A 57,671-nucleotide genomic window follows, 5' to 3' on the forward strand; every position below is an offset into this window, starting at 1 on the left:
CCAGTCGCATCCAGCAGGTTGAACTCCGCCATCGTCGTGTACGCGCGTCCCATCACCTCCGACAGCGCCTCCAGCCTCACGTACTGGGTGCCGCCTCCGGATCCCGGCGTGCCGGTCGGCGCTGTCACCTCCTCAGCACCGATCTGCGCGACGTAAGAGGCGACATTCGCCAGCTCGGCTGCCGTCAACGTGACGGCCGTGTGAGCCTGGATAGCCTCGGTCACGCTCGCCGCCGACCCGTCGTGCAGATAGGGTGCTGTGGCCCACACATCGCGAAGCGTCGGCGTGTCGATCCCCGTCAGCGCCCCACCCAAGCGATTGCCACTGGAAGCCTTGAGGGTGCCGATGTCCCTCAGGGTGTTGGCGCCGCTCTCGGTGAATGCCGTTCCCGAATGGCATGCCGAGCACTTGCTCGCGAATACGGTCTGACCTGCCGCCGCAGCCGTGGTGAGACTACCGTCCGCGTTGCGGTTCGGCGTCGGCGCGAACGTATTGAGCGAGGTCACATAGGCTGCCAGCGCATCGAGGTCCGCGCTGACCCCGGCCTTGGCCGCACCCAGCGGCTGCGAGCGCGTGCCGGTATTGAACTGCGCGTCGGTCATCAGCCCAGCACCTTGCGCGAGCGTTCGGATCTGACCTTCGAAGTCCTGGATCTCGTCGAAGTTGCCGCTCCAGTGCTTGAAGCCCTGCCCACCGGCTCGCCCTCGGAGACTGATCGTGTTGCGCAGGCCCTCTCCCAGGCTGCTCAGGTCCCACGTGCGACCGTCCTGCCCACCATCGTTGTGGCACGCAGCGCAACTCATGTAGGCATCGCGAGACAGCCGGGTGTCACGGGCATCGTAGAAGAACTGCTTGCCGGCCAGCACCACGGCCGAGAGCTTCTCGACGGCGACCGCGTCGATCGCTGACGGCGCGAGCACGCTGAATTCGCCATACCGAACCAGCCGCGTCAGATCGAAGACGCCCAACGTCCGGTCCATGAAGTTGTTGACGTACAAGGTCAGTCCGTCGGGCGAGACGACGACCCCATCGGGCGCTCGACCCGCATCGAAGCGGAACAGTTCGACCTCTCGGATCGGATCGACCACCGCGACATGGCGACTGGTCTGCAGCGCCACGAACAGGTACGCCCCGGTGGGATGGAAGACCGCAGCGCTGGCGAGGCTCGAGTTGTCGTGATCGATGCGCGCCGCATAGTCTTCTGTGAACGTCGCCAGATCGATCCTTGACGTGATCGCGCGCACGGTGCTTTCGAAGTTCAGTGCCAGCCCGTCGCGTCGCGTCCCGCGCTTGACGTTGTCCTGCTTCGAGGGAACCCATGCGCTCTTCCCGTCCGGCGCGATGACCGGCGACGCCAGATAGTTCGGAATACCGCGCCCCTGCAGCGTGGTATCCGGCTTGTCACTGTGCTGCAGAACGACGGTGCGCTCGATCGCCATTGCAGCCGTCACCACCACGACTTCGCCGCCCCGCTTCACGCCGGCCACTTCTGTCTGGACAACGGTGGTTCCCTCGCCAGGCAAAGGCGGAGAAATGAACCTAGAAACGAAGATGCGGTCGCTCGCGGCGGGTATCGAAAGATGGCGCGGGTTGGCGCCCACCGCCACAGAGCCCAGGATGGCTCCCGAGCTGACGTTCAGCTTCAATAACTGCCCGCTGGCTTCCAGCGTGACGTAGGCCGCGCTGCCGTTCGGTGCAAAGGCAATTCCATAGGGCATCGAAGCCCGCGGCAATACGACCGTCTGCACAACGGCCAAGCTACTGGGGCTGATGATGCTGATGCTCGAGCCGTTCTTGTTGGTAACCCACACGCGACCGTCGGGTGCGACGGCGACGGTCCGCGGAGCGGCCCCGACTGCAACTTCAGCCACCTTGTTGTAGGTCACACCATCGAAGACGCTGACGCTGTCGTTGTCTTGGTTGACCAACCAGACCCGCGGATTCTGGCCGGAGCGAACCTCGACGACGAGATTGGTCGACCCGCTCGGACGCGCCGTTCCCGATATCGCGCCATAGATCGCCTGCGTGAAGCTGAGCGTCTTCACGACGCCGGAAGTCGACAGTGCGGTGACCGTCACGGTGTACAGCCCTGGCGTCGTGTAGACGTGCGTGGTCGTGGTCGCTGTGGAATAAGCAGTCTCCGGCGACCCATCGCCGAAATTCCAGCGGTACTGAACCCCGGTTCCCAGGTTCGACGCTACGTTGAACGATGCCGTCCCACCTGCCACGACGGGCGGCGCCAAGACGGGATCGATCACCGGCTGGACCGGGATCACCGTCCAGGCGAACGACGTGCCGTCGCTGGCGCCGTTTCCATCCTGAATAGTGATCGTCGGGTTGTAGTTGCCGGCCGTGCTGACCGTACCGCTGATCACTCCGGTGCTCGCCGATATGCTCAGACCCGTGGGCAGGCCTGTTGCGGAATACGTCAGCGTGTCGCCGTCCGGGTCGTTCGCAGAAACCCCGAGCGAAACGGTCTGTCCCTGCGTGTGCGATTGCGCGCCCGGCGAATTGACCGTCGGCGCTTGGTTCGCCCCGGGCACCGTGAACAGCACGGTCTTCTCCACCGCCCTGGCACCCATGGTGCTGAAGTCTCCAGCGGCGACCGGGACACCCCAGTTGACGCCGTCGGCACTGACATAGAAGCGGAACTGTGCGATCGTGCCGTTGGCGCCCGACTGACGGGGCAGGTACTTGAAGCCGCCGACGTTGCGCACCGCGCCGAGGTTCACGGTGAACGTATGCGGCGGCGCCGGGTTGGCCCCGGACCACTGCGTATGCCAATACGTAGCAGCATTGCCGTCGATCGCATTGGCAGCCGCCGCATTCTCACCCTGAGTTTCCTGGCTGTCCGCGCTCACAGCCCATCCTGCGCGGGATATCGTTGCTCCATTGGTGTCGAGCAGGTTGAACTCGGCCATCGAGGCCCAGGCCCCACCGTTGATCTCGGTCACTTCTTCCAGGCGGACGTATCGCACGGAGATCGGCCCCGACGTACCGCCGACCACATTCCACATGAAATCCGTGCTGGTCTCGCCGGAAGTGGTGGCCGCAAAAATACTGACCTTGTAGTCGCCACCCGCACTCGGTGTGCCGGTGATGCTGCCGGTTGTCGCGTTCATGCTCAGGCCGGGCGGCAGCCCCGTCGCTCTGAACGTGATGCCCAAACCATTCGGCGCCGTCGCGGTCGTGCTCAGCGAAACCGCGACACCCGCCGTTCCTGCTTGTGTGCCCGGTGACTGCAGCTGCGGCGCCGTCCCGGCACCGATACGCACCGTCTTCGCCACCGAGGGAACGCCTTGTCCATCGAGCGCGAAAAGCATGTACTGACCCGGCAGCGCAATCCCGGGATTGGTGGGGACATCGATGCTGTAGCTGTTCGTGCCGGTCGACGCGAAAGTCAGCGGGATGCGCCGTTGATCGTTGTTGACCGTGTGCGTTGTCGAAGACAAGCGGATCAGCACGAAAGACGTCACCGCCGCGCTTGTCGTCACGGCCATCTTCTTGCCGTACTCAACCTGCGCCGGGAAGGTGTTGATGACGGGTCGCGTCGCCGCACTGCCATCCGCGTTCATCAGGTAGTTGGGCGTCAGAATCTGCACGTCCGGGTGGTTTCCCGCGCAACCCTGACCGCACAAGCCCCCACCGGCCGACAGCACCCGACCGTCGTGGAGCAGCAATGCAACGCCGTGGTAGTTCCGCGGCACCGTCATGGCCGGCATGGTCGTGAAGGCTTCCGTGACGGGGTCCCACAGTTCGGGGACCAACACCGAGCGATCGTCGGAGAACGGAACGGGACGGGTCTGCCCGCCGACGATCAGGACCTGTCCGTTTGGCAATACCACGCTGTTGTGGAAGGCTCGCGCATAGCCCATCGGCGCTATCTTTTTCACGCTCAAGCCAGCATTGACGTCGATCACGTACGAACTCGACGTGGCATCGACGTTCTCGTACGCCGGCGCGCCGCCCGTCTTGAGAATCTTGCCGATGTCGTACATCACAGTCGATCCGTTGATCGCGTACGCATCGTCCCCACGTGTCCCGGCCGGAACGCTGAAACCGTTGCCCTGGGTGTTGATCCAGTTCATGTTGGCGCTCGGTCCCGCTTGGAGCACCTGACCTGTCCCGGTCGGTATCAACCACATGTGGTTGTCGCCCCGGAAAATCCCCCCAGGATCGGGCCCCACCATGGGATTCACCGCCACGCCGGTCAGCCTCCGCCAGCCTCCCGCCTCAGTCCATATTTCAGCGTGCTTGTTGCCTTGCCCGCCGTTCCACGAACCACCGAGCGTCAAAATCGAGCCATCCTGCAGAATCGTATTTGCCTGGTAGGCTCTCGGGATATTCATGGCCGCCGCGGCAGTCCACGCACCGTTCGTCGGGTTGTATATGCTGGTGGTACCTGCACTCGACCCGCCGCTGACCAACAATCGCCCGTCCGGCAAATTGGTGGTGCCTGGGCAGAACATATTGTGGTTGGTTTCGTTGATCAACCTTTCGGTTGCCGTGTTCGTCGCTGGATCGAACAGCGTCGAATACGTATTACCGGCAGTGCTTGTGAAGTCGAAACGGCTGTCGGCCGACCACATCAGCACCTTGCCATTCGGTAGGTTCGCTGCGGCCGATGGCACCAAAGTGAGCGCGACAGGCGCCGACCACATCGCCTGAGCCGGCGCGGCGATCGCCGCAATGCTCGCCTTGGCCGATGCTGCCGTCGTCTCGGATGCATCACTACCGCCGCCCCCCCCGCCGCACGCCGATATCAGCAGACAAGTTGCCGCCACAAGCCCCGGACAGGCGCGTCGAATGGCCTCCCAAGCTGATATTTGCGGATTTCTCACTGAATCTCGTTTTCGATAGTGGGGAAAGTCAGAAGCCGATGCGCGTGATTGCGCAGCTTCAAGAAACGCTTCGACAACTGCGCCGCAAGGACGCCGCAAAGCATATTAGGCGGCGATCTGTCTCAGGGCACCCCCGCAGCTAGGGGTAAATGCCGAGCGGTCCCCGCCGAAGTCATGCGCGATGACATCCCCCTCGCCGACTCTCTGCGGCCCCGCCCCGAAGCCATCGAATCTCGCGCGCGACGGTCACACCGATGGCCAGCACCTGCCAATTGGCTTGTCGCGCACGCTCGACTCTCTGCAAGAAACGTAACAGGTCGTCGTGAGGGCCGCTGCCGAGCGTAGCCGCCGCCTCTTCGTTACCCCCCTAAAACCGTAGTTGCCGCTCCCTTACGGAACCTGACCGGTAATCGCTTTGTTACGCCATCACCAGCCTGTTACACGGGCTTAGCTGAGTCTCCCTAGCATCCGGCTCATCGGTTCACGAATACCGACCTGCGTGTGACGGAAATAATCTCCGACCACGCACCGAGTCAAAAGATTGGCAAATAGATAATTCCAATTCGCAAGTATTCCGCCCGTCCCACGACATTCTATTTTTACAGATATAGCTAGGAGTTAGATTAATGCAACAATTTGACGGGGCGCGCCTGAGTATCATTGCGCAATTGATCGCGACTGCATTCGCGGTAGCGGCCTGCGGGGGCGGCAGTGGCGGTAGCGACACCATCGTCGACAGCGGCGCCAGCACCTCCGGAAACTCGGTCACGGCTCCGAGCGACTCGACTGAAACTGAGACGACAAGTAGCGGCTCAGATTCCACGGCGAGCGGCGGCAATGCTCCGACCTCCACCAAGACGACGATCGCAGCCGCGGCTCCGGTTGCTCCGAGTGGCGTCTACAACTTCCTGGCTTATGAAAAGTATGCTTTCACCGTCAGCGGCACGCAACTCGTCCGCTATGGGTCCGGCAGCACCTGGATCGCGAAGACCGTCACCAACGGTGGGCAATGCACCAACCAGTACTTCGGTGTGGATCCCGCCCCAGCCACGTACAAGCGTTGCGAGGTCTTGGTCAGCACGACAGCCGCCGCACCTGCGGGAACCTATACGCATCTTGCGTACGAGAAATACCCGTTCTCCGTCACCGGCACGCAAGTCGTTCGCTTCGGGTCCGGTTCGACCTGGATTTCGCGCTCCGTGACTGGCAGCGGGCAGTGTACGAATCAATTCTTCGGCAAGGATCCTCTGCCTGCCGTCTACAAGCGTTGCGAGTTGCTGGTTCAAGCCTCGTCCGCCCCCGCTCCGGCTCCGAGCCCTGCCCCCGCGCCTGCGCCGGTGGCCGCAGCACCCACGCCGGCTCCCGCCGCTCCGGCCCCAGCACCGACACCGGCCCCTGCGCCCGCCCCCTCGACAGCAACGACGACGGTCGCCCCTGGTGACGTCTTTGCGGAACTCAACGCCAACAATGCGTTCGCTTCTGACAGCGATGGCGCGGGCGTTGAATGCGACGGCAGGAACGCGTCGGTTCGCAGCCTTTCAGAGGCCGGCTTCAGTGGGTCCTACCTCAGCGACGTGCTCGGCTCGACTCGCTTCGGCAAGGCCACCGACCCCGAGAATGCCGGCCGCAAGACCTTGATGGTTCGCCCCAACGTCAACGACGGCCTGACGGCCGGCGCGCCGCGGTGCGAGATCAGCTGGTGGACCACGCAGGCTGGCGCCCTCAAGACGAAGACCGACATCTGGTACGCGTTCGGGCTCTACCTGCCCGACTGGGAGACGACGCCCGAGGAAGGGATCATTTCGCAGTGGCATCAGGCGGGCAATACGGTCAATCCGTTCATGGCCATAGCGATCGCTGGCGACAAGATCAACTTCTACACGCGCTACAACTCGAACACGAATCCGACGCAGGCGGGGAACTCGACTCGCAGTTGGAACACCAGCGGCCTGCCGATCAACAAGTGGACTTACTTCGTGATCAAGGCAAAGATCTCGCCGTTCACCAGTGACGCACCGTACTTCAAGGTGTGGCGCGATGGCACGCAGATCATCGACTACTCGGGGCCCCTGAGCTACAACTCGCCGACCAACCCGCCCTGGGCGAAGTTTGGCCTCTACCCCTGGGGCTACAACACGAGCGGCAACCGCTGGTCGGCCGAGTTCCCCACCAAGACGCTGCTGTTCAGGACCCCGACCTTCGTACATGACCCGAACGGCAAGTACAAAGAAGCCGACATCCGTGCCTACGTGAAGGCACGGTGACACACAGCTCGGACGGGCACTCCTCTGAATGGCAGCTTGCCCATCTGACTGACCTGCCCCGCAAGAAGTAGAACGCTGCGCTGCCTTCGGGAACTTCGATTCGATCGAAGTTCCCGAAGGCAGCGCAGTGGTACGAGAGAAGCGTAAGAATGCAGCGTGCGCAATGGCATGCTGCGTCCGTCGGTCAGTTCATCTAGGTTCGCGAGAACTTTTCATAGATCGCTTCCATCTTCGGTAGCACGACGTCCTTACTGAACTCGGACTCGACCCGCTTGCGGGCCGCTCGGCCCATGCGCGGCAGCAGTTCCCGATCCGCTGCCAAGCGCAGGATCGCATCAAGGATTCCATCGATATCACCCGGCTCGACAAGAAGCCCTTCGACTCCAGAGTCGATCATTTCTGGAATACCGCCAACGCGCGACGCCACGACGGGAATCGACCAGCTCATCGCCTCAAGAATGCTGACGGGCATGCCCTCGTTGCGCGAAGGCAAGACATAAACATCCGCAGACCGCAGAAGCTCCAGCTTTCTTTCGCCGTCGATCCACCCGATAACAGATACCGCTTCAGCAACATCGAGATCCATCGCCATTCGCTTGGCCTTTTCCACTTCTCCGTGGCCGGCGATGGTCAGGCGGACATCGATGCCCGTGCTTCGCGCGCGGGCGATGGCAGGAATGAGCTCGAAAACGCCCTTGTTTGATCCCACGAAGCCCAAGAAGAGCAGATTGAGCGCACGCCCCTCGCGCAGGGGCCGTGTCACCGGCGCGGTTGTCGGCAGCAGCACGTAGTTCGGAATGACGGCAACCTTCGCCGACGGAGCAATCCGCAAGACGAACGTTCGCCACACTTCAGACAAGACGACAACACAGGAGAACTTCGACAGCACCCAGCCGGCGATCCGTTGCCCGACGAGAGGCAAACGATCGATATGCCCGCTGATGTGGCCGCTGTGCAAGTGAAAGATGACCGAATGTCCGAACAGGCGGGCTACCAATCCAAAAATCGACTTTCTCCAGAAGCTGCCCCCCGCGGCAGCATGAATATGAGCGAACAAGACCTGCCCTGACAGATTGAGAAAGAGGAATCTCGTCATGGCCAGCACGATGGCGCCCAGTCGCCGCGCCAGCGACCCTTCCACGTGAGTTGCGATCAGCAGCACGTTCCAGCGCTCGAACAACCCGTCGCGTGCGTACGCTTCGACGACGGCGCGCATGCCCCCGCGCGCTGCGGTGCACAGCATCAGTACCCTCTTGTTCTTGTGCGTCGCTGTCATGAGAACTCAATAGCGAGCGCTGCATCGCATTGGCATGCGACGGTCTCCTCGTAGTGTTCTTATTGCTTCCTACGCGACCAACGAACGTTCCGCCTCGGTGCGTAGCAAACTCTTGTATTGATCGTACACGCGAGCGCCTATAGCGCGGTAGGAGCGATTCTCGAGGACGTATGCCGGCCCCTTGGTTGCATTGCGCAGCGTCTCGTCGGCGTTCGTCCACATCGAAACGATGGCCTCGGCAAATGCCGCTTCGTTCCATGCAACGCATTTTCCGGTGCCACTTTCCGCGATCAACAGACTCTGCTCCGGGTGCTCGTTCGCCAGCACCGGCATGCCCAAGGCCATGTACTCGACGAGCTTGGTGGGCGACGTCGAATTGAGAATGAACATGGGGAAAAACGGCGACGCGCACACGAACGATTCCCTCAGTTTTTCCCACGCCACGGCCCGCGGCAGGAATCCGGTGATCGTGATCGCATCGCTGACGCCGAGGCGATCCGCTTCGTCGAAGATGAGCGAGCGTTCCGCCTGGGATTCCGCGGCGCCGACCAGCAGCAACGCCGCGTCGGGAACGATCTTTCGAACTTCCGCGATCACGCGCACCATGAAGTCGAGCCGACGCCCGGTAGTCAACGTGCCCAGATAGGAGACGACGAGCCGCTCGGATCGAGGACGCAACGACGAATATTCGCCAATGTCTTCCTCTCTGATCTGAACCCCCATAGGGACGCTCGTCATCTTCGACGGCGAGATTCCGTACCGAGCGACATCACGCTTCATCTGCTCGCTTTGAACGAACACGTGGTCGACGAGCTTCAGGCCGGTTCTATAGAGCAACCACTCGCCGAGCCATCCACGAATCTGTAGCGCGCGCTTCTTCAGACCTCGACTTCTGCTGGCCTCCTCCATGCTCGATTCCGGAAACGGAAAGGAAAGCCAATAGCTCTTGATCGACGTCCCGAACAGCGATGCCAGTTGAACCAGCCAAGCTCCGCCGATCTCGTCTCGGCACTGAATGATGTCCCAGGATCGACGCCAGGCGAGCGACAGGAACGCGGCGTACCCCATGATCAGATAAATGCAGTTGATCAATTTGCCCACCAGGCCACCACGGCCATGGTATGGCGTGACCACCACGGCACAGCGCGCCATCCTCACGACTCGCGTGGTCTGAGCGTGGCGCTCACTGCGCATGACGGCGACGCACCGGACCCCGTGCCGAGGCAACTCGGCGCCGAACAATTCCGTCACGTCAGGACGGAAGGAGGGAAATCGTTCGCGAACCAGATACAGAATTCTCATCAGCACGCAAACGCCATTGAGTGAACGAAAAATCAGCTGCAGTTCGGACCCGAAGTACGCTGCTGCGCCGCTTCAGCCTGGGCAGGCATCGTGAACGAGATTGAGAAACCTCGGCTCGATCCCGGTCCACTTGAACTGCTCGCCGCTCAGCACGGCCCGATGCGAAGCCTTCGACAGATCGGATCGTTGCGCCCAGATTCTCTCCAGACATTGCGCCAACGACTTTGGATCGTAATCGAACACAAAGCCGTTGACACCGTCGTCGATGTAGTCGGTGTGCGTTCTGATTCTGCTGGCCAAGACCGGTAGACCGGCGACCAGATACTCGAACAGTTTTGTGGGCGGATTGAATCGCCACCACAGCCTGTCCTCCCAGATGCAGATGCCAAGATCGGCCTGCCTCAGATAGCGGGGAATCTCAGGTCCGGGAACACGACCGACGACCGTCAGCATCTCGTCGCTCAATCCCAACTCCCGCGCCCGGTTCACGCAGTACCGCCGCTGGTCTTCGTCGGCGCCGACCAGAGTGAGTTGGCAGGGCACACCGGCTCGACAGGCGATCGCAAGCCCTTCCAGCATTACATCGCGCCCTCGCTCCCTTGCAACGGTCCCCGTGTAGATGAGATGCAGGCGCGCTCCTGTGCCTCGGGCCTCGCGATCTGAGCCCTGCCCGGAGAAATCGCCGGAGACGCCCATGTAAACCAGTTCGAGGCGCGCTCGGGAGACGCCATGCTGCAAAAGATCCTCGTAATGCGCTTCCCCGATCGGCATGACCAGGCGGCACCGGGCCGCCGCCAGAAAGCTGGCCCGCACGAGCAAGGAGCCCAAAAGCCGCTTCAAGAACTGCGCCCTTGGCTGCCCCCCGAAAAAGTGACTCGGATGCTCGTTCCAGTACAACACGACCGGAGCGCTGGAGATCAACCAAGACGCCAGCGCCAACTGCGAACCAAGCAGGAAAACGAGGTCGGGCTTCTCGCTTCTCACGAGGTGCGCAAGACGCCGGATGAAATCGAACAGCGGCCGCTTTCCGGTACGTTCCGTCGGCAGGATCTTGACGGTCAGGAGGTCGCAGGCGAAATTCTTCTCGAAAGACGCGTCGCGCAAGACGAGGATCACATCGTAGTGCCTTGCCAGCGCTTCTATCCGGTACTTGAAATCCAGGAAACCCGGCTGGTTGTCGTAGAACCAGGTGCCGATAACGACGCGGGGCCGAACACTCATTTATGAACCCTTCGCCAGCACGGATGTGGCCAGCAGTTCCTTGAGCACTTCCAGATCCTTCCGGCGCAGCGCCCGCAGGATCACGAGCCCGGCCGCGTAGACGAAGAACGCTCCGCCGGCCAGGGCGATGCACGCGATGGCCGCCATGTCATGAACCAGGCTCTTGCCGATCACCACCAGCGCGATCGCCAGAACCACGACTCTCAGATCCTTGCTCCAATCCCAGGTCCCAGCGGTCGCCTTGCTGGAACTCCACCGGAGCGCGCACCACAGCATCGGCGAGACGAGCATGGCCACCACGGCGACTCCCAGTCCGCCGCAATACTTGGCCGCGATCCACATGACCGGAAACAGGAACACCGAAATCAATGCGAACCGCCCGAGCAGCAACGGCATCTCGTGCGCGATGCTGCTGGAGATCCAGAGCACGGAGCTGATGGTGCTGGCAGCCAGGCCAAGCAGGATCAAGGCCGCCAACAAGCCGGCATCGGTGTACTTTCCGCCCGTGACGATCGAGACAATCGGGTCGCCGGCGATTGCGAAAACGACCGCCAATCCGATGATCGGATAGGAGCTCACCCGGCGCAGCAGATCCAGTTGGCCGATGATGACCTTCAGATCCTCGCCTTCCGCGAACCGCCGAACCATCACGGGCTCGACCGCCGACTGCAGGATCTGCATCGGCAGGTACTGCTTCAAACGGTCCGCAAGCGTCTGCAGGAAGCCGAAAGTGGCGATCACAGCAGCCTCCGAGTGAACGCCCACGATGACGCGCAGCACGCTGCCCTGCCACGGCAGCCCGAGAATGTAGGATCCGTAGTTGGACAATGCCATCTTGCCCAACGCGCGCCACGATGGCCAACTCGCGCGCTCGCCGCCCCCCTCGGCGATCCGCATCCGGCGAAGCACCGGCAACACGACTGCAAAGCCGACGACGAGCAGCTGCAGGAACTCGATTCCCACCAGAATCAGGAGCACCCAGACCAGCTTGAGTACACCGACGAGCAGCGAGATCGCGCACAGTACGGCGAGCCGGACGATGATGCCCGCGAAAACGATCGCCGCCTGCAGCTGAAACTTCATCAAGCTGCTGGCAGCGTGTCCCACCACTTCCGACAGCCCCACGATGATGGCCAGCGCACAGCTCAACGAGATTGGCAGCCACATCGCTTCTTGCGCCCGCAACGGCACGAGTGCGGTCAATATCGCGATCACAACGACCGGCGCCAAGACCACACGCGGCGCGAAGGCGGCACCGATCAGCTTTCTCGCGAAGACGGCGTCGTTCCGCAGATAGGCCTCTGGTAGGAATCGATACAGGACGCGATCCATCCCGAAGCCCGACACGATGCCGGCGATGGAGATCGCCGAAACAGCGATCAGGTATTGCGCAAATTCCTCGACGGACATCCATCGCACCAGGATCAGTGGAATCGCAATTCCAGACAGCCCGGTGGCGATCCTGATGACAGCGAAACCTTTGAGCGAAGCCATCAGATGAAGAAAATTCCATCAGAGCGGCCCATCGGGCCGAAGCGGAATCGAAGACTCAACTGCCGGCCCTGAGGCGCGATCGGGTCGCACACACATAGCCCACGGCAATGGCCAGCAAGAGTTGAGTGGAAGGATCCTCGAGAAGCGAGGTATTGTAAAAAAGCAGAGTCAAGGCGATCAGAAAATAGACAGAAAGCGCATCGAGGCGCGCTGCCTCGATGGAACTGATACCGGGACTTCTGGCCGCCTTGATGCTCGCGATCAACCCGAAGACCACGATCCCGACGAACGCGAAAAGCCCGATCAGGCCGGCATCCCAGAGCAACATCGCGATTCCGGTCGCCGCGATCTTGAAAGGCACGAAACGAACGGCCACCTCACCCAACCCTCCGGTCGTCGACACTCGTGAAGAGCCGACGCCATAGCCAGCGAGACGACGTGGCGTATCCGTGTAGGCATCGTTCACCCAGAAACCGATCGACGCACCGCGACTGACTTCGCCCGTCTGCGGATCGACGTTGTAGGGATCGAAGAAATAGGCCATGCGCTCGACCATGTCGCCGGATGCTCGGTCCGGCGCCTTCGACCAGTACATCGCGCTGTACGCGACGAACATCCCCATCATCACGACCGAGACTACCGCCACCGTCGCAAACAAGGCCACAGCGCTGCTGAGGATCTTCTTGCGCAGCACGAAGACAACGGTCATCGGAATCCAGAGGAACGCCGCCTTCACTTCCCCGGAGAAAATGATGACCAGGCCGACGCCCCAAAAGAGGAGCAGTCTGGAAAAATTCTTCGAGCCGCGTGCAAAACGGGCCAATTCGTACCCCATCACGAGCAACGCAAAGAGCACGAGCGTCGAGTTCGCACCGCCGGCCTCGATCAAGCCGCCGAAGCTCCCCACAACAGCATCGAAGGCCGTCGTGACATCGGGGCGTGCCGGGACGATGACGAAGTGCTGGTAAAGCACCAGCGGCACTTGGATGAAGAAGACGATCGACAGCAAGCGCCAGAACAGGTCGCGGAACTCGCTCGACCCACCACAGCGCAGGACGATGAGCGCGGCGACCCAGATCGGCAACGCATTCTTCAACCCAACGACGACCTGTGAAATTGGCGGCGTATTGATCGTGATGGCGAAGAGGATCGTGATCATGTATAGGACCACGCACACGATCGCTGGCTCCCTGACGGAGGCAGTCCAGGCATCGGCACCGCCGAGTCGGAACCTGTCGTCGTGCTGCCGAATCCTCAGGGAAACGCGAACCAGCGCCAACGCACACAACAGGTAGGGCAACCAGGCGATCGGCTGAAAACGCAGAAAATACGAAGTCGTCCCCTGGATGAGGAAGGTCACGACCACGATCAGGCTGAAGAACGCGGGAAGTGGGAGGAGCATCATCAGCGCCCCCCCGATCAACCCCGCCAGCATCAGCTGGGAAATCAAGGTCCCGTTGGCTGCCAGCACGCCGCTTGCGACGGCCAACAAGAGCAGCGACGCACTCAACACGAGCACGAGCGATTTGCCCAACTTGCCGGCGGAACTCATGGCGATCATCCGGCTGCGATCTGGAATCAGTAGTCGTTGACGACCACGCCCGCGATCTTGGCGCCGCCCTCCTTCAGCACCTCGACCAATTCTTCCAGATAGTCCATCTTCGATTCGTTCTTGCGCGCCACGACCAGCGCCGCGCCGCACTTCGAGGCGATGACCGCTCCATCCGAGCCGTACACCGCGGCTGGCGTATCGACGAGCACATGATCGAACTTGCTGGTCAACTCCCGCATGAGCAACGCAAACGCGGGCCGCTCGATCAGTTCGAGCGGATTGGGTGGCGTGACGCCGACCGTCATGACGAAGAGACTCGGGATCGTCATGACCTGCTGAATCACCTGTGGCTCGGCCCGCCCCGCCAAGACCCCGGACAAGCCGACCGCATTCTGCAAACCGAATACCGAGTGCAGCCGTGGGTTGCGCAGATCCGCATCGACCAACAGCGTCCGCCCTCCGAGTTGCGCGAGCATGACCGCCAAATTGGCAGCAAAGAACGTCTTTCCATCGCCGTGCTCCGGGCTCACCACAGCCAGCGAGTGCCGCGGCTGATCACCCGAGAACAGGCGCATCATCAACTGGCTGCGAATCCCGCGGAATGATTCAGCTTGATAGGAAAACGGCTGGTGAAGAGCGACCAGTTCGGAACTGATGTTCCGTTGTTCTTCAGGGGCATAGGGATAGTGAAATTGCTGCGACAAGGCGAACAGCACATCGTCTGAACTCGCCAGCCCCAACGCAACAGCAGCATCGCCGAACCGGCCGCCATGCTCGCGCTGGTAGCTCAGGACACGCTCGACTTCGTCCGCAGAAAGATTGCGGAGCTCTCGGATGATGTCTCCAATCAATCTGTCGTGTATCGGTGGCCCCTTCGATTCGACGATCGTCGGCATGGTTGACGGAGATACGCCGTGCTCATGGCGCCTCGAATCTTGAAACTTCGCCATGTCAGTTGCTACCCGCAGAGTTCAGTGCTTTGACGTTCCGCGCGCTGGACAACAACGGCATGCGACTTCTGCCGTGGTCGAGGGCTCTACGATTTGGGGCAGGCAATACCCCCAAAACCGGAAGGCCAATCATTTCAACAATATCTTGATTGATACGGAGTCGACGATCTGCGGATTCCATCGCCATGGCGGCCCCGATGGCCAAGAATGATCCGAAGAAAATGGCCAGAGCGATATTCAACAGCAGTTTCGGCGAGGTAGGCTTCGATGGTGGGACTGCTTCCGACAGCGCAAGGATGTTGCTCTGTGTCGTCTGACTCTCCAGACTGGATTGATTGAGGCGCCCGACCACGGATTCGTAGGCCTTTTGTGCCGCATCGACATCTCTTTGCAAGACGGCACTTTCTTCGCGTTGCGCCTTCAATTTGATGACACGACTCCGCTGCATTTCGAGCGCTGCGCGCAGTTCCGCTTCACGTTGGCGATTGATGGTATTCGCAACGCCGACCCCACCGGTCACCCGCCGTGTCTCGGCATCCAACCTAGCGCGCACCTCATTGATGCTGGCCTTGGCCTCGACCACTTGAGGATGGTTGTCACCCAACCGTGAATTCAGTTCCTTCAGCCTGGCTTCCGCTCGAGACAGATCCGACTTCAACCCCCCAATGACCGGGTTGGTGAGCACCTCCTGGAGACGATCGGCAGAGGTGCTGCCCGCCTGCGTTGACCGGCTGCTGGATTCAGCCGACATTGCCTGCACCATCACCAACTGCGACGACAGTTCGCTCAGACGTGCGTTCTCGATATCGAATCGCTCGTCGTTCGCAGTAATACCCTTTTCCCTCTGAAAGTCAGACAACTTCGCCCGCGATTGATCGAGCGCATCTCGCAATTCCTTAGAGCGAGACTCAAAAAATCCGGTGTAGTTTTTCGCTGGATTCGTCCGCATGTCCAGGGAGGTATCCACATAGGACTTCACGAACGAGTTCGCCATGTCTGCCGCCACCTTCGGATCCGTCGCAGCGTACGACACGTTGATCACGCTGGATTCTCTCGAAGGTGTGACCGTCAAGTTCTTCTGCAGCGCTTCGACCAACCATGAGTCGATCGAACCCTCACCGCCAGACGCCTCTTGCCAATCAGCCCGCAATTGCGGGTTGCTGCTCAGTTGCAGTTCCTTGATGACCCGCTCGGTCACCTTGCTGCTTTTCAGGATGTCTGTTTGAGTGGCCATGTAAGCCACGGGCGGCAGATACTGGTTCATCGCACCACCCACCGGATCGGGGCGAAACTCGACAACCACCGCTGCAGTCGCGACATATTGCTTCGGCAACAAGACGCTGACGACGATCGTCGTCACCAACGTCAGGCCCAAGACCAACATGCAAACCGCCCAGCGCGCGCGCAGCACGCTCAAGAAATGAGCCAGGGTCACGATTTTTCCTTCAGAAGAGACTTTCTTTCACGTAGACAACGTCGCCATCGCGAAGCGCCTCGTCCATCTGCGGCTGCAATATCTGGACTTTCCCGTCGGCTCCACGGCGATGCACGCGCAAGCCCTTTTCCGTACCCCGCAACGTCAGGCCACCGCCGGTGGCCAGCGCTTGCATGACGGTCATGCCACGCTCGAGCCGGAACGCCCCTGCGCGCTGTACTTCACCGTAGATATAGACCGTGGGCGCTCGATCGATCCAGACGACGTCGCCGTTCACGATTTGGATGTCGCCGTTGGCACGGGCCTGTCCGACCGATCGCGCCAGATCGATCTCGGCACGGAATGGCTGCCCCCCCCGTGTTCCGACAACCGTCACGACATCGGCGCCTGTAGGCGCGATACCGCCAGCCACCGCAAGTACGTCGCTGAGCTTCGAATCGGCGACCTCCAGGGGGTATCGCCCCGGCTTGTTGACTTGGCCCAATACCGACACTTGGTTGCCGCGCACTTGCACCACAAGCACAGTCACCTGCGGTTGTTTCACGAAATTGCCGGTCCGCAGTCCCTCGGCGATGCGGTTCTCGATCTGAGTCACGCTCAATCCGCCGGCCTTGACCGATCCCAACAGAGGATAGGAGATCACGCCGGCCTCCGACACCCTGGTCTCGAGCGTGAGATCGGGATTCTGGTAGACCGTCACACGAATGACATCACCGGATCCGAGGACATACTCGTTCCGGACTGGCTGAGTCGCTCCTTGCGCGCTCGCCGTGGACATCACGCTCAGGGCGCCAAGAGCAACGAGCAAGCCAAGGAAACACTGTCGAAACACTCTCATCACTTCAACCCCGATTTCCATTGGTAACCAACAAACTTGCTCTGCATGCAAGGTCACGAACCCCATACACCCTAGATAGATGCGCCGATGCTGGATGGGACGCAACACTACCCGGTGGTCTTGATGCCTCTTGCCGTTCGAACTCAACGTCGCGCGACGCCAAAATCACTGAGACCAAGCAAAATTCTGGGCCAAATCATGCGCGTGTACCCATGCCGGCTGCATTCGCTGTCTCCGACGATTTTGTTCATTTGCCGAGTGCAAGAACCCTCATCGAAAAACTCCAAACGAGTGTACCTGTCGGTCCTGATGGGCTGTCCACCCAATACCGGGGGCCGCCAGATAGACGACAGGGGGCCTGTGAAATCCTCACGATGCTTACCAGTGAGCACCTGCTCCGATCATTCGCACGTCAACAACGAATACCGGCATGCAGGGCTACGACGCCCCCCGCCATGTTGTGGATATCGACGTGGCCGAAGCCGGCTGCGCGCATCAGGCCCTTCAACGTCGCCTGATCGGGGTGCATCCGGATCGACTCGGCGAGGTAGCGGTAGCTGTCCGCGTCGTTTGCGACCCACTTCCCCAGACGCGGCAGCACTTGGAACGAGTACCAGTCGTAGGCCTTCTCCAGCGGTTTGGCCACCTTCGAGAATTCCAGCACCAGCAGGCGCCCGCCCGGCTTGAGCACTCGGGCCATCTCCGCGAGCGCCAGTTCCTTGTGGGTCATGTTGCGCAGACCGAAGGCCACACTGACCACGTCGAAGCTGCCGCTCGCGAAGGGCAGGTGCTCGGCGTCGCAGATCGTGGTCGGCAGGACGATCCCTTCGTCGACCAGCCGGTCGCGGCCGGTGCGCAGCATCGCTTCGTTGATGTCGGTGTGCACGACCACGCCGCGGGAGCCGACGCGCCGCGAGAACGCGCGCGCCAGGTCACCGGTCCCCCCCGCGATGTCGAGCACTCGGTCGCCTTCACGCACATTCGCGACGGCCACGGTGTAGGCCTTCCAGGCCCGGTGCAGGCCCAGCGACATCAGATCGTTCATCACGTCGTACTTCGATGCGACCGCATCGAACACGCCACGCACGCGACCAGCCTTCTCGTTCTCGTCGACGTTCTGAAAGCCGAAGTGCGTGCTGCCCATGAAGTCGCCCTCAGTGATGGTGGCCGCAGGCCGAACCGCCGGCCTCGATCATCGGGGCATCCCGGTCGACGCCGGCGGCAGCGAGCCGTGCCTCATACGCCTGCCAGAGTTGCGCTTGCCGGCTGCCCAGGTGGTAGAGGTAGTCCCAGGCGAAGAGGCCCGAGTTGTGTCCATCCGAGAACGTGGGCTGGACGGCATAGTTGCCGACCGGCTCCAGTTCCACGATGTCGACGTTGCGCTTGCCCGTCTGCAGCACCTCCTGGCCCGGGCCATGGCCCTGGACCTCGGCCGAAGGCGAGTACACGCGCAGCAGTTCGAACGGCAGACGGAACTGGGCGCCGTCGGAGAACGCGATCTCGAGCACCCTCGACTGTTGGTGCACCGTGAGGGCGGTCGGGGTCGGGGTATCGGGGGTGAGGCCAGCCATGTCGTCGTCGTCGCTAGAGTTCCGGCAAAGTTTAGTCCTCGGGCGCGGCCAGCGCGCCCAGAACCGCGGTCATGCGCGCGTCGAGAGCCGCCAGGCTCACCGACAGCCGCTGTTCGGGTGGCGGATCGACGGCCCGCTGCGCAAGCCCCCAGACCGGTTGGGGGAAATGGCTGTCCCAGTCGAAGCGGGCGATGACATGCCAGTGCAGGTGCGGCACGACGTTGCCCAAGCTCGCCAGATTGATCTTGGTCGGCCGCAGCAGATCCCTCAGCACCTGCTCGACGGTCACCACCAGGTCCATGCCGCGCCGGCGCTGGTCGGCGCTCAGGTCACTGAACTCGGCGACGTGATCCTGGCAGATCACCCGGTAGAAGCCGGGAAAGCCCGCGTCGACAACGCGGACCACCCGCCAGACGGGCCCCTCGTGCACCACGATCCCGCCTGGCTGCTCGCACAGCTCGCATCCGGGCCGGCACGACCCGGTCACACCAGCACCCGCTCGATGCCGCCGGCGTTCGCCCGCTCGACGTAGGCGGGCAGCCATTCCTCGCCCAGGATCCTGCGCGCCATCTCGACCACGATGTAGTCGGCCTCGAGCAAGCCGTTGTTCAGATCGTTGCCGTAGCGGCTCAGGCCCTGCAGGCAGCTCGGGCAGGACGTGAGGATCTTCACCGGGCCGTCAGCGCCCACGCTGCCCGTGGCGCGCAGCGCCACCTCGTCGCGACGAAGCTCCTCTTCCTTGCGAAAGCGGATCTGCGTGGAGATGTCGGGCCGCGTCACACCGAGCGTGCCGCTCTCGCCACAACAGCGCTTGCTCTCGCGCACCTGATCGCCCATCAGCGCCTTCACGGTCTTCATCGGCTCCTGCAGTTTCATCGGGCTATGGCAGGGGTCGTGGTACAGGTAGCCGCCGGCGCCATCGAGCCGGATGCCCTTCTCCAGCAGGAACTCGTGGATGTCGATGATGCGGCAGCCCGGGAAGATCTTGTCGAACTGGTAGCCCTGCAACTGGTCGTAGCAGGTGCCGCAGCTGACCACCACCGTCTTGATGTCCAGGTAGTTCAGTGTGTTGGCGACGCGGTGGAACAGCACCCGGTTGTCGGTGATGATCTTCTCGGCCTTGTCGTACTGGCCGCTGCCGCGCTGCGGATAGCCGCAGCACAGGTAGCCCGGCGGCAGCACGGTCTGCACGCCGGCGTGCCAGAGCATCGCCTGGGTCGCCAGCCCGACCTGTGAGAACAGCCGCTCGGAGCCACAGCCGGGGAAATAGAACACCGCCTCGCTGTCGGCCGTGGTGGCCTGCGGGTCGCGGATGATCGGCACGTAGTCGGCATCCTCGATGTCGAGCAGCGCCCGCGCGGTCTTCTTCGGCAGCCCGCCCGGCATCTTCTTGTTGATGAAGTGGATCACCTGCGCCTTGATGGGCGCCGCACCCACCGTCGCCGGCGGCGCCGCGGTCTGCCGCCTCGCCAGCCGGCGCAGCAGGTCGTTGGCCAGGCGCTGGGCCTTGAAGCCCACATCCACCATCGCCGAACGCATCAGCTTGATCGTGTCGGGGTTCTTCGCGTTCAGGAACAGCATCGCCGCGGCGTTGCCGGGGCGGAAGCTCTTCTGACCCATCTTGCGCAGCAGGTTGCGCATGTTCATCGACACGTCGCCGAAGTCGATCTTCACCGGGCAGGGCGACAGGCACTTGTGGCAGACCGTGCAGTGGTCGGCCACGTCCTCGAACTCCTGCCAGTGCTTGATGCTGATGCCGCGGCGCGTCTGCTCCTCGTAGAGAAAGGCCTCGACCAGCAGCGAAGTCGCGAGGATCTTGTTGCGCGGGCTGTACAGCAGGTTGGCGCGCGGCACGTGGGTCGCGCACACCGGCTTGCACTTGCCGCAGCGCAGGCAGTCCTTCACCGAATCGGCGATCGCCCCGATGTCGCTCTGCTGCATGATCAGCGACTCGTGGCCCATCAGCCCGAAGCTCGGCGTGTAGGCGTGGCTCAGATCAGCCGCCATCACGTCGTCGCCCAGACCCTGCAGCGCCGCGCCGCGCAGCAGCTTGCCCTTGTTGAAGCGCCCCTGCGGATCGACGCGCTGCTTGTAGGCGGTGAAGTCGGCAATCTCGGCGTCGCTCAGGAACTCGAGCTTGGTGATGCCGATGCCGTGCTCGCCGGAGATCACGCCGTCGAGCCGCCGCGCCAGCGCCATGATGCGGCCCACCGCCTCGTGCGCGGTCTGCAGCATCTCGTAGTTGTCGCTGTTGACCGGGATGTTCGTGTGCACGTTGCCGTCGCCGGCGTGCATGTGCAGCGCCACCCAGACGCGGCCGCGCAGCACCTCCTGGTGGATGCGGCTGCATTCGTCGAGCACCGCCGCGAACGCGCCGCCGCTGAACAGCGCCTGCAGCGGCGCCCTCACCTGCGTCTTCCACGAGGCGCGCAGGCTGTGGTCCTGCAACTGCGCGAACAGGCTGGGCCCGCCATCCGCCGGCGCCGCGTCCAGCCCCTGCAGCCAGCCCTGCCACAGCGCACGCACCTCGCGCAGCAGCGTCAAGGCCTGCTGCACGCGGTCTTCCAGCAGCTCGGCGCTCGGGATGTCGCTGGCGTCGTCGGTCTTGCCGAGCGGCAGCTCGCCCTGCTCGAAGAAGGCCTCCAGCGCGTCCAGCAGCTGAAGCTTGTTGCGCAGTGACAGCTCGACGTTGATGCGCTCGATGCCCTCGGTGTATTCGCCCATGCGCGGCAGCGGGATCACCACGTCCTCGTTGATCTTGAAGGCGTTGGTGTGCTTGCTGATCGCCGCGGTGCGCTTGCGGTCGAGCCAGAACTTCTTGCGCGCGTCGGCGCTCACTGCGACGAAGCCCTCGCCGTGGCGCGAGTTGGCGATGCGCACCACCTCGCTCGCGGCGCGCGCCACGGTGTCGGCGTCCTCGCCGGCGATGTCACCCACCAGCACCATCTTCGGCAGGCCGCCGCGCTTGCTCTTGGTGGCGTAGCCGACCGCCTTCAGGTAGCGGTCGTCCAGGTGCTCGAGCCCTGCGAGGATCGCGCCGCCGGCCCGCTGCTCGGCGAACATGAAGTCCTTGATCTCGACGATGCTCGGCACCGCATCCTTGGCGTTGCCGAAGAACTCCAGGCACACCGTGCGCGTGTGGGCCGGCATCTTGTGCACGATCCAGCGCGCGCTGGTGATCAGCCCGTCGCAGCCTTCCTTCTGAATGCCCGGCAACCCGGCAAGGAACTTGTCGGTCACGTCCTTGCCCAGGCCTTCCTTGCGGAAGCTCGGACCGGGCACGTCGAGCCGCTCGGTGCGCACCGGCGTCTTGCCGTCGGCCTCGAAGTAGCGCAGCTCGAAGCTCGCCAGCTCGGCGTCGTGGATCTTGCCGAGGTTGTGGTTCAGGCGCACCACCTCGAGCCACTGCGCGTCAGGCGTCACCATGCGCCACGAGGCCAGGTTGTCGAGCGCGGTGCCCCACAGCACGGCCTTCTTGCCGCCGGCATTCATTGCGATGTTGCCGCCGATGCAGCTCGCCTCGGCCGAGGTCGGGTCGACCGCGAACACCTGGCCGGCACGCTCGGCGGCGTCGGCGACGCGCTGGGTCACGACGCCGGCCTCGGTCCACACCGTCGGCACGGGCTGGGCCAGCCCCGGTAGCGACACCCACTCGACCTCGCTCATCGCCTCGAGCTTCTCGGTGTTGATGACGGCGCTCTTCCAGGTCAGCGGCACCGCGCCGCCGGTGTAGCCGGTGCCGCCGCCGCGCGGGATGATCGTCAGGCCCAGATCGATGCAGCCCTTCACCAGCGCGGCCATCTCGGCCTCGGTGTCGGGCGTCAGCACGACGAACGGGTACTCGACCCGCCAGTCGGTCGCGTCGGTCACGTGCGATACGCGCGACAGGCCGTCGAACTTGATGTTGTCCCGGGCCGTGTGCCGCCCCAGCTTGCGCAAGGCGCGGCGGCGCAGTTCGGCCACCGTGTCGAAGCCCAGCGAGAAGCGTTGCACCGCCTCGCGCGCTGCCACCAGCAACTCGCCCACGGCTGCGTCTCGCTGCGCCGCCGCGGCGTCGGTCCCCGCCGCGCGGCGCTTGTCGATCTCGCCCAGCCGATGGTGGAGCGCCTCGACGAGCAGCCGACGCCGCTTGGGGTTGTCGAGCAGGTCGTCCTGCAGATAGGGGTTGCGCTGCACCACCCACACATCGCCCAGCACCTCGTAGAGCATGCGCGCCGACCGGCCGGTCTGGCGCTCGGCACGCAGCCGGTCGAGGATCTCCCAGGCGCGCGTCCCCAGCAGGCGCAGCACGATCTCGCGGTCGGAGAACGAGGTGTAGTTGTAGGGAATCTCGCGCAGCCGCGCGGCGGGGCCGGTGGCAGCCGGGATCATGCTGTGGAGGGGGAGCGGTGCATTCATGTTCACACCAGCCGACGACGACAAGTCGCGTCTGGGCCCGAATGCTATCGCAGCGCAGCAAGGGCGCTGCCTTCGCGGTCTTGCCGAGCGCCAGCCGCGAGACGCTGGCTACCATGGTCGGATGCACACCCTGCCGCCTTGGCCCTACCCGTTCTGGATCGCCCACCGCGGTGCCGGCAAGCTGGCACCGGAGAACACGCTGGCCGCCTTCCGCGCCGGCCAGGTGCTCGGCTATCGCATGGCCGAGTGCGACGTCACGCTCAGCGCCGACGAACAGCCCTTCCTGCTGCACGACGCGACGCTCGAGCGCACGACCGACGGGCGCGGCGTGGCGGCCGAGCACGCCTGGTCGGCGCTGGCCGGCCTGGACGCCGGCGCCTGGCACGGCCCGCGATTTCGCGGCGAACGCCTGCCGACGCTGGAGGCGCTGGCCGACCACGCCCGCCACAGCGGCCTGCTGCTCAACCTGGAGCTCAAGCCCGGCCCCGGCCAGGCCGCACGCACCGGTGCCGTGGTCGCCCGCGAAGTGGCCCGTCTGTGGGCCGACCTCACACCACCGCTGCTGAGCTCCTTCGAGTGCGCCTCGCTGGAAGCGGCGCGCGCGGCGGTCGAGTCCCTGCCCCGAGCCTTGCTGCTGGAGCGCCTGACCCCGGGCTGGCTGGACACGGCGCGCGATCTCGGCTGTGCCGCCGTCGTCGTTCACTGCGGAGCGCTCGACGTCGCGGCTATTACCCGGGCCCACGAGGCCGGCCTGCGTGTGCTGTCCTACACGGTCAACCGCGCGGCCGAGGCCCGGCGCTTGCAAGCGGCCGGCATCGATGGACTGATCACCGACGCCGTCGATCGCTTCGCGCCGGACTGAGCGGCATCGCGATCCGGGCGCCAGACCCCTGCACGGGCTTGGGGGTGGGCAACCGCGCGAGTCACGGCATCATCGAGACTGACCCAGGACGAACGCAAGGGACGCTCCCCGATGGAATCTCTTCTGCATCTGCTGCACCTCGAAGACGACGCGCTCGACGCCGATCTGTTGTGCCGCGCCGTGCAAGATCTGGGCGTGCACGCCGAATGGCAGCGCGTGGCGACGGCGGCCGACTATGAGCGAGCGCTGGGCGAGCGCCGCTTCGACGCGATCCTCAGCGACAGCGAAGTGCCCGGCCTCGATGGCCTGCGGGCACTGCAACTGGCCGGCGAACGGCAACCAGGGTCGACTTTCATCTTCGTCAGCGGCCACGCGGACGAACAGCGCGCGCAGCAGTCGCTGGCGGCCGGCGCGGCCGACTTCGTGCCCAAGAGCCAATTGTGGCGGCTGGCATCGACGCTGCAGCACCTGCGGGTGCGGGCGGACCGCGACCGGTTGGCGCGGCGCGCGCAGGGCATGGCCTTGCTGGTCGACATCGTCAAGCAGCTGTCGCTGGCGCGCAGCGTGGAACAGATCATGGCCATCGTGCGGCATGGTGCCCGCGAGCTGACCTCGGCCGACGGCGCCACCTTCATCCTGCGCGACGGCGATCTGTGCCACTACGCCGACGAGGACGCGATCGAGCCGTTGTGGAAGGGGCAGCGCTTTCCGATGTCGGCCTGCGTCAGCGGCTGGGTCATGCTCGAGCGCACACCCGCCGTCATCCCCGACATCTACCAGGATCCGCGCGTGCCCGTCGACGCCTACCGCCCGACCTTCGTACGCAGCATGGCGATGGTGCCGATCCGCAGCGAGTCGCCGATCGGCGCGATCGGGAACTACTGGGCGCGGCCTCACCAGCCGAGCACCGACGAGGTGTCGCTGCTGCAGGCGCTGGCCGACACCACCTCGGTCGCGATCGAGAACGTGCAGACGCTGCAGGAGCTGGAGCGGCGGGTGCAGGAGCGGACCACCGCGCTGCGCGAGGCCAATGCGGGGCTGGAAGCCTTTTCCTACAGCGTCGCGCACGACCTGCGGGCCCCGCTGCGGGCCATCAGCGGTTACGGCGGCCTGCTCGCCGACCACCACCGTTCGCAGCTCGATGCGGAAGGGCAGAACTTCCTGGACCGCATCGGCAAGTCCGCGCGGCGCATGGAAGTGCTGATCGACGACCTCATCAAGCTGGCCCATGTCGGCCACGGCGACATACAGAACCGCACGATCGACGTCGGGCAACTGGCGCACGAGATCGTCGGCGTGCTGCGCGAGCAGAGTCCACGGGCCGGCGTGACGGTGCGCATCGCCACCAGCCTGAAGGTCGTGGGCGATCTGGGCCTGTTGCGCGTCGTGCTGGAGAACCTGCTGTCGAACGCCTGGAAATACACCCTCCGGCGCGAAGACGCGCTGATCGATCTGCACGGCGCTCCGACGGCAGACGGCCAGTTCGTCTGCCAGGTCCGCGACAACGGCATCGGCTTCGACATGGCAGCGGCCGAACACCTGTTCGAGCCATTCCAGCACCTGCATGGCGACGTCGAATTCGCGGGCACCGGCATCGGGCTGGCGATCGTGCGCCGCGCGATCCACCGGATGGGCGGGCGGCTCTGGGCCGAGTCCGAGAAGGACCGCGGCGCGACCTTCTACTTCGCGCTGCCGATGGGGCGCGGCCAGGGACTGTTCAAGAGACCGGAGGGCTCGCACCCATGCCGCGCGACCGCTCAGCTGCGGTAGTCGGCGTTGATCGTCACGTAGTCGTGCGAGAGGTCGCAGGTCCACACGGTGGCGTGGGCTGCGCCGCGGTGCAGATCGACCCGGACGGTGATCTCGCTCTGCTTCATCACGCGCTGGCCGTCGGCCTCCTGGTAGGCGGCATGGCGGCCGCCCTTCGTCGCGACGTGCACGTCGTCGAGGTAGAGGTCGATCAAAGACTGGTCGAGATCGGCGATACCGGCATAGCCCACGGCGGCGAGGATGCGGCCCAGATTGGGGTCGCTCGCGAAGAAGGCCGTCTTCACCAGCGGCGAGTGCGCGATCGCGTAGGCGACCAGCCGGCATTCCTCCTTCGTGCGGCCGCCGTCGACGCGCACCGTGATGAACTTCGTCGCGCCCTCGCCGTCGCGCACGATCGCCTGCGCGAGCTGCTGCGACACCGCGATCACCGCCTCGCGCAGCGCAGCACCTTCGGGCGACTCCAGCGCCGTGATCTCGGCGTGCGCGGCCTGGCGCGAAGCGATCAGCACGAAGCTGTCGTTGGTGGACGTGTCGCCGTCGACGGTGATGCGGTTGAAGGAACGGTCTGCCGCCTCGCGCACCAGCGCCTGCAGCACGCGCGGCGCCACGTTCGCGTCGGTCGCCACGAAGCCGAGCATCGTCGCCATGTTGGGGCGGATCATCCCGGCGCCCTTGGCGATGCCGGTCACCGTCACCGTCCGGCCGCCGATCTGCAGCTGACGCGACGCCGCCTTGGCAAGGGTGTCGGTGGTCATGATGGCCTCCGCGGCGGCCGGCCAGTTGTCGGTCCGGCAGTCGGCCAGTGCGGCCGGCAGCCCGGCCTCGATGCGATCGGTGGGCAGCGTCTCCATGATCACGCCGGTCGAGAATGGCAGCACCTGCTCCGGCGCGATGTCGAGCCGGCGGGCCAGCGCCACGCAGGTGGAGAACGCGCGCACCAGCCCGTCTTCGCCGGTACCGGCGTTCGCGTTGCCAGTGTTGATGACGAGCGCCCTCACTCCGACGCCGGCCTCCAGGTGCTTGCGGCACAGCTGCACCGGTGCGGCGCAGAAGCGGTTCTGCGTGAACACCGCCGCCACCGCCGAACCCTCGGCCAGCCTGAACACGCTGAGGTCGCGCCGGCCGGCCTTGCGCACGCCGGCCATCGTGATGCCGATCTCGACTCCCGGCACGGGGTGCAGGTCGGCAGGATTCGGGGCAGCGAGGTTCACGGGCATGGGGCTCTCCGGATCTCTGTGCTCAGGCCAATCGGCCGTGGCACTGCTTGTACTTCTTGCCGCTGCCGCAAGGGCAGGGGTCATTGCGGCCGGCCCGCGGCACATCGGCCATGCGGTTCGCCACCGCGGTGGCCGGATCGGCCTCGACGGCCACGCCGCCGTCTTCGGTGGGATGCGTGTAGGTGAGGTTGCTGATGGCTTCGGCCTTCTCCTCCAGCGCCTCGGCCGCCTGCGTGACCTCCTCGGTGCTGCGGATGCGCACTGTCATCAGCAATCGGGTGACGTCCAGCTTCACCGTATCGAGCAAGGTCGAGAACAGCTCGAAGGCCTCGCGCTTGTACTCCTGCTTCGGGTTCTTCTGGGCATAGCCGCGCAGGTGGATGCCCTGGCGCAGGTAGTCGAGCGCCGCCAGATGCTCGCGCCAGTGCGTGTCGATCGATTGCAGCAGCACCGCGCGCTCGAAGCCGGTGAACTGCTCCTCGCCGACCAGCGCCACCTTGCCGGCATAGGTCTCGTCGGCGGTCTTGGCGACCACCTCGACCAGGTCCTCGTCGGTGATCGCGTCGCTCTTCTCGACCTGGGCGGCGATCGGCACGTCGAGCTGCCATTCGTCGCGCAGCACCTTCTCGAGACCGGGGATGTCCCACTGCTCCTCGACGCTCTCGACCGGCACGAAGGTGCGCACCACGTCGGTCATCGCGCCGCGACGCAGGTGCGCGATCTGGGCGGTGAGTTCCTTCGATTCGAGGATGTCGTTGCGCTGCTGGTAGATCACCTTGCGCTGGTCGTTCGAGACGTCGTCGTACTCGAGAAGTTGCTTGCGGATGTCGAAGTTGCGCGCCTCGACCTTGCGCTGCGCGCCCTCGATGCTGCGCGAGACAATGCCGGCCTCGATGGCCTCGCCATCGGGCATCTTCAGGCGCTCCATGATGGCCTTGACGCGGTCGCCGGCGAAGATGCGCATCAGCGGATCCTCGAGCGACAGATAGAAGCGCGAGGCGCCCGGGTCGCCCTGGCGGCCCGAGCGGCCGCGCAGCTGGTTGTCGATACGGCGCGACTCGTGGCGCTCGGTGGCGACGATGCGCAGGCCTCCGGCCGCCTTGACCTGCTCGTGCAGGCCGGCCCACTCGTCCTTGAGCTGCTGGATGCGGCGCAGCTTGTCGTCGGCCGGGATCGCATCGTCGGCCTCGATGAACTGCACCTGCTTCTCGACGTTGCCGCCCAGCACGATGTCGGTGCCGCGGCCGGCCATGTTGGTGGCGATGGTCACCGCCTTCGGCCGGCCGGCCTGGGCGATGATCTCGGCCTCTCGGGCGTGCTGCTTGGCGTTGAGCACCTCGTGCGGGAGCTTGTACTTCTCGAGCAGCTGCGAGATCAGCTCGGAGTTCTCGATCGACGTGGTGCCCACCAGCACCGGCTGGCCACGCTCGTAGCAGTCCTGGATGTCCTTCACGACCGCCTCGTAACGCTCGCGCGAGGTCTTGTAGACCAGATCGAGCTCGTCGCGGCGCTGCGTGGGCTTGTTCGGCGGGATCACCACGGTCTCGAGGCCGTAGATCTCCTGGAACTCGTAGGCCTCGGTGTCGGCGGTGCCGGTCATGCCGGCGAGCTTGCCGTACATGCGGAAGTAGTTCTGGAAGGTGATCGACGCCAGCGTCTGGTTCTCGGCCTGGATCTGCACGCCTTCCTTGGCCTCGACCGCCTGGTGCAGGCCGTCGCTCCAGCGCCGACCGGTCATCAGGCGGCCGGTGAACTCGTCGACGATGACGACCTCGCCATCCTGAACCACGTAGTGCTGGTCGCGGTGGTAAAGGTGCCGCGCGCGCAGCGCCGCGTACAGGTGGTGCATCAGCGTGATGTTGGCGGCGTCGTAGAGGCTCGCCCCCTCGGCCAGCAGGCCGGCCTGTGCGAGCAGTGCCTCGGCATGCTCGTGGCCCGCCTCGGTCAGCACCACCTGGTGGGTCTTCTCGTCGGCCGTGAAGTCGCCGGCCTCGATGACGCCTTCGCCGGTGCGCGGGTCGGCTTCGCCGATCTGCTTCTTCAACAGCGGCGCCACCGCGTTGATGCGCAGATAGAGCTCAGTCTGGTCCTCGGCCTGGCCGCTGATGATCAGCGGCGTGCGCGCCTCGTCGATCAGGATCGAGTCGACCTCGTCGACGATCGCGAAGTTCAGCGAGCGCTGCACCCGATCGGCGACCTCGGTGACCATGTTGTCGCGCAGATAGTCGAACCCGAACTCGTTGTTGGTGCCGTAGGTGACATCGGCGGCGTAGGCGGCCTGCTTGGCCTCGCGCGTCATCTGCGGACCGTTGACCCCGACCGTCAGCCCGAGGAAGTTGTACAGACGGCCCATCCACTCGGCGTCGCGGCGCGCGAGGTAGTCGTTGACCGTCACCACGTGCACGCCGTTGCCGGCCAGAGCATTCAGGTAGACCGGCAACGTCGCCATCAGCGTCTTGCCTTCGCCGGTGCGCATCTCGCCGATCTTGCCGTTGTGCAGCGTCATCCCGCCGATCAGCTGCACGTCGAAATGGCGCATCTTCAGCGCCCGCTTGCTGCCCTCGCGCACGACGGCAAAGGCCTCGGGAAGCAGCTGGTCGAGCGTCTCGCCGTCGGTCACGCGCTGCTTGAAGGCCTCGGTCTTGGCCCGCAACTCGTCATCCCCGAGTTGCTCGAACTGCGGCTCGAGGGCGTTGATCTGGTCGACCACGCGCCGGTACTGCTTGAGGAGCCGTTCGTTGCGGCTGCCGAAAATCGAGGTGAGAAGCTTGGGCAACATGCGGGGAATCGGTCGATGAGGGGTGAAGCGGCCCGCCACGTGGCTTGCACAGCAACCGCCGGGCCATCACACCACGCCACGGTGCGGCCACAGGCTTGCAAGCAACTGCGGATGGCGCTCCGGAATACAAGAGCGGCGCCCGTTCGGCGCCGCACTCAGCTCAGAACTCTACCACCCGGCCCGGCAAGCCCGACCCTCGCGGCGGGGCTTCCGGGCCGTCGTGTCAGCGGGCCTCCGGCGCGCGGTTCGCGGCCCGCGCGACGTTCCCCGCAGGCAGCCTGGAAGCCTGCGCCAGGAACTTCGCCGGATCTTGCGGTGCACCATCGACCAGCACCTCGAAATGCAGGTGCGGCCCGGTCGAGCGGCCGGTACTACCGACCTCGGCGATCTTCTGGCCGCGGCGGATCAGGTCCCCTGGCGCCACCAGCAGCCGGGCCGCGTGGGCATACCGCGTCACGAGGCCGTTGCCGTGATCGAGTTCGACCGTGCGGCCATAGGCGGGGTGGGTCTCGGCGCTCAGCACCACGCCGCCCGCCGCCGCCAGGATGGCGGTGCCGGTCTCGGCCGGGAAATCGAGGCCGGTGTGGAGCGCACCGCGCCCGGTGAAGGGGTCGGTCCGGAAGCCGAAGCCCGAACCCACCGGCCCGTCGACCGGGGCCGAGCTGGGCACCATCAGCGCCCGCAGGCGCGTCTCGAGCAGGCGCGACTCGACCAGTGTGAACACGTCACCGTGGCGGTCGGCCCCTTCGTCCAACGCGGCAATCGCCTGGTTCAGCTGCACCAGCGACGGCGATTCGATCGGCACGTAAGGCCCGCCCCGCCCGCCGCCGACGGCCGCGCCGGCGGGCACTGGCGCGGCCGGACGGTCGAGGCCGCGGAAGTCTTCGGGTTTCAGGCCGGCCAGCCCCGAGACGCGCTCGCCCATGGTTTCCAGCTTCATCAGCTTGGCCTGCATCTCGCCGACCTTCGAGGCCATGGCGTCGAGGTTCTCTCGCATGAACCGGTCGCGCTGCGCGATCTCGTCGCGCACCACCAGCTTGACCACCTGGCTGACCACCGGCCAGCCCTCGCGCGCCGCCTTCAGGAACACGAAGTGATAAATGGCACCCGACAGCGCCAGCAGCAGTCCTACGAGGAAGGTTCCCACGATCGCGAGCTTCCAGGCCGGCAGGTCGAGCACGCGGGTGCGCGCGTAGCGGCCATGGGTCACTATGATCTGCATACGGTCTCCTTCATCTCATGGCCCTGCATCCCAACTCCAGCCTGCCCATCGCGTTGCCGATCGGCGATGCGCTGGCGCAGTCGGAGCCGCTCGTTCGGCTGCAGGCCCTCTTGCGCGAATCGAACGCGCGTTTCGACGTGATCCGCCCGCTGCTGCCCGCGGCGCTGGCCGCTCAGGTGCGGCCGGGCCCCGTGGACGAACAAGGCTGGGCGCTGCTTGCGGGCAACACGGCCGTGGCGGCCAAGTTGCGGCAGTTGCTGCCCCGTTTCGAGGCCGCGCTGCAGCAGCAGGGCTGGAAGGGTAGCGCGATCCGCATCCGGGTTCAATCGAGCTGATCCGGTGCGGGCGGTACCAGTGCACGCCCGGGCCGGCGTCGGCCGCCGACTGTGCAACAGCCTGTGAACTCAGGCCTGCAGCGTGCCGCGGTCGAGCCGCACGCGCCGGTGGCAGCGCGCGGCCAGCGCGTCGTCGTGCGTCACCATCACGTAGGCGGTGCCCTGGGCGTGCGCCAGATCGAGCATCAGCGCGAACACGCCGTCGGCGGTGGCGCGGTCGAGGTTGCCGGTGGGCTCGTCGGCCAGCACGCAGGCCGGCCGCGTGACCAACGCCCGGGCCACCGCCACACGCTGGCGCTCGCCGCCCGACAGCTCGGATGGCCGGTGAGCAGTACGGGCGGCCAGGCCCACGGCCGAGAGCATGGCGCGCGCCTCGGCGTGCGCCGCCTCGCGCGGCAGGCGTCGGATCAGCAGCGGCATGGCCACGTTGTCGAGCGCGCTGAACTCGGGCAGCAGGTGGTGGAACTGGTAGATGAAGCCGAGCTGCCGGTTGCGCCAGGCACCTTGGGCGGCCGCGTCCATCGCGGCGAAGTCGCGGCCCATCAGCTGCACGCTGCCGGCGCTCGGCGAGTCGAGCCCGCCGAGCAGGTGCAGCAGGGTGCTCTTGCCCGAGCCCGAGGCACCCACCACCGCGAGCGTCTCGCCGCGCGCCACCTGCAGGTCCACGCCGCGCAGCACCGCCACGTCGAGCCCGCCCTCGGTGAAGCGCTTGTGCAGACCGCGCGCCTGCAGCACGGCGGCGCTGCCCGGCCCCGCCCCCGGCTCATTCATAGCGCAGGGCCTGGGCCGGCTGCACGCGGCTCGCGCGCCAGCTGGGGTAGATCGTCGCGACGAAGGCGAGCAGCAACGACACCAGGCCGATCGGCACGATGTCGGCCGACTGCGGATCGCTCGGCATGCGACTGATCAGGTAGATGCTGCCGGGCAGGAAGCTCGCGTTGAACAGCCGCTCCAGCGCAGGCACGATAACGTCGATGTTGAGCGACACCAGCAGCCCCAGCGCCAGGCCCGCACAGGTGCCGATCACGCCCGACGCCGCGCCCTGAACCATGAAGATCCCCATGATCGAGCGCGGGCTGGCGCCCAACGTGCGCAGGATCGCGATGTCGGCCTGCTTGTCGGTCACCGTCATCACCAGCGTGCTGACCAGGTTGAAGGCCGCCACCGCGACGATCAGCGTGAGGATGATGAACATCATGCGCTTCTCGAGCTGCACGGCGTCGAACCAGTTGCGGTTGGTGCGGGTCCAGTCGCGCACGCTCACCGTGGGGCCGAGCTGCTCCGCCAGCTCGAAGCCGACGCGCCGCGCCTGCTGCTGGTCGCGCAGCCTGAGCTGCACGCCGGTAGGCCCGTCCACGCGGAACAGCCGCGCCGCATCGTCGATGTGCATCAGCGCCAGGCCGCTGTCGTACTCGTAGTGGCCGGCGTTGAAGGTGCCCACCACCGTCATCTGCTTGAGCCGCGGCACCACGCCGGCCGGCGTGACCTGGCCGTTGGGCGTGACCAGCGTCACCGGGTCGCCCACCTTCACGCCCAGCGTGCGCGCCAGTTCGCCGCCGAGCACGATGCCCCAGGCGCCCGGCTTCAGGCCGGCGAAGGCGCCGTCCCTGGATTGCGCGGCCAGCGGCGTCACGTTCGCTTCCTCGGCCGGATCGATGCCGCGCACGATGGCGCCGCGCATGTCCTCGCCGCGCGCGATCAGCGCCTGGGTGGCGATGAAGGGCGCCGCGCCCAGCACCTCGGGGTTGCCGCGCGCCGCCGCAGCGGTGGCGCGCCAGTCGGGCAGCGCATTGCCGCCGGCTTCGAAGATCTCCACGTGCGCGATGACACTCAGCATGCGGTCGCGCACCTCCTTCTGGAAGCCGTTCATCACCGACAGCACGATGATCAATGCCGCCACCCCGAGCGCGATGCCGAGCATCGACACGCCGGAGATGAAGGAGATGAAGCCGTTGCGCCGCCCGCTGCGGCCGGCGCGGGTGTAGCGCCAGCCGATGGTGAGTTCGTAGGGCCAGTGCATGAGCAGCGGGATGCTACCCGAGGCGATCCGGCCTCGCGGCGGCAAGAATCGCCACCGCACGTTAGGCTGGCCGCCCTCGCACCCGCAAAGACGAAGGAGTTCCGACATGCCGCTGCGCCGACTTGCCGCCGCCCTGGTGAGCCTGCTGGTGCTCGCCGCCGGCGCTGCGGTCGCCACGCCGTTCGAACGGGGCCTGCTGTGGCGCGTCGAGCGAGACGGCAGGCCGGCGAGTCACGTCTACGGCACCATCCACCTCGACGACGCCCGCGCCACGGCCTTCAGCCCGCAGGTCGACGCGGCCCTGGCCGCATCGCGCGCCCTGCTGGTGGAGATGCTCGACGACGCCGACAGCCGCAGCGCGTTCGAGGCGGCCGCCCGGTTGCCACCGGGTCGCAGCCTGCGCACGCTCGCCGGGCCGGAGCGCTTCGAGCGCGTGGCGTCGCGGCTCTCCGAACGCTATGGCCTGCCGGTCGCCGCCACCGAGCGGCTGACGCCCTGGGCCGCCTACCTGACGCTGTCGCAGCCGCCGCGGCCACAGGGCGAGATCGTCGACGCCGCACTGCAGCGCATCGCTCGGCAGCGTGGAATCGCCGTCGTGCCGCTCGAGACGGCGCGGGAACAGATCGCCTCGATCGCGGCCGTGCAGACCGGGCACATGCTGGCGCTGCTGGAGGTGCAGGCGCGGCGCCATGATGAAGCCGTCGCCGCCATCGACACGCTGCTCGCGCGCTATCTCGAGGAAGACCTCGACGGCATGCTGCAGAACGAGGAACTCGCACTGCAGGACGAGCCCTCGCTAGGTCCCGCCTTCGGCGACCTGTTCGAGCAGATCCTGGTCCGCCGCAGCGCCCGCATGGTCGAGCGCATGCGGCCCCGCCTGGAGCGCGGCGGTGCCTTCGTCGCCATCGGCGCCCTGCACCTGCATGGCGAGCAGGGCGTGCTGGCGCTGCTCGAGCGGGCCGGCTGGCGCGTGCAGCGCATCGAGCTGCAGCGCCCCTGAGCCGAGCGGTACCGAGTCGGCCCGGATAATCCCGGCATGCACCTCGTGATCCCGTTCGCCGCCCCCCTGTCCGAGGTCGGCCAGCAGGCGTTGAGCGACCTCGCGCTGCCCGTGCTCGATGCATTGCTGGCCCGGCTCACGGCCGCCGACCGCAACGAGGGCGACGAATACCAGCTCTCGCCGCCGCATGAGCGGGTGCTCGCCCGCGCACTGGGCTGGCAGGGAGCCGACGGCGCCCTGCCCTGGGCGGCCCGAGCCGCCGCGGTCGACGGTCTGGACACCGGCGACCTGGCCTGGGGCCTGCTGAGCCCGGTGCACTGGCAGATCGGCCGCGAGCACCTGACGATGGACGACCCCGAGGCGCTGGCGCTCGACGCGGCCGAGTCGCGCGCCGCGTTCGACGCGGTGCGACCGCTGTTCGAGAGCGAAGGCTGGCTGTGCGCCTGGGGCGCGCCGACGCGCTGGTACGTCGCGCACGAGACCCTGGCCGACCTGCCGACCGCGTCGCTCGACCGCGTGATCGGCCGCAACCCCGACCTGTGGATGCCCGAGCACCCGGCCGCCCGCTTCGTGAAGCGGCTGCAGAACGAGGTGCAGATGCTGCTCTACACGCACGCGCTGAACGACGCCCGCGAGGCGGCCGGCCGCGAGGCGTTGAACAGCTTCTGGCTCAGCGGCTGCGGCGTGCCGCAGGCGGAGCGCCACGCGGCACCCCGGGTGCTGGACGCGCTGCGCGCGCCGGCGCTGCGCGAGGACTGGGCCGCCTGGGCCGAGGCCTGGCGCGCGCTGGACGACGGCCCGCTGCGCGAGGCGCTGGTGCAGGCTCGACAAGGCGCCGCGCTGCGGCTCAGCCTGTGCGGCGAACGGCATGCGCAGGACTTCGTGCTGCAGCCGCGCGGCTTCGTGGCGGCGCTGCGCAGTCGCTTCCAAAGACCGCAGGCGGCCCGGCTGATGGCCGCGCTCTGAACAGACCCCGACGCGCCCACCCATGCAGATCATCGTCCGCGATGTCCCGCCCCGCACCGCCTGGTCGCTCGAACAGGCCGGCGTGTCCCCGCTGCTCGCGCGGCTGTTCGCGGCGCGCGGCATCACCGCAGCCGAGCAGCTCGACGACTCGCTCGCCCTGCTGATCCCGCCCACTGCGCTGCAAGGAGCGGCCGACGCGGCGCGGCTGCTGGCCGATGCAATGCAGCAGCGCCGGCGCATCGTCGTCGTCGCCGACTACGACTGCGATGGCGCGACCGCCTGTGCGGTGGCGCTGCGCGGACTGCGCCTGCTCGGCGCCGCGCCCGAGACGCTGGGCTATGTGGTGCCCGACCGACAGGTGCATGGCTACGGGCTCACGCCGGCGATCGTCGACCTGGCCTTCGGCGTGTTCGGCGGCCAGGCGCCCGACGTGCTGGTGACGGTGGACAACGGCATCGCCAGCCTCGAGGGCGTGGCGCACGCCAAGGCCCGCGGCCTGCAGGTGCTGGTGACCGACCACCACCTGCCGGCGCTGCTGGACGACCGCGTCGTGCTGCCGGCGGCCGACGTGATCGTCAACCCCAACCAGCCCGGCTGCCCGTTCGAGAGCAAGGCGCTGGCTGGCGTCGGCGTGATGTTCTACGTGCTGCTGGCACTGCGCGGCGAACTGCGATCGCGCGGCGCGTTCGAGGCCACCGCACAACCCAAACTCGACACGCTGCTGGACCTGGTGGCGCTGGGGACCGTGGCCGACGTGGTGAAGCTCGATGCCAACAACCGCCGCCTGGTCGCACAGGGGCTCAGGCGCATCCGCGCCGGCCGCATGCAGCCGGGCGTGCGCGCGCTGTTCGACGCGGCGGGGCGCGACCCGGCGCGCGCCAGCGGCTTCGATTTCGGCTTCGCGCTCGGACCGCGCCTCAACGCGGCCGGCCGCATGGAGAACATGACACTGGGCATCGAGTGCCTGCTGACCGACGACGCCGGCCGCGCGGCGGAACTCGCGCAGCAGCTCGATGCGATCAATCGCGAGCGCCGCGAGGTCGAGAGCGGGATGCGCGAGCAGGCCGAAGCGATGCTCGAGGCGCTGGTCGCACGCGACAACCACGCGGCCGGGGGCGGCGACCCGCCGCCCGCGCTGGCGATCTACGACCCCGGCTTCCACGAGGGCGTGGTCGGCATCGTCGCCTCGCGCCTGAAAGACCGCAGCCATCGCCCGACCTTCGTGTTCGCGCGCGGCCAGGACGGCCTGCTGAAGGGCTCCGGCCGCTCGATCCCCGGCTTTCACCTGCGCGATGCGCTCGACCTCGTCAGCAAGCGCCACCCCGGGCTGCTGCGCCGCTTCGGCGGCCACGCGATGGCGGCTGGTGCGACGCTGGCCGAGGCCGACTTCGGCCACTTCGAGCGCGCGCTGGTCCAGGTGGCCGGCGAATGGCTGGACGCCGCGGCGCTGCAGCGCACGCTGCGCACCGACGGGCCGCTGGGCGCCGAGCATTTCACCGCCGACACGGTACGGGTGCTGGAAGCCCAGGTCTGGGGCCAGGCCTTCGAGCCGCCGGTGTTCTGCGACCGCGTCGAGGTGGTCTCGCAGCGGCTGGTCGGCGAGAAGCACCTGAAACTCGCCGTGCGCCACGGCGGCGCGCTGCGCGACGCCATCTGGTTCGGCCACAGCGAGCCGGTGGCCGAGCAGGTGACGCTGGCCTACCAGTTGCGGGTCGATGAGTACAACGGGCGGCAGCGGGTGCAGATGATCGTCGAGGCGGCCTCGGAGCCTGGCGGCAAATCGATCTCCTAGGGAGATGTCCGGGCGGCGTTGTCTGACACGATCTCCCGGCTACATCCTGCAATGTCCTGCGGGCCCAAAGTGTCATCATCTTCGATGCGTTGAGGGCTGGCCAGGGTCGGGCCTGCCGACGCGAGACGCGCTGGCCGCGAGGAGACCATGATGCACATCAGTGACCGGAACCACGAAGTTTCTTCTGACGCAGCGCGCCCGTCCACAGCTTTGCGCCCTGCACCGGCGCCTCTCCAACTGCTCTGGGCCGCAGCAGCCCTGTGCCTGGCGACGGCCTGCGGCGGCGGAGGCGGTGGGGACGACGCCCCCGCGCCGCCGACCACGACGCCGTCTCCGCCAGCCGGGTCCCCTCCAGCCGGGTCTCCGCCCGCTGGATCTCCCCCTGCGGGGTCGCCCCCCGCCAGCCCGGCAACACCACCCCGCGCAACGACGATCAACAGCAGTCTGTCGCGACCCTGGGGCATGGCTTTTCTGCCTGACGGTCGCATGTTGATCACGCAGAAGAGCGGCAGCATGGTGATCGTCAGCGCCAGCGGCGGTAGCAAGGTCAACGTGACGGGCGTGCCGTCGGTTGCCACCGACGGCCAGGGCGGGCTGCTCGACGTCGCACTCGACCCCGACTTCGCCACCAGCCCCTGGGTGTACTTCACCTATTCGGAAACCGGCTCCGGCAGCGGCTCGAACCCCGCAGGCACAGCCGTGGCCCGCGCGCAACTCGTGGGCAACGCGTTGCAGAACCTCACTGTGATCTTCCGTCAGAGCCCGAAGGTGACGGCAAACAATCACTACGGCTCGCGGCTCGCCTTCCGCAGTGACAAGACGCTGTTCGTCACGCTCGGTGAGCGGCAGACCTACGACTCCAAGAACCTGACCGCCACGCGTGCAGCGCTGTTCGCGCAGGACCTCACCACGACCCGCGGCAAGGTGGTGCGCATCCAGCGCGACGGTTCGTCCGCCGCGGGCAACCCGAGCCTCGGCAGCGGAGCCGCAGCAGGCTTGCTCTGGAGCTACGGCCACCGCAACCCCCAGGGCGCGGCGATCAACCCGGCAACCGGCGATCTGTGGGTCACCGAACACGGACCGCAAGGTGGAGACGAGTTGAACCGCGTCACATCCGGCGGCAACTACGGCTGGCCGCTGGTCAGTTACGGCTGCGTTTACGATGCGACCTATCCTGGCGGCAACAACAGCACGTGCCGAATCGGCGGTGGTGCGCATGCGCCAAACTACACCGAGCCCGCCACGTACTGGGGCCCAACGTCGATCGCACCGTCGAGCCTGATGTTCTACACGGGCAGCGGCTTCCCGGAATGGCAGGGCAACGCGCTGCTCGGTGCCTTGGGGACGGATCAGGGAGTGTGGCGCGTGGTGCTGAACGGCAACGCCGTGACGTCGCGCGAGTTGCTGTCGATCAGCGGCCTGTCGGGCGAGCGGGTGCGCCTGGTGCGCCAAGGTCCTGATGGCTGGATCTACCTGCTGACCGACAGCGGTAAGCTGATCCGCATCGATCGCCCCTGAAGCGCGCGAAGCCGGCCCACGACACAACAGCCCCGCGAGAGGGTCGACGGGCAGACTTCGGTATGGTGACGGCATCGGCCTTAGCCGCCTGCCGCCCGATCCTTTGCCATGCGTACGCTGCTCGTCACTCTCGTGCTCGCTGTTTTCGGTCCGTTGGCCTCGGCTCAGGCGCTCCGCCTGACGCCGCTCGCTGTCGGGCTGCAGAACCCCTGGTCCATCGCCTTCCTTCCCGGCTTCGAGAAGGAAGCCCGCATGCTCGTCACCGAGCGCCCCGGCCGCCTGCGCGTGGTCGAACGCGACGGCAAGGTGTCGGCGCCGATCCAGGGTCTGCCTCCGGTGGTGGCGCGCGGCCAGGGCGGTCTGCTCGACGTGGCCCTGCATCCCGGTTTCGAGCGCAACCAGTGGGTCTACTGGAGCTACGCGGAGCCGGCGCCGGCAGGCCAGAGCGGCAACAGCACCGCGGTCGCGCGCGGTCGGCTCGACCTCGCAGCACTGGCGGTGAAGGATGTGCAGGTGGTGTTTCGGCAGGCACCGAAGGTCGACTCGAACGCACACTTCGGTTCGCGGCTCGTGTTCGCGCGCGACGGCACGTTGTTCGTCACGCTGGGTGACCGCTACAGCCGGCGCGACGACGCCCAGACCCTGAGCACCCACCACGGCAAGGTCGTACGCATCACCGACGACGGTGGCGTGCCGCCCGACAACCCCTTCGTGAAGCAGCCCGGCGCCCTGCCGGAGATCTGGAGCTACGGCCACCGCAACCTCCAGGGCGCTGCGCTGCACCCGGCGAGCGGCGCGCTGTGGGTGCACGAGCACGGCCCGCAAGGCGGTGACGAGCTCAACATCGCCACGCGCGGCGCCAACCATGGCTGGCCCGTCATCACCCAGGGGCGCGAGTACGGCACCGGCATGAAGATCGGCGACGGCGAGACACGCGCCGACGTCGTGCCGGCGCTGACGACCTGGGTACCGTCGATCTCCCCAAGCGGCATGGCATTCGTCGGCGGCGACCGCTATCCGGCCTGGCGCGGGCAGTTGCTGATCGGCGCCCTGAAGGCCCGCGGGCTGGCGCGGCTCGAACTCGACGGCACGCGGGTCGTGCGCGAGCACCGCCACGAACTCGACCTGCGTGTGCGCGACGTGCGCCAGGGTCCGGACGGCTTCCTGTACCTGCTGAGCGACGACGGCAGTGACGGCCGGGTCTGGCGCATCGAGCCCTGAGCAGCCCCGCCGCCGTGGTATGAACGCGGCATGCGCATCCTGATCGTTGAAGACGACCGCCTGCTCGGTGATGGTCTGGCCGCCGGCCTGCGCTCGCTGGGCTTCGCCGTCGACTGGTTCACCGACGGCGCCCAGGCCGACGCCGCTCTGTCACACACGCCCTACGACGCCATCGTGCTCGATCTCGGCCTGCCCGGCCGCGACGGCCTCGCCTGGCTGGCACGCTGGCGCAGCCCCGGCCCCCTGCAGGCGACGCCGGTGCTGGTGCTGACCGCCCGCGACGGCGTCGACCACCGCATCGCCGGCCTCGACACCGGCGCCGACGACTACCTCATCAAGCCGATCGAGACGTCCGAACTGGCCGCGCGGCTGCGAGCGGTGCTGCGGCGCAGCCAGGGCCGACCCGAGCCCCTCTGGCAGCACGGCGCACTGAGCTACCAGCCGGCGGCCAAGACCGTTCTCTGGCGCGGCAAGCCGGTGGCGCTGACGGCGCGCGAATGCGACCTGCTCGAACTGCTGCTGGCCAACCCGCGGCGTGTCCTGTCCAAATCGCTGATCACCGAGAAGCTGTATTCCTTCGAGCAGGAGATCGAGAGCAACGCGCTCGAAGTCCACATCCACCACCTGCGCCGCAAGATCGATCCGAAGCTGGTGCGCACCGTGCGAGGTGTGGGATACGCGCTCGGGGCGGCCGAGGAGCTGGCGTGACGCTGCGCCGGCGACTGCTGCTGCTCCTGCTGCTCGCCACACCGGTGGTGTGGGTCGGCGCGATGGCCGTCAGCTTCTACAGCGCGCAGCACGAGATCAACGAGCTGTTCGACACCGAGCTGGTCCGGCTGGCCCGGCAGCTGCAAGCGACGCTGCCGAGCACGAACCTCGGCGCACCGACGGACACGTCATCGATGCCGCCACCGCTGGCCGGCAAGGAGGGGGAAGCGGAACCGAAGGACCTGCTGCTCGCCGTCTGGGACGGCAATGGCCGACTGGTCCTCGTCGACCGCGAAGGCCTGCTGATGCCCTACCTGCCCGGCCAGAAGGGCTTCGTGGAACTGATGCTCGCCGAGCGACCCTGGAGGGCGTACTACCTGCCCTCCCCGTCGGGCCGCTGGCTGGTGGCCGCCGGCCAGCGCCACAAGGAGCGCCGCGAGCTGGTTCTGGCGCTGACGGCCGGGCCCTTGCTGCCGTGGCTGCTGACGCTGCCAGTGCTGCTGCTGGTGATGGCGGTGGGCCTCAAACGCGTGCTGCGGCCCGTCGCGGCCCTGAGCGCGGAACTGGCGTGCCGTGCCGCAGACGACCTGAAGCCGCTGCGCGGCACCGACCTGCCCGCGGATCTGCGCCCGCTCGTCGACGCGATGAACGCACAATTCGAACGCACCGCCGGCCTGCTGCAGCGGGAACGCCGTTTCACGGCCGACGCCGCGCACGAACTGCGAACGCCGCTGGCAGCGCTCCAGGCGCAATGGGATGCCGCGCGCCTGAGCCCGGACAGCGCCACCGCCGCGGACACCCTGGCCAAGATCGGCCAGGGACTGGCCCGGCTGAGCCGCCTGGTGACGCAGATGCTGCAGTTGTCGCGCGTCGAGCATCTGGACAGCATCAGCCAGCAGGTCCAGATCGACTGGATCGCGCTCATCGGCGAAGTACTTTCCGACGTGCTGCCGCTGGCGGAGCACCGTCACGTCGAGTTGGCCTGCGAATGGCCCGCGGCGGGTGCGGCGCCGCTGCCGCTACGGGGGGCGCCACCGCTGCTGGCCGCCATGCTGCGCAACCTGCTCGACAACGGCCTGCGCTACAGCCCCGCGGGCGGGCACCTGACGCTGCGTTTCGGCTCGGACACACTGGACATCCTGGACGATGGCCCCGGCGTGCCGGCCGAGCTGCTGGTGCGCCTCGGCGACCGCTTCTACCGCCCCGCGGGCCAGGTGGAATCGGGCAGCGGCCTGGGGCTGTCAATCGTTCGACGGATCGCGGAACTGCATGGCCTGACGGTCGATTGGGGGCCGCGCGAGGACGCGCCGGGCTTTCGCGTGCGGTTGCGCCGCAACGCGCCGCGGCCGCAGGCGCTCGGCCCGGCGAGCGCGGGTCGCTAGAAGCCCGATGCCGGTGTCACCCGCACCGGCTTCCTACAATCACCGTGTGAACCTCGCCCTTCTCAACGCCGATCTGCACTGCCACTCGAACGTGTCGGACGGCACGCTCGAGCCGGCAGCGCTGGCCGCGCGTGCGCGGACGAACGGCGTGGAACTGTGGGCCCTGACCGATCACGACGAGGTCGGCGGCCAGCAGCGCGCCCGCGACGCCGCCCTTGCGCTGGGCATGCCCTACCTGACCGGCACCGAGATCTCGGTCAGCTTCGCGGGGATGACGGTGCACATCGTCGGGCTCGGCTTCGACGCCGACGATGCCGCGCTGGCTGCCGGACTGGCGGCCACGCGCGGCGGACGCGAGGCGCGCGCCCGCGAGATGGCGGCATCGCTCGCGCAGGTCGGCATCGCCGGCGCCTACGAGGGAGCGCTGCAGTACGTCGGGAACCCCGAACTGATCTCGCGCACCCACTTCGCGCGCCACCTGGTGGAGGCCGGTGTCTGCCCCGACACCAACAGCGTGTTCCGCAAGTACCTCACCGAGGGCAAGCCCGGCTATGTGCCGCACCGCTGGGCGGCGCTGGGCGATGCGGTGCGCTGGATCACGCAGGCCGGCGGTGCCGCGGTGATTGCCCACCCGGGCCGCTACAAGTTCACCCCGACCGAGGAGTACGCGCTGTTCAGCGAGTTCGTGGCTCACGGCGGGCGCGGCGTGGAGGTGGTGACGGGCAGCCACACCCCCGCGGAGTACGAGAAGTACGCCGACATGGCGGTGGAGTTCGATCTGCTGGCCTCGCGCGGCAGCGATTTCCACGCCCCGGAGGAAAGCCGCACCGACCTCGGGGCGCTGCCGTGGCTGCCGGGTCGGCTGACGCCCGTGTGGGAAGCGATTGCCGATCGGGTGCAGCAGCCGTGAGCATCGAGCGCGCGGCAGCCGGGCACGCCGACTGAGCGGACCATGTCGCAGTACTTCGAGGTCCATCCCGACAACCCTCAGCCGCGCCTGCTGAAGCAGGCGGTGCAGATCCTGCACGGCGGCGGCATCGCGGCGATCCCCACCGACTCCAGCTACGCGCTGGTGTGCCATCTGGACGACAAAGCGGCCGCCGAGTCGCTGCGCCGCATCCGCGGCGTCGACGACAAGCACCACCTGACGCTGCTGTGTCGCGACCTCAGCGAGCTGGCGAACTACGCGCGCGTCGACAACCGGCAGTACCGGCTGCTCAAGCTCGGCACGCCGGGGCCCTACACCTTCATCCTCGAGGCGACGAAGGAGGTGCCGCGCCGCGTGTCGCATCCGTCGCGCCGCACGATCGGGCTGCGCGTGCCCGAACACGCCGTCACCCAGGCGCTGCTGGAACTGCTGGGCCAGCCGCTGCTCGCCACCACCCTGATCCCGCCGAACGAGACCGAGCCGCTCAACGACCCGCACGAGATTCGACAACGCTTCGAGAAGCAGTTGCAGGCCATCGTCGACGCCGGCGCCTGCCCGATGCAGCCGACGACGGTGATCGACCTCAGCGGCGACGAGACGGTGCTGGTGCGGCGCGGCCGAGGCGACCCCACGTCGATCGGTCTTTGATCTGATGGCGTCGCAACGCGCTCAGCGCAACGCTTTCGCCACAAGCGCGGGCCGAAAGCCCGTCTGGACCTGACCACGCACGATCATCGTCGGCGTCGCATGGGCCGGAAGAGCACGGAATCGTTGCTCGCACACCGGATCGCGGTCGATCTCGCACGATTCGTAGGGAACCTTGTTCAGCGCCAGCCATCGCTTGGCGACATCGCAATAGCTGCAATAGGTCGCAGAGAACATGTAGATGTCACCCGGCTTCGCATTCGCGATCACGTCGGCCGTCGCCGCAACATCCTGATGGTCCTTCCACGCCCGCCAGGCCGGCCGCGCGGCAATGCCGGCCACCAACGCGACAACCGCCAGGGTCAGCCAGCTGATCGCCTTACGCTGCGTGGGATTCATGGGTGACTCCCGACTTGCGCGTCACAAGGCCGCCGTCACCAGCATCTCGACCTTCCACTCCGGCTTGGCCAGTGCGGCCTTGACGGTCGCGCGGGGAGGTGCTTCACCGGCCGGCAACCACGCCTCCCAGACCTCGTTCAGCGCCGGGAAATCGGCCAGGTCGGTGATGAAGATCTCCACGCGCAGCAGCCGGCGCTTGTCGGTGCCGGCACGGGCCAGCAAGGCGTCGATGGCTGCCAGTACCTGGGCCGTCTGGCCGCGGATGTCCTGGCTGGCGTCGGCGGCCACCTGGCCGGCGAGGTAGACGGTGCCGCCCTCGCCGGTGCGGTGGATGGCCATCTCCGACAGGCGGGTGCCGACATCGAAACGTTGAATGCTCATGAGTGTCCTCTGGAAGGCGAAGTCTTCTGTCCCAGCCGGCTCTCGGTGCCGGCGAGCAATTTCTTGATGTTGGCGCCGTGGCGCCAGACAAGCAGCAGGCTCATCGCCGCGATCGCCAGGGCCGCGGGGCCGGCGCCCCAGATCAGCAACTGGTAGAAGGGCGCGAAGGCCGCCGCGACGATGGACGCCAGCGACACATAGCGGAAGAAGGCGACGATGATCACGAAGGTCAGCAGTGTCGCCAGGCCGAGCCAGGGGTTGAGCGCCAGCAGCACGCCCGCCGCGGTCGCGACGCCCTTGCCGCCCTTGAAGCCGAAGAACACCGGCCACAGGTGGCCGACGAAGGCGGCCAGGCCGACCAGGGCCGCCGTGCCCTCTTCCAGGCCGTAGGGCGAACCGAAGTGCTCGACCAGCAGCACCGGCAACGCGCCCTTCAGCGCATCGAGCAGCAGGGTGGCGATCGCCGCGCCCTTGTTGCCCGAGCGCAGCACGTTGGTCGCGCCGGGGTTGCCGGAGCCGTAGCTGCGCGGATCGGACAGGCCGACAACGCGGCTCACGATCACCGCGAACGACAGCGAGCCCAGCAGGTAGGCCGCGAGCGCGGCAAGCACGGGAAGGAAGGACGCCATGGCACGTATTCTGCCGCCGCCGGCCACGGCGTCAGCCGGCGCAACGCACCGGCACGGCCCCCAGCAACTCGGCCGCGCGCCGCGGGTCCAGCCCGACCAGGTAGCCGCGCCGACCGCCGTTGAGGTAGATCTTCGGCAGCTCGAGCACGCCGGCCTCCACGTAGACCGGCATGGGCTTGCGCGTGCCGAAGGGCGAGGTGCCGCCCACCAGGTAGCCGCTGTGGCGCTGCGCGACCTCGGGGGTGCAGGGCTCGACGCGCTTGCAGCCGATCTCTCGCGCCAACGCCTTCAAGCTGACCTGGCGATCACCGTGCATCAGCACGATCAGCGGCTTGGCCTGCTCGTCCTGCATCACCAGCGTCTTGACGACGTGATGCTCCTCGACGCCGAGCTGGCGCGCCGACTCGGCGGTGCCGCCGCGCTCCACGTAGTCGTACAGGTGCTCGGTGTAGGCCAACTTCTCGCGCTTCAGCAGCGCGGTGGCCGGCGTCTCGCTGGCGTGGTCTTTGCGGCTCATGCCCGAAGTCTGCCCGATGGGTGCCGGCGCCGCGCCGACCCGCATCGCACGATCTGGGGAAGGAGCACGAGCGCACTGCATGCTAGATTGCTGCGCCAGCTCCCCGGACCACCGCCTTCTCCGCCCCGATCGCCATGCACGTCGACATCGAACTGCCCCTCGGCCGCGCCACGGCGCTGCAGCGCCTGCGTGCCCAGGGCTTCTGCGTGCTGACGCCGACCGCGCTGGAAACCCTGACCGGGATGCCGCTCGACGCCTTCGACGTGATGCTGCCCTACTGGGACGAACTGGCCCCGGACCTGCACCTGAAGGACGGCGGCCACTACCGCTACCGCCGTCACGGCTGCTTCATGCAGACCCTGCAGCCCGGACAGCTCGAGACCGTGCCGCACCGCGCCCACTGGCAACCGACCACCTACAACGCGCTGCATGGCGGCATGGAGCGCTGGTTCGAGCCGCTGTCGAACGAGATGATCCACCTGCCGTCGTGGAGCGCCCTGCTCGTCGCGCTCGGTGAGCTGTTCGCCAAGTTGCGCGCACCGCAGGGGGGCCGCTGGTACATCGAGGCCCACCCCTTCCGCATCGACACCGCAGGAGGCGTGGGGCGTCCGACGCCGGAGGGTGCGCACCGCGACGGCGTCGACTTCGTCGCGGTGGTGTTCGTCGGCCGGCAAGGCGTGCGCGGCGGCGAGACCCGGGTGTTCGACGCCGCCGGCCCGCAGGGTGTGCGCTTCACGCTCGAGCAGCCCTGGACCGTGCTGCTGCTCGACGATCAGCAGGTGATTCACGAAAGCACGCCGCTGTTGCCACTGGAGCCGGTCGACCCGGAGGTCCAGGCGCACCGGGACACGCTGGTCCTGACCTACCGCAGTGGCGGCTTCCAGGCGCCGGACTGACGGAGCGCATCGGGCGATTGCGCCGCCCCGCAACCCCACGGCCCCGCACGCCCGGCTGCGGACGGGACGGGCGCTCGAAACGTGGACAATCAGTCCGCCTTCGACCTTGCGCCGTGACCCCTTCCGACTCCCACATCTATCGCCGCCTGTTCGGCTTCGTTCGCCCCTACTGGCGGATCTTCGCGCTCGGCGTCCTGGCGATGGTCGTCTACGCGGCCACCGAGACGGCGCTGCCCGCGCTGCTGAAGGAACTGCTCGACGGCAGCTTCGTCAACAAGGACCCCTGGGCGATCCATGCGATGCCCTTCCTGATCGTGCTGCTGTTCGTGGTACGGGGTCTGGCCGATTTCAGCCAGACAGTGGCGCTCCACAGCGTGGCCAACAAGATGCTGGTCGACCTGCGCACGCGCGCCTTCGACAAGCTGCTGAGCCTGCCGACCAGCTACTTCGACGCCCACGCCAGCGCCACCACCCTCTCGAAGCTGGCCTACGACGCCGCCCAGGTCACGCCGCTCATCACTACCGCGCTGATCACCGTGGTGCGCGACAGCCTCACGGTGCTGGGCCTGCTGGGCTACATGCTCTACCTGAACTGGCGGCTCTCGCTGGTGTTCTTCACCGTGCTGCCACTGATCGCCTGGGTGATCCGCGCCGTGAGCCGGCGGCTCCGGGGTCTGAGCCGCGGGCAGCAGCGCACCCAGGGCGAGATGACGCGGGTGATGGACGAGGCGATCGGCGCGCACCGCGAGATCAAGGTGTTCGGCGGTGCGGCCTTCGAGTCCGAACGCTACGCCCGCGTGGCCCACGAGCTGCGCCACTACACGATGAAGGTGATCAGCACCGCTGCCGCCAACGGCCCGATCGTGCAGGGCATCGCCGTGCTGGCGCTGGCGGCGATCATCTACTACGCGGCGCTGCAATCGCAGAACAACCAGATTACGGTCGGCGGTTTCGTCTCCTTCTTCGGCGCGATGGCGCTGCTGCTGGCGCCGCTCAAGCGCCTGTCCAACGTCAACGAGGTGCTGCAGCGCGGCCTCGCCGGGGCCGCCAGCGTCTTCGAACTGCTCGACACGCCGGCCGAGCCCGACACCGGCACACGCTCGCTGGCGCGGGCGCAGGGCCGCCTGCAGTTCGAGGGCGTGCGCCTGCGCTACCCGCAGGCCGAGCGCGATGCGCTCGCCGGCATCGACCTCGAGATCCGTCCGGGCGAGACGGTTGCCCTGGTCGGCGCGTCCGGCAGCGGCAAGACGACGATGATGGCGCTGATCCCGCGCTTCTACGTGCCGGATGCCGGCTGCATCCGCCTGGATGGCATCGACTTGCGCGAGCTCAAGCTGGCCGACCTGCGCGCCAACCTCGCACTGGTGACGCAGCACACCGTGCTCTTCAACGACACCGTGGCGGCCAACATCGCCTACGGGGCGCAGCGCCACCTGAGCGAGGACGACATCGTGGCGGCGGCCGAGGCCGCGCATGCGATGGAGTTCATCCGAGCACTGCCCCAGGGCCTGCAAACCCCGGTGGGCGAGAACGGCGCCCGCCTCTCGGGCGGCCAGCGCCAGCGCCTCGCGATCGCGCGAGCCCTGTTGAAGGACGCCCCCGTGCTGCTGCTCGACGAGGCGACCTCGGCGCTCGACACCGAGAGCGAACGCGCGGTCCAGGCCGCGATCGAGAACCTCAAGCGCGGTCGCACCACGGTGATCATCGCGCACCGGCTGTCGACGATCATCAACGCCGACCGCATCGTGGTGCTGGAGCAGGGCCGCATCCAGGAGGTCGGCAGCCATGCCGAGTTGCTGGCGCGCGGCGGTATCTACAGCCGCCTGCACCGGCTGCAGTTCGCCGACGGCGACCTGCCGGCGGCGGGAGAGGCCGCCGATTCATGAAGCGCATCCTGATCGTGCGGCTGTCGGCGATCGGTGATGTGGTGATGGCCTCGGGGCTGATCCCGGCGCTGCGGGCGCTGCACCCCGATGCCCGCATCGCCTGGCTGGTCGAGCCGGCGGCAGCCCCGCTGCTGGCGCACAACCCGCGGCTCGACGAGGTGATCGTGTGGCCGCGCGGCGAGTGGCAGCAACTGTGGCGCGAGCGCCGCTACACCGAGCTATGGCGCCGCTTGCGCGAATTTCGCCGCGCCTTGCGGGCGCAGCGCTTCGACCTCGCGCTCGACACCCAGGGGCTGCTGAAAAGTGCGGTCTGGTCCTGGCTCTGCGGTGCGCCGCGGCGACTCAGCCTCATCGGTCGCGAACAGAGCCACCGCCTCGCGACCGAGCGCGTGGTCCCGCCGCCGGATGCCGGCCCGCGCCCGATCGGGGCCGAGTACCGCCACCTCGCCCGGCACCTCGGCGCGCCGGAGGGCAGCTTCCGGCTCGACCTGGCGGTCGGCGCCGCGCCACGCGCGCGCGCCCACGAGCGGCTGGCCGCGGCCGGCGTGTCTGCGGGCGTGCGCTACGTGACGCTGTGCCCGTTCACGACGCGCCCGCAGAAGCACTGGTTCGAGGACCGCTGGCAGGCCCTGGCGCGCCGCTGCCGGGACGCGGGGCTGGTGCCCGTGCTCCTCGGCGGCCCCGGCGACCGTGCGGCAGCGGCCCGCATCGCGGCCGGCGTTCCCGGTCTGGTCGATCTGGCCGGCGCCCTGAAACTCGACGAAACGGTGGCCGCCATCGAGGGCGCGGCGTTGCTGATCGGCGTCGACACCGGGCTCACGCACATGGGCACCGCGCTCGAGGTGCCGACCGTCGCGCTGTTCGGATCGACCTGCCCCTACCGCGATCCGCGCGCGCCGCGCAGCGTGGTGCTCTACGAGCAACTCGACTGTTCACCCTGCCAGCGTCACCCGACCTGCGACGGCCGCTTCGACTGCATGCGCGCCTTCGAGGTCGATCGCGTGTTCGCCGAAGCCTCGCGCCTGCTGGAGCCGGCGGCGTGAAGATCCTGCATGTCGAGTCGGGCCGGCATCTCTATGGCGGGGCGCTGCAGGTGGTGTTCCTGCTGCAGGGCCTGAAGGCCCGCGGCGAGCAGGCTGTGCTGGTCTGCCCGCAAGGCAGTGCGATCGCCGAAGCGGCGCGGCCGCATGCGCTGCGCGTGCACGAGATCGCCATGAAGGGCGATCTCGATGTCGGCATGGTCGGTCGCCTGCGGGCGCTGATCCGCGAGGAGCGCCCGGACATCGTGCACCTGCACAGCCGGCGCGGCAGTGACCTGTGGGGCGGGCTGGCAGCCCGTCTCGAAGGCGTGCCGGCCCTCGTGAGCCGCCGGGTCGACAACCCCGAGCCGCGCTGGTGGGTCCGGCGCAAGTACCGGCTCTATGCGCGCGTGATCGCCATCTCCGAGGGCATCCGGCAGGTGCTGCTGAGCGAAGGCCTGTCGGCCGGACAGGTGGTGTGCGTACACAGCGCGGTCGACACCGAGCGCTACCGACCCGAACCGGCCGACCGCGCCTGGCTGCGTGCCGAGTTCGGCCTCGCGGAGGACGAGGCCACCCTCGCGATGGCGGCGCAATTCATTCCGCGCAAGGGCCACCGCACGCTGCTGGCGGCGCTGCCGGCCGTGCTGGCGGCGCATCCGCGCACCCGCACGCTGCTGTTCGGGCAGGGTCCGGAACTGACCGCGATCCAGGACTCGGTGCGCGAGGCCGGCCTGGGCGAGCGCGTGCTGTTCCCCGGCTTCCGGCGTGACCTGGAGCGGGTGCTGCCGTGCATCGACGTGATGGTGCATCCGGCCGAGATGGAGGGCCTGGGCGTCGCGCTGCTGCAGGCGGCGGCCTGCGGCCTGCCGATCGTCGCCGGACGCGCCGGCGGCATACCCGAGATCGTGCGGCCGGGCCTGAACGGAGAACTGATCGTGCCCGGCGATGCCACGGCGCTGACGCAGCATCTGACGCGGCTGCTCGGCGATCCGGCGCTGCGCGCGCGCTACGGCGCGGCCGGGCGGCAATTGGTGTTGGGCGAGTTCTCGGTGGGTGCGATGGTGGACGGCAATCTCGCCGTCTATCGGGCCGCCCTCGCCACGGCAGCGCGCTGAGCGATGACAATCGTGGCCATGGAATTCGGCCTCTCGCACGCTTGCCCGGAGCGATGAACATGTCTGATCCCTTGGCGCCACTCGAGACTCCCTCTGCCATCCCCCGCCGGGCCCTGATCTGCGGCATCGGCGGCCAGGATGGGGCCTACCTCGCCGCACTGCTTCTCGACAAGGGCTACACGGTCACCGGCACCTCGCGCGACGCCACCGTGATGCAGCGCCGCGGCCTCGCAGCACTCGGCATCGCCGCGCGCTGCGAGCTCGTGTCGATGGCACCGAGTGACTTCCGAAGCGTCCTGCAGACCATCGTCCGCAGCCGCCCCGACGAGATCTACAACCTGGCCGGACAGACCTCGGTCGGCCTGTCCTTCGATCAGCCGGTCGAGACGATCGAGAGCATCGCGATCGGCGTCCTCAATCTGCTCGAAGCGATGCGTTTCAGCGACCAACCGGCGCGGCTGTACAACGCTGGTTCCAGTGAGAGCTTCGGCGACACCGGCGGCCAGGCGGCGAACGAGTCCACCCCCTTCCGGCCACGCAGCCCGTACGCCGTCGCCAAGGCCTGCGCCCACAATCTGGTGGCCAACTACCGCGAGGCCTACAGGATGCACGCCTGCACCGGCATCCTGTTCAATCACGAGTCGCCGCTGCGGCCCGAGCGCTTCGTCACCCAGAAGATCGTGCGGTCGGCCTGCCGCATCGCGCGCGGCAGCGACGAGACGCTCACACTGGGAAACCTCGACATCTGGCGCGACTGGGGCTGGGCGCCGGAGTACGTGGAGGCGATGTGGCGCATGCTGCAACGGCCGCAGGCGGAGGACTTCGTCATCGGGACGGGTCACACCGTATCGCTGCAGCACTTCGTCGAGCGCGCCTTCGCGCACTTCGGCCTCGACTGGCAACGGCACGTGAAGCAGGACACCGGTCTACTCCGACCCTCCGACATCCGCTACGGCGCGGCCGATCCGTCGCATGCCCGCGCGACGCTCGGCTGGCAGCCCCGCCTGTCGGCCGACGACGTCGTCACCGCCATGTGTCAGGCGGCCGAGGCCGCATGAGCGAGGCAGCGATCGCCTGCCGCGTGTGCGGAGCGGCGAGCCCTCACGTCTACGGCGGCCGCGTGCTCGGCCATGATGTCGGCTACCACGATTGCGGCACCTGCGGCTACTTCCAGACCGAAACGCCGCACTGGCTGGAGCAGGCCTATTCTGCGGCGATCAATGACGTCGACACCGGCATCCTGTGGCGCAACCAGCGCAATCTGCGGCGCGTGATGATGACGCTCGCGGCGTTCGGGCGGCTGCAGGGCCGCGTGGTCGATCACGCCGGTGGCTACGGCATCCTCGTGCGCCTGCTGCGAGACGCCGGCGTCGACGCGCGCTGGCAGGACAAGTACTGTGCCAACCTCGTCGCGCGCGGCTTCGAGGCCGACGACGGCCCGTGCGACCTGCTCACCGCCTTCGAGGTGTTCGAGCACTTCGAGCAACCGCTGGACGAACTGCGCTCGATGCTGACGCGCGCGCCTCTGGTGTTGTTGTCGACCGAACTGGTGCGGACAGATGCCCCGCCTGCGCCGGACTGGTGGTATCTCGGCGCCACGCACGGTCAGCACATCGGCTTCTTCCGGTCGCGCACGCTGGCCTGGATGGCCCGGGCGCTCGGCGTCCACCACGCCAGCGACGGGCGGCAGTTGCACTTGTTCTCGCGCACTCCGATCCCGGCGCGCTGGCGGAGGCTGCAGCGCGTGCACCGGCTGGCGCCCCTGATCGCGCGCTGGCGTTTGAAGTCGCTGCGCGAGCGCGACCACGATGCGCTCGCGGGAGCCGCGCCGCCATGATTGCCGGAACGACACCGGCGGCGGCCCACGACATCGTGGTGATCGACCTCGATTTCCACCAGCGCACGTGCAGCACGCATTTCTTCATGGACCTGGTCGCGGGCGAAGGCACGCGGGTGCTGTATTGCGACCCGTCCAAGGACGACGTGCTGTCACTGCTGCGTGCGCACACGTGCCGGTCGCTCGTCTTCATGCAGATCCAGCCGAAGCCCCGGCTGCTGCGCGCCCTGCGCCATCCGAACGTCACCTGGGTGCCGATGCGCGACGACCTGCGCCATGACGCCAGCCGGGTGCGTCAGTTGCAAGGCAGCGGCCTCAAGTTCATCAACTTCTGCCGAGAATCGCACGCAGTCTTCAGCGCGCGCGGCCACCCCTCGCTGTCCTTGAGCTACTGGACGGCGCCGCAGTTGGCACCCCGCCGCAGCGAGCGTGTGCACCCGCGGCTCTTTCTGTGGGACCGCGGCCAGGTGCAGTGGCCCGACCTCAAGCGCCTGATCGGCGATCAGCCGGTCGACAGTGTCGTGCTCCGGCTCGCGCCGGACCCTGGCCTTGCCTGCGTGCGGCCCGATGCGCAAGACATCCAGCGTTACCGCATCGAGTTGATCGAGGGCTGGCTCGATCACGCCGACTACCTCGCGCTGCTGCGGGACTGTGACGTGTTCGTCGCACCCCGCCGACTCGAGGGCATCGGCATGGCGACGCTCGAAGCCATGGGCTCGGGGCAACCCGTTCTGGCGCCCGACCGCGCGACGATGAACGAGTACGTGGTGCATGGCCGCAACGGCTGGCTCTACGACCCCGACCGCCCCGCGCCGGTGGACCTGTCTGACTGGCGCCTGCGCGGACAGGCTGCCTGGGAGGACAGCGTCGCGGGCGCCGCCGCCTGGAACCGGCAGCAGGCCGAGGTGCGCCCGTTCGTGCTGGCGCCGTCGCCGCGCCGAGAGCGGCTGTGGTGGCGACTCGCCACGGGGTTGGGGCTGTGAGCAGGGCGCGCATCCCTCTGCCTGAACGCCTGACGCCGGCGCGTCTACCTCCGCAGTGGCCGACCGCGAGCGTCCGGCCGACCTCCGCCGCAGCATCGGCCGATCTGCCACGCATCACCATCGTCACGCCGTCCTACAACCAGGCCGCCTTTCTCGAATCGACGATTCGCTCGGTACTGGAACAGGGCTACCCGGCGCTCGACTACCACGTGATCGACGGTGGCAGCAACGACGGCTCGGTCGAGATCCTGCGGCACTACGCACCGTGGCTGACCAGTTGGGTGTCGGAGCGCGACGGTGGCCAGGTCGATGCCCTCCTCAAGGGCCTGGCACGCGCCGGCGGCGAATGGTTCAACTGGATCAATTCCGATGACCTGCTGGCCCCCGGCGCACTGTGGGAGGTGGCTCGCGTGCGCGAGGCCGACCTGTTCGGCGGCTGCACGCAGAACTTCAGCGAGCACCGGCTCGACCGCCTGCGCACCAGCCGCGCGTTGACAGCGCGCGACCTGGTGCGCCTGCCGATCGAGTCGCGCACGCGCTGGCACCAACCGGGCATCTGGTACCGCACCGCAGCGCTGCGCGAGACCGGCATCGACGCGACGCTGCACTACCGCTTCGACCTCGACCTGCTGATCCGCTACACGCAGCGTTTCCCGCGCGTGCAGTACAGCGATCGCACGCTGGCGTGGTTCCGGCTGCACGGCGCCTCCAAGTCGCTCGCCGACGCCGAACGCTTCAGTGCCGAGCACCAGACGCTGCTGATGCGTCTGCTCGACGACCCCGACCTGCAGGCCCTGCATGCGGATGCTCGCGCCGCACTGGCGGCGCTGCAGTGGCGGCAGACCCTGCGGGCGCTGCAGGACGACCACTCGCGCCCTCGGCCGGCCCGCCTGTTGGCGCTGTGGCGGGCCGCGCAGCAGGTGCCCGGAGCCTGGCGCATCAACGCGACCTACGACACACTGGGCCGCCTGCTGCGGCCACGCCGCCGCTAGCGCGGCGCCCGGGCCGCGGCCTGCTGCAGCCGTCGCCGGATCAGCGGCACCAGCGGTTCGACCGGCCAGCGTCGGCTGGCCTGCAGCAGCACGAAGCGCGCGGCCGGATCGTCGAACGCCGCCTCGACCAGCGCGGCCGCCTGGTCACGTTGTTGCTGCGTGATGACGAAGCGCGTCGCGGTGTTCGCCGGGCTCTCGAAGTGGTGGCGGCCTCGCTCGATGAACTGCGCATAGGCGCCGTAGAGCGTGAACTCCGACAGTTCGCCCGGTCGCTGACCCAACAGGCTGCGCCACCATGGGCGCCCACCATGCACCTGTGCCAGGTGAGCGTGCAGGCCGCGCGCGGTGTCGCGATGGAACACGAACGGCCAGGCGACGAAGTTCACCGGGCGCACCGTCTCGGACGCCAGCGCCAGCATGCGCGCGGCGGCATCGGCCCAATGCGCGAAGGTGGGCCGGTGCTCGATCATCAAGGCCGCCCGGCCGTCGTGCAGGTAGTGCTCGGCGCGCAGCGGCATGGTGGGCAGCACGTCGGAGTCGAGCGCCACGCAGGCCTCGTGCGGCCCGATCGCGGGCACCGCGAGCTTGACGATCTGCTGCACGTGCCAGCCGTCGCTGGCCGCGTCCGGAAACCAGCCGAAGCGCTTGGCCAGGCTGCGGCGCAACTTGCGGTAGCCGTCCGGCCAGCCCGACAGGCGCCGCCGCGTGGCCTCGACCTCGGCGGGAAGCACCTCGGCCGAGGCGATCCACTCGACCCGGGTCGTGCCCAACGCGTTGCGGAACAGCGGCAGGTCCTCGGTCTGCACCACCGCGAGGTGCGGCCAGTCGCAGCCGAAGGCGTCGAGCGCCTCGCGCAGCAGGCCGAAGCGCTGCAGGTCGGCGCGGTAGGTCGGCGTCAGCAGCGCGACGCGCGGCGGCGCCTCCGTCATGGCACCGACGACGGCCTGCGTGGCGACGTCGCGGCATCCGCCTCCAGCGCCCACAGCGCCGCGTACTTGTGGAACGCGTACTGCCCCAGGATCACGGCCATCAGGAAGCCGCGGCTGCCGTCGAGGAAGCCGCCGCGCAGCAGGTACTGCTGGAGAAAGTCGGTCACGAAGCGCAGCGCCGCATACGCGAGGTTGCCGCGGTGGCCCTTGGCGAACTTCTGCTCTGCCAGCAGGCAGCCGTACTTCAGGTGCTTCTCCTGCACATGCTGGTAGCTGCGCCACGAGTAGTGCTCGAGCGGCGCCTTCAGCACGCGGTCCTTCCGGCGCGGCATCAGCAGCGACTCGTGCACCTGGTGTTCGCGGTAGCGCACCCCCTCGCGCAGGAACAGCTTGGCCTGCGGCGAGGTGTAGCGGCCGTACTTCAACGGGCGGCCGAAGAAATAGGTCTTCCACGGCATCTTGAGCACGGTGAAGTCGCGCCCCGGTTCGTCGAGCACGCGGTCGATCTCGTCGCGCAGTTCGGGCGTCACCACCTCGTCGGCATCGATCGACAGCACCCACTCGCCGCTGCAGTGGTCGAGCGCACGGTTGCGCTGCGGGCCGTATCCCGGCCAATCGGTGACCCAGAGCTTGTCGGTGTAGCGGCGCACGATGTCGGTCGTGCCGTCGGTGCTGCCGCTGTCGAGCACGACGATCTCGCTCGCCCAGCCGGCCACCGACTGCAGGCAGGCCTCGATCCGGTCGGCCTCGTCGCGGACGATCATCATGACCGAGACGGTCGTGCGGCGGCTGGAACGGGGCAGCATGGCAGGGGCGGAGTCGCGTCGGCCCGGATGATAGGCGCTCGTGCCGCCGCCGCCGGCCGGATGCAGCGGCCCCGCACGACACGCGCTACCCTCCGCGCCATGACATTGCCCTCCTCCCTCGCTCCCGGCCTGCGCCCGTCCCGCGTCCTGCAATTGCCGGTGCGCGGCCTGCACTACCAGGTGCATGCCTGGGGCGATGCTTCGCTTGTCGCCCCCGACCGACCACCGCTGATGCTGCTGCACGGCTGGATGGACGTGGGTGCGTCCTTCCAGTTCCTGGTCGACGCGCTCGCCACGCCGCGCTTCGTGCTGGCGCCCGACTGGCGCGGCTTCGGCGGCAGCCTGGTGCCGCCTGCCACCGACAGCTACTGGTTCGCCGACTACCTGGCCGACCTGGACGCGCTGCTGGACCACTTCGCGCCCGACCAACCGGTCGACCTGCTGGGCCACAGCATGGGCGGCAACGTCGTGATGCTGTACGCCGGCGTGCGGCCGGCGCGCATCCGCCGCCTGATCAACCTCGAGGGCTTCGGCATGCCGCGCTGCGCGCCGGCCCAGGCGCCCAGCCGCTACGCAAAATGGCTCGATGAACTGAAGGCGCCGCAGCGCCTGCGCGACTACGCCAGCCTCGACGAGGTCGCACACCGACTGCGCCAGAACAACCCGCGGCTCACCTTGGAACGCGCCGCGTGGCTGGCGCCGCACTGGGCGCGCCAAACGGCAATGGGGCGCTGGGAGATCCAGGGCGACCCGGCGCACAAGCGCAGCAACCCGCTGCTCTACCGCGTCGACGAGGTGCTGGCCTGCTGGGGGCGCATCACGGCGCCGCTGCTGTGGGTGGAGGGGCGGCAGACCGACGTATCCAAGTGGTGGGGCAACAGCTACCCGCGCAGCGATTTCGAGGAGCGCCTGGCCTCGATCGCCTCCACCGTGTCGATCGAACGGGTGATGCTGGAAGACGCCGGACACATGCTGCACCACGATCAGCCGGAGCAGTTGTCGGCGCACATCGAGCGTTTCCTGTCGGGGCCGTGACCTGCAATGCGGGGTGGCGGGGTGTTGGAGCGAGCATGGCGGGGTGCGAGTGGGCGCCATCGCTTAGCGGGGGTACCCGATGCGCGCTGTCGCCCACTCGCACCCCGCCATGCAAGCACCGACTGTGCTTCGGGACCTGGCCGTGCGGCGATGGTGGAAGCGAGGATGAGGGCGGGCCCGGCGAAGCGCATCGGGTACCCCCGCTAAGCGCAGCCGGGCCCGCCCTCATCCTCGCCCGCTCCGAGCTCAAGAGGCAGCATGAGAAAATCCATCGATCAGCGGCCCTCAGCCGCCGCTCCCGAACACGAAGGAACCCCCATGGACATCGAACACATCAACGCCCTCGGCAACCAACTTGCTGACCTGCGCGAGCGCACGGCCCAGCTCCGGGGGTATCTTTGACTACGATGAAAAGTCACGCCGCCTGAGCGAGGTCAACGCCGCGCTCGAGGATCCGACGGTCTGGAACGACCCGAAGAACGCCCAGGCCCTGGGCCGGGAGAAGAAGTCGCTCGAGACGGTGGTCGACACCATCGCGTCGCTGGAGCGCGACCTCGTCGACAACGCCGAGCTCTACGAGATGAGCAAGGAAGAAGGCGACGAGGACGGCCTGCGTGCCATCGAGGCCGAGACGCTGGGTCTGGCCGCGCAGGTGGAGCAGCTCGAGTTCCGCCGCATGTTCAGCAACCCCGCCGACCCGAGCAACTGCTTCATCGACATCCAGGCCGGCGCCGGTG

General features: G+C 67.4%; 48 protein-coding genes (1 of these 48 running past the window's edge). 24 read left to right on the top strand and 24 right to left on the bottom strand.

Features of this window, described 5'->3' with window-relative positions:
• A partial coding sequence (locus ASC67_RS04145; protein WP_056315441.1) for a putative Ig domain-containing protein occupies positions 1-4,088 on the bottom strand: 4,088 nt, incomplete at its 3' end.
• Between the two features lie 259 nt (positions 4,089-4,347).
• On the opposite strand from ASC67_RS04145, the gene ASC67_RS20945 reads away from it, so the two are divergent.
• Together ASC67_RS20945 and ASC67_RS20465 are read left to right on the top strand one after the other, a co-directional pair.
• Positions 4,348-4,668, top strand: a complete 321-nt coding sequence (locus ASC67_RS20945) for a hypothetical protein (RefSeq protein WP_056315443.1) — start codon at positions 4,348-4,350, stop codon at positions 4,666-4,668.
• Between the two features lie 799 nt (positions 4,669-5,467).
• Positions 5,468-7,105, top strand: coding sequence for a polysaccharide lyase (locus ASC67_RS20465; protein ID WP_156466652.1), 1,638 nt, complete (start codon positions 5,468-5,470; stop codon positions 7,103-7,105).
• 193 nt (positions 7,106-7,298) lie between these two features.
• Here the strand turns inward: ASC67_RS20465 and ASC67_RS04160 are convergent, their stop codons facing one another.
• The 12 genes from ASC67_RS04160 to ASC67_RS04215 all read right to left on the bottom strand — a co-directional run bounded on the left by ASC67_RS04160 (position 7,299) and on the right by ASC67_RS04215 (position 23,142).
• Positions 7,299-8,381 carry a glycosyltransferase family 4 protein gene (locus ASC67_RS04160; protein WP_056315447.1) on the bottom strand — a complete coding sequence of 361 codons (1,083 nt, stop codon included), beginning with the start codon at positions 8,379-8,381 and terminating at the stop codon, positions 7,299-7,301.
• Positions 8,382-8,450: 69 nt separating this feature from the next.
• The gene (locus tag ASC67_RS04165; RefSeq protein WP_082535813.1) at positions 8,451-9,683 is read right to left on the bottom strand and encodes a glycosyltransferase; all 1,233 of its coding nucleotides are present in this window, start codon (positions 9,681-9,683) and stop codon (positions 8,451-8,453) included.
• A gap of 72 nt (positions 9,684-9,755) precedes the next feature.
• On the bottom strand, positions 9,756-10,904 hold the full coding sequence (locus tag ASC67_RS04170) for a glycosyltransferase family 4 protein (RefSeq protein ID WP_056315451.1): 1,149 nt from the start codon (positions 10,902-10,904) through the stop codon (positions 9,756-9,758).
• Positions 10,905-12,398, bottom strand: a complete 1,494-nt coding sequence (locus ASC67_RS04175) for a lipopolysaccharide biosynthesis protein (protein WP_056315453.1) — start codon at positions 12,396-12,398, stop codon at positions 10,905-10,907. It lies immediately after the preceding gene.
• Positions 12,399-12,453: 55 nt separating this feature from the next.
• Positions 12,454-13,950, bottom strand: coding sequence for a hypothetical protein (locus tag ASC67_RS04180; protein WP_156466654.1), 1,497 nt, complete (start codon positions 13,948-13,950; stop codon positions 12,454-12,456).
• Positions 13,951-13,976: 26 nt separating this feature from the next.
• Positions 13,977-14,846, bottom strand: coding sequence for a polysaccharide biosynthesis tyrosine autokinase (locus tag ASC67_RS04185; protein ID WP_235566216.1), 870 nt, complete (start codon positions 14,844-14,846; stop codon positions 13,977-13,979).
• A gap of 55 nt (positions 14,847-14,901) precedes the next feature.
• Positions 14,902-16,335, bottom strand: coding sequence for a chain length determinant protein EpsF (epsF, locus tag ASC67_RS04190; protein WP_056315461.1), 1,434 nt, complete (start codon positions 16,333-16,335; stop codon positions 14,902-14,904).
• Positions 16,336-16,345: 10 nt separating this feature from the next.
• Positions 16,346-17,239, bottom strand: coding sequence for a polysaccharide export protein EpsE (gene epsE / locus ASC67_RS04195; protein ID WP_235566217.1), 894 nt, complete (start codon positions 17,237-17,239; stop codon positions 16,346-16,348).
• Between the two features lie 346 nt (positions 17,240-17,585).
• On the bottom strand, positions 17,586-18,317 hold the full coding sequence (gene ubiE / locus ASC67_RS04200) for a bifunctional demethylmenaquinone methyltransferase/2-methoxy-6-polyprenyl-1,4-benzoquinol methylase UbiE (RefSeq protein WP_056315466.1): 732 nt from the start codon (positions 18,315-18,317) through the stop codon (positions 17,586-17,588).
• A gap of 10 nt (positions 18,318-18,327) precedes the next feature.
• On the bottom strand, positions 18,328-18,744 hold the full coding sequence (locus tag ASC67_RS04205; RefSeq protein ID WP_056315468.1) for a gamma-butyrobetaine hydroxylase-like domain-containing protein: 417 nt from the start codon (positions 18,742-18,744) through the stop codon (positions 18,328-18,330).
• A 31-nt stretch (positions 18,745-18,775) separates the two neighbouring features.
• Complete coding sequence (locus tag ASC67_RS04210) at positions 18,776-19,177, bottom strand: HIT family protein (protein WP_235566218.1); 402 nt, start codon at positions 19,175-19,177, stop codon at positions 18,776-18,778.
• Positions 19,178-19,227: 50 nt separating this feature from the next.
• A complete protein-coding gene (locus tag ASC67_RS04215) occupies positions 19,228-23,142 on the bottom strand; it encodes a DUF3683 domain-containing protein (protein WP_056315471.1) in 3,915 nt (1,304 codons plus the stop codon).
• Between the two features lie 121 nt (positions 23,143-23,263).
• Between ASC67_RS04215 and ugpQ the strand changes: the two genes are divergently transcribed.
• Positions 23,264-24,004, top strand: a complete 741-nt coding sequence (gene ugpQ / locus ASC67_RS04220) for a glycerophosphodiester phosphodiesterase (protein ID WP_056315473.1) — start codon at positions 23,264-23,266, stop codon at positions 24,002-24,004.
• Positions 24,005-24,115: 111 nt separating this feature from the next.
• Positions 24,116-25,774 (top strand): ATP-binding protein, encoded by a 1,659-nt coding sequence (locus ASC67_RS04225; RefSeq protein ID WP_056315475.1) that lies wholly within the window; start codon positions 24,116-24,118, stop codon positions 25,772-25,774.
• Here ASC67_RS04225 and argJ read toward each other — a convergent pair.
• The 3 genes from argJ to ASC67_RS04240 form a co-directional block, all read right to left on the bottom strand.
• Positions 25,762-26,991, bottom strand: coding sequence for a bifunctional glutamate N-acetyltransferase/amino-acid acetyltransferase ArgJ (argJ, locus tag ASC67_RS04230; protein ID WP_056315477.1), 1,230 nt, complete (start codon positions 26,989-26,991; stop codon positions 25,762-25,764). The genes ASC67_RS04225 and argJ overlap by 13 nt on opposite strands.
• Positions 26,992-27,013: 22 nt before the next feature.
• Positions 27,014-29,770 (bottom strand): preprotein translocase subunit SecA, encoded by a 2,757-nt coding sequence (gene secA, locus ASC67_RS04235; protein ID WP_056315480.1) that lies wholly within the window; start codon positions 29,768-29,770, stop codon positions 27,014-27,016.
• A gap of 223 nt (positions 29,771-29,993) precedes the next feature.
• Positions 29,994-30,992 (bottom strand): M23 family metallopeptidase, encoded by a 999-nt coding sequence (locus ASC67_RS04240; protein WP_056315482.1) that lies wholly within the window; start codon positions 30,990-30,992, stop codon positions 29,994-29,996.
• 17 nt (positions 30,993-31,009) lie between these two features.
• Here ASC67_RS04240 and ASC67_RS04245 point away from each other — a divergent pair, with 17 nt between their 5' ends.
• Positions 31,010-31,327 carry a hypothetical protein gene (locus tag ASC67_RS04245; RefSeq protein WP_056315484.1) on the top strand — a complete coding sequence of 106 codons (318 nt, stop codon included), beginning with the start codon at positions 31,010-31,012 and terminating at the stop codon, positions 31,325-31,327.
• Between the two features lie 69 nt (positions 31,328-31,396).
• Here ASC67_RS04245 and ASC67_RS04250 read toward each other — a convergent pair whose 3' ends face one another.
• Positions 31,397-32,098, bottom strand: coding sequence for an ABC transporter ATP-binding protein (locus tag ASC67_RS04250; RefSeq protein ID WP_056315486.1), 702 nt, complete (start codon positions 32,096-32,098; stop codon positions 31,397-31,399).
• On the bottom strand, positions 32,091-33,347 hold the full coding sequence (locus ASC67_RS04255) for a lipoprotein-releasing ABC transporter permease subunit (RefSeq protein ID WP_056315488.1): 1,257 nt from the start codon (positions 33,345-33,347) through the stop codon (positions 32,091-32,093). Before ASC67_RS04255 ends, ASC67_RS04250 begins: the two co-directional genes overlap by 8 nt.
• Before the next feature lie 106 nt (positions 33,348-33,453).
• Here ASC67_RS04255 and ASC67_RS04260 point away from each other — a divergent pair, with 106 nt between their 5' ends.
• From ASC67_RS04260 to ASC67_RS04300, 9 genes are all read left to right on the top strand, one after another.
• Positions 33,454-34,347 (top strand): TraB/GumN family protein, encoded by an 894-nt coding sequence (locus ASC67_RS04260; RefSeq protein ID WP_056315490.1) that lies wholly within the window; start codon positions 33,454-33,456, stop codon positions 34,345-34,347.
• 36 nt (positions 34,348-34,383) lie between these two features.
• Positions 34,384-35,313: a hypothetical protein gene (locus tag ASC67_RS04265; RefSeq protein ID WP_056315492.1), complete on the top strand. Its 930-nt coding sequence runs from the start codon at positions 34,384-34,386 to the stop codon at positions 35,311-35,313.
• Between the two features lie 22 nt (positions 35,314-35,335).
• The gene (recJ, locus tag ASC67_RS04270) at positions 35,336-37,105 is read left to right on the top strand and encodes a single-stranded-DNA-specific exonuclease RecJ (RefSeq protein WP_056315494.1); all 1,770 of its coding nucleotides are present in this window, start codon (positions 35,336-35,338) and stop codon (positions 37,103-37,105) included.
• Positions 37,106-37,549: 444 nt separating this feature from the next.
• Positions 37,550-38,623: a PQQ-dependent sugar dehydrogenase gene (locus ASC67_RS04275; RefSeq protein ID WP_255353662.1), complete on the top strand. Its 1,074-nt coding sequence runs from the start codon at positions 37,550-37,552 to the stop codon at positions 38,621-38,623.
• 108 nt (positions 38,624-38,731) lie between these two features.
• Entirely contained in the window at positions 38,732-39,844 is a 1,113-nt protein-coding gene (locus tag ASC67_RS04280) for a PQQ-dependent sugar dehydrogenase (RefSeq protein WP_056315497.1), read from the top strand.
• Positions 39,845-39,874: 30 nt separating this feature from the next.
• Positions 39,875-40,552 carry a response regulator gene (locus ASC67_RS04285; RefSeq protein WP_056315499.1) on the top strand — a complete coding sequence of 226 codons (678 nt, stop codon included), beginning with the start codon at positions 39,875-39,877 and terminating at the stop codon, positions 40,550-40,552.
• Entirely contained in the window at positions 40,549-41,934 is a 1,386-nt protein-coding gene (locus ASC67_RS04290; RefSeq protein WP_056315501.1) for an ATP-binding protein, read from the top strand. The genes ASC67_RS04285 and ASC67_RS04290 overlap by 4 nt, the downstream gene beginning before the upstream one ends.
• Positions 41,935-41,941: 7 nt before the next feature.
• On the top strand, positions 41,942-42,844 hold the full coding sequence (locus ASC67_RS04295) for a 3',5'-nucleoside bisphosphate phosphatase (RefSeq protein WP_056315504.1): 903 nt from the start codon (positions 41,942-41,944) through the stop codon (positions 42,842-42,844).
• A 42-nt stretch (positions 42,845-42,886) separates the two neighbouring features.
• Positions 42,887-43,510, top strand: coding sequence for an L-threonylcarbamoyladenylate synthase (locus ASC67_RS04300; protein ID WP_056315505.1), 624 nt, complete (start codon positions 42,887-42,889; stop codon positions 43,508-43,510).
• Between the two features lie 21 nt (positions 43,511-43,531).
• Here ASC67_RS04300 and ASC67_RS04305 read toward each other — a convergent pair whose 3' ends face one another.
• Genes ASC67_RS04305 through ASC67_RS04320 form a run of 4 tightly spaced genes read right to left on the bottom strand, consistent with a single transcriptional unit; the run spans position 43,532 to position 45,433 of the window.
• Positions 43,532-43,906, bottom strand: coding sequence for a glutaredoxin family protein (locus ASC67_RS04305; RefSeq protein WP_056315507.1), 375 nt, complete (start codon positions 43,904-43,906; stop codon positions 43,532-43,534).
• A gap of 21 nt (positions 43,907-43,927) precedes the next feature.
• Positions 43,928-44,287, bottom strand: coding sequence for a RidA family protein (locus ASC67_RS04310; RefSeq protein WP_056315509.1), 360 nt, complete (start codon positions 44,285-44,287; stop codon positions 43,928-43,930).
• Complete coding sequence (gene plsY / locus ASC67_RS04315) at positions 44,284-44,916, bottom strand: glycerol-3-phosphate 1-O-acyltransferase PlsY (protein WP_056315511.1); 633 nt, start codon at positions 44,914-44,916, stop codon at positions 44,284-44,286. The genes ASC67_RS04310 and plsY overlap by 4 nt, the downstream gene beginning before the upstream one ends.
• A gap of 31 nt (positions 44,917-44,947) precedes the next feature.
• Positions 44,948-45,433 (bottom strand): aminoacyl-tRNA deacylase, encoded by a 486-nt coding sequence (locus ASC67_RS04320; RefSeq protein WP_056315767.1) that lies wholly within the window; start codon positions 45,431-45,433, stop codon positions 44,948-44,950.
• 134 nt (positions 45,434-45,567) lie between these two features.
• On the opposite strand from ASC67_RS04320, the gene ASC67_RS04325 reads away from it, so the two are divergent.
• The 8 genes from ASC67_RS04325 (at position 45,568) to ASC67_RS04360 (ending at position 54,164) form a co-directional block, all read left to right on the top strand.
• Positions 45,568-46,329, top strand: a complete 762-nt coding sequence (locus ASC67_RS04325) for a 2OG-Fe dioxygenase family protein (protein ID WP_056315513.1) — start codon at positions 45,568-45,570, stop codon at positions 46,327-46,329.
• A 113-nt stretch (positions 46,330-46,442) separates the two neighbouring features.
• Positions 46,443-48,215: a lipid A export permease/ATP-binding protein MsbA gene (msbA, locus tag ASC67_RS04330; RefSeq protein WP_056315516.1), complete on the top strand. Its 1,773-nt coding sequence runs from the start codon at positions 46,443-46,445 to the stop codon at positions 48,213-48,215.
• Entirely contained in the window at positions 48,212-49,258 is a 1,047-nt protein-coding gene (locus ASC67_RS04335) for a glycosyltransferase family 9 protein (protein WP_056315518.1), read from the top strand. Before msbA ends, ASC67_RS04335 begins: the two co-directional genes overlap by 4 nt.
• Positions 49,255-50,352 (top strand): glycosyltransferase, encoded by a 1,098-nt coding sequence (locus tag ASC67_RS04340; RefSeq protein ID WP_056315520.1) that lies wholly within the window; start codon positions 49,255-49,257, stop codon positions 50,350-50,352. Before ASC67_RS04335 ends, ASC67_RS04340 begins: the two co-directional genes overlap by 4 nt.
• 59 nt (positions 50,353-50,411) lie before the next feature.
• Positions 50,412-51,410, top strand: a complete 999-nt coding sequence (locus ASC67_RS04345) for a GDP-mannose 4,6-dehydratase (RefSeq protein ID WP_056315770.1) — start codon at positions 50,412-50,414, stop codon at positions 51,408-51,410.
• Positions 51,407-52,189, top strand: a complete 783-nt coding sequence (locus ASC67_RS04350) for a class I SAM-dependent methyltransferase (protein ID WP_056315521.1) — start codon at positions 51,407-51,409, stop codon at positions 52,187-52,189. Before ASC67_RS04345 ends, ASC67_RS04350 begins: the two co-directional genes overlap by 4 nt.
• Complete coding sequence (locus ASC67_RS04355; RefSeq protein ID WP_056315523.1) at positions 52,186-53,172, top strand: glycosyltransferase; 987 nt, start codon at positions 52,186-52,188, stop codon at positions 53,170-53,172. Before ASC67_RS04350 ends, ASC67_RS04355 begins: the two co-directional genes overlap by 4 nt.
• A complete protein-coding gene (locus ASC67_RS04360; RefSeq protein ID WP_056315525.1) occupies positions 53,169-54,164 on the top strand; it encodes a glycosyltransferase family 2 protein in 996 nt (331 codons plus the stop codon). Before ASC67_RS04355 ends, ASC67_RS04360 begins: the two co-directional genes overlap by 4 nt.
• On the opposite strand, the gene ASC67_RS04365 is transcribed toward ASC67_RS04360, so the two are convergent.
• Both ASC67_RS04365 and ASC67_RS04370 read right to left on the bottom strand, forming a co-directional pair.
• The gene (locus ASC67_RS04365) at positions 54,161-55,093 is read right to left on the bottom strand and encodes a DUF6492 family protein (protein WP_156466656.1); all 933 of its coding nucleotides are present in this window, start codon (positions 55,091-55,093) and stop codon (positions 54,161-54,163) included. The genes ASC67_RS04360 and ASC67_RS04365 overlap by 4 nt on opposite strands.
• On the bottom strand, positions 55,090-55,899 hold the full coding sequence (locus ASC67_RS04370; RefSeq protein ID WP_056315530.1) for a glycosyltransferase family 2 protein: 810 nt from the start codon (positions 55,897-55,899) through the stop codon (positions 55,090-55,092). Before ASC67_RS04370 ends, ASC67_RS04365 begins: the two co-directional genes overlap by 4 nt.
• A gap of 99 nt (positions 55,900-55,998) precedes the next feature.
• Here ASC67_RS04370 and ASC67_RS04375 point away from each other — a divergent pair, with 99 nt between their 5' ends.
• Entirely contained in the window at positions 55,999-56,934 is a 936-nt protein-coding gene (locus ASC67_RS04375) for an alpha/beta fold hydrolase (RefSeq protein ID WP_056315532.1), read from the top strand.
• A gap of 318 nt (positions 56,935-57,252) precedes the next feature.
• Positions 57,253-57,671 (top strand): peptide chain release factor 2 gene (gene prfB / locus ASC67_RS20470; RefSeq protein WP_156466657.1). Its coding sequence is split into 2 segments (ribosomal slippage): positions 57,253-57,333 and positions 57,335-57,671, totalling 1,104 coding nucleotides; it runs 686 nt beyond the window's last position; the frame shifts between segments, so codons are not numbered across the junction.

The sequence above is a fragment of the Methylibium sp. Root1272 genome (assembly GCF_001425905.1).
GTDB lineage: Bacteria > Pseudomonadota > Gammaproteobacteria > Burkholderiales > Burkholderiaceae_C > Methylibium.

What these genes read in the sequence shown, in the direction of transcription:
- ASC67_RS20945 (WP_056315443.1), top strand. Translation starts at nt 4,348, where the DNA reads ATGGCCGCCGCGGCAGTCCACGCACCGTTCGTCGGGTTGTATATGCTG.
- ASC67_RS20465 (WP_156466652.1), top strand. Translation starts at nt 5,468, where the DNA reads ATGCAACAATTTGACGGGGCGCGCCTGAGTATCATTGCGCAATTGATC.
- ASC67_RS04160 (WP_056315447.1), bottom strand. Translation starts at nt 8,381, where the DNA reads ATGACAGCGACGCACAAGAACAAGAGGGTACTGATGCTGTGCACCGCA.
- ASC67_RS04165 (WP_082535813.1), bottom strand. Translation starts at nt 9,683, where the DNA reads ATGAGAATTCTGTATCTGGTTCGCGAACGATTTCCCTCCTTCCGTCCT.
- ASC67_RS04170 (WP_056315451.1), bottom strand. Translation starts at nt 10,904, where the DNA reads ATGAGTGTTCGGCCCCGCGTCGTTATCGGCACCTGGTTCTACGACAAC.
- ASC67_RS04175 (WP_056315453.1), bottom strand. Translation starts at nt 12,398, where the DNA reads ATGGCTTCGCTCAAAGGTTTCGCTGTCATCAGGATCGCCACCGGGCTG.
- ASC67_RS04180 (WP_156466654.1), bottom strand. Translation starts at nt 13,950, where the DNA reads ATGAGTTCCGCCGGCAAGTTGGGCAAATCGCTCGTGCTCGTGTTGAGT.
- ASC67_RS04185 (WP_235566216.1), bottom strand. Translation starts at nt 14,846, where the DNA reads ATGCCGACGATCGTCGAATCGAAGGGGCCACCGATACACGACAGATTG.
- epsE (WP_235566217.1), bottom strand. Translation starts at nt 17,239, where the DNA reads ATGGGGTTCGTGACCTTGCATGCAGAGCAAGTTTGTTGGTTACCAATG.
- ubiE (WP_056315466.1), bottom strand. Translation starts at nt 18,317, where the DNA reads ATGGGCAGCACGCACTTCGGCTTTCAGAACGTCGACGAGAACGAGAAG.
- ASC67_RS04205 (WP_056315468.1), bottom strand. Translation starts at nt 18,744, where the DNA reads ATGGCTGGCCTCACCCCCGATACCCCGACCCCGACCGCCCTCACGGTG.
- ASC67_RS04215 (WP_056315471.1), bottom strand. Translation starts at nt 23,142, where the DNA reads ATGAATGCACCGCTCCCCCTCCACAGCATGATCCCGGCTGCCACCGGC.
- ugpQ (WP_056315473.1), top strand. Translation starts at nt 23,264, where the DNA reads ATGCACACCCTGCCGCCTTGGCCCTACCCGTTCTGGATCGCCCACCGC.
- ASC67_RS04225 (WP_056315475.1), top strand. Translation starts at nt 24,116, where the DNA reads ATGGAATCTCTTCTGCATCTGCTGCACCTCGAAGACGACGCGCTCGAC.
- argJ (WP_056315477.1), bottom strand. Translation starts at nt 26,991, where the DNA reads ATGCCCGTGAACCTCGCTGCCCCGAATCCTGCCGACCTGCACCCCGTG.
- secA (WP_056315480.1), bottom strand. Translation starts at nt 29,770, where the DNA reads ATGTTGCCCAAGCTTCTCACCTCGATTTTCGGCAGCCGCAACGAACGG.
- ASC67_RS04240 (WP_056315482.1), bottom strand. Translation starts at nt 30,992, where the DNA reads ATGCAGATCATAGTGACCCATGGCCGCTACGCGCGCACCCGCGTGCTC.
- ASC67_RS04245 (WP_056315484.1), top strand. Translation starts at nt 31,010, where the DNA reads ATGGCCCTGCATCCCAACTCCAGCCTGCCCATCGCGTTGCCGATCGGC.
- ASC67_RS04250 (WP_056315486.1), bottom strand. Translation starts at nt 32,098, where the DNA reads ATGAATGAGCCGGGGGCGGGGCCGGGCAGCGCCGCCGTGCTGCAGGCG.
- ASC67_RS04255 (WP_056315488.1), bottom strand. Translation starts at nt 33,347, where the DNA reads ATGCACTGGCCCTACGAACTCACCATCGGCTGGCGCTACACCCGCGCC.
- ASC67_RS04260 (WP_056315490.1), top strand. Translation starts at nt 33,454, where the DNA reads ATGCCGCTGCGCCGACTTGCCGCCGCCCTGGTGAGCCTGCTGGTGCTC.
- ASC67_RS04265 (WP_056315492.1), top strand. Translation starts at nt 34,384, where the DNA reads ATGCACCTCGTGATCCCGTTCGCCGCCCCCCTGTCCGAGGTCGGCCAG.
- recJ (WP_056315494.1), top strand. Translation starts at nt 35,336, where the DNA reads ATGCAGATCATCGTCCGCGATGTCCCGCCCCGCACCGCCTGGTCGCTC.
- ASC67_RS04280 (WP_056315497.1), top strand. Translation starts at nt 38,732, where the DNA reads ATGCGTACGCTGCTCGTCACTCTCGTGCTCGCTGTTTTCGGTCCGTTG.
- ASC67_RS04285 (WP_056315499.1), top strand. Translation starts at nt 39,875, where the DNA reads ATGCGCATCCTGATCGTTGAAGACGACCGCCTGCTCGGTGATGGTCTG.
- ASC67_RS04295 (WP_056315504.1), top strand. Translation starts at nt 41,942, where the DNA reads ATGCCGGTGTCACCCGCACCGGCTTCCTACAATCACCGTGTGAACCTC.
- ASC67_RS04300 (WP_056315505.1), top strand. Translation starts at nt 42,887, where the DNA reads ATGTCGCAGTACTTCGAGGTCCATCCCGACAACCCTCAGCCGCGCCTG.
- ASC67_RS04305 (WP_056315507.1), bottom strand. Translation starts at nt 43,906, where the DNA reads ATGAATCCCACGCAGCGTAAGGCGATCAGCTGGCTGACCCTGGCGGTT.
- ASC67_RS04310 (WP_056315509.1), bottom strand. Translation starts at nt 44,287, where the DNA reads ATGAGCATTCAACGTTTCGATGTCGGCACCCGCCTGTCGGAGATGGCC.
- plsY (WP_056315511.1), bottom strand. Translation starts at nt 44,916, where the DNA reads ATGGCGTCCTTCCTTCCCGTGCTTGCCGCGCTCGCGGCCTACCTGCTG.
- ASC67_RS04320 (WP_056315767.1), bottom strand. Translation starts at nt 45,433, where the DNA reads ATGAGCCGCAAAGACCACGCCAGCGAGACGCCGGCCACCGCGCTGCTG.
- ASC67_RS04325 (WP_056315513.1), top strand. Translation starts at nt 45,568, where the DNA reads ATGCACGTCGACATCGAACTGCCCCTCGGCCGCGCCACGGCGCTGCAG.
- ASC67_RS04335 (WP_056315518.1), top strand. Translation starts at nt 48,212, where the DNA reads ATGAAGCGCATCCTGATCGTGCGGCTGTCGGCGATCGGTGATGTGGTG.
- ASC67_RS04345 (WP_056315770.1), top strand. Translation starts at nt 50,412, where the DNA reads ATGTCTGATCCCTTGGCGCCACTCGAGACTCCCTCTGCCATCCCCCGC.
- ASC67_RS04350 (WP_056315521.1), top strand. Translation starts at nt 51,407, where the DNA reads ATGAGCGAGGCAGCGATCGCCTGCCGCGTGTGCGGAGCGGCGAGCCCT.
- ASC67_RS04355 (WP_056315523.1), top strand. Translation starts at nt 52,186, where the DNA reads ATGATTGCCGGAACGACACCGGCGGCGGCCCACGACATCGTGGTGATC.
- ASC67_RS04365 (WP_156466656.1), bottom strand. Translation starts at nt 55,093, where the DNA reads ATGACGGAGGCGCCGCCGCGCGTCGCGCTGCTGACGCCGACCTACCGC.
- ASC67_RS04370 (WP_056315530.1), bottom strand. Translation starts at nt 55,899, where the DNA reads ATGCTGCCCCGTTCCAGCCGCCGCACGACCGTCTCGGTCATGATGATC.
- ASC67_RS04375 (WP_056315532.1), top strand. Translation starts at nt 55,999, where the DNA reads ATGACATTGCCCTCCTCCCTCGCTCCCGGCCTGCGCCCGTCCCGCGTC.